Consider the following 43,662-nt stretch of genomic DNA (forward strand, 5'->3'; position numbering starts at 1 on the left):
ATAAAACTCGGCTGCCCCGTCTGCTTCACCGCCATCGTCATTCCTCCAAGGCTTTGCCTTAGAGAATCACAATTGACGGATTACGCAACAAGCCCCTTGTGGGAGAAGGTGGCGCGAAGCGCCGGATGAGGGGTATGTCTCCGCGAATACTATCGCAAGAGAGTAGCTCGCGGAGGCAAACCCCTCACCCAAGCGAAGTTTTGTCTACCAGCGGTGCTGCCCTCTCCCACAAGGGGCGAGGGCACAGCCATCCGCAATGCGTTTGACTTTGAAAGGGAAGGTGGCGCGCTACGTCCCCGGCTTCTCCACATCCCACTCGTTGCGGAACACGTGACCATCCGTGTCCTTGGCTTCCGCGCGAAAACGCTTGGCGCCGTTGGACACATAGGTGAAGCGCAGATTGGGATCTTCCGAGATCGAGATGCCGCCTTCCATCGAAAGCACGGGGCTGTCGTCCTGTGTCAGCTTGAGCTGGTTGACGAAGAAGGCGGGAATGTAGAGCTGCGTGACCTGGTCCATCTGCAGCCCGGAATTGTTGGGATGGCCGATCATGATCTGCGCCTCCCGCATGCGGCTCGCGGGCGCCTCTTCGCGCGCGAATTGCCGGTAGCGCATCTGGCCGAGCCGGTTCTGGGCTTCCTCGGCATTCTTTCCCGCTGGTGCCGAGCAGCCGCCGGAGGCCTTCACATAGACTTTCGAGACGTAGAGCTGTCCGTCGCTGAGCTCGGCCACCGCATGGACGTCGGTGTAGTTGTTGACGCGCACGCGCGTCGAGATTTCAGTGACGTTGGCATCCGGTCCGAGCTCGAATTTCGCCGCCATCGGCGCGGGGTTACGATCGATCACCAGCGTGATCGAACGGATGCGGCGGGCATCGCCGGGCGAGAGCTTGCTGCGCAGGGTCACGGGCACGATGGCCGCGTCCTCGGCGCGGTACGGCATCTCGATGCCAATGACATTGCCGCCGTCATTCATCGGACGGTTGCTGAAGATGTCCTGCACCAGTCCCGGCCAGGGATCGTAAGCTTCTTCAGCCTGCACCGGCACGGCGAATGCAATGCCGAGGAGCAGGGCGATCAGAGGCAGTCGGCGCGTGCATCCCGTCATGGTCATGGTCCTGCGGACGAAGCAACGTAACGGACATCGTAGCGCGTCCGCTACTCCCATTCAATTTCCGAAAATGCTGCGGTTGCGTTGCGAGCGTTGTAGTCGTCGAACAGCTCCCAGTGCGGCCGTTCCGAGGCGGCGGCCTTGTCAGCGGCGGTTCGGATCGGTTCGCCCTTCTTGTTCGCTGCCCGGACGTCCGTCAGCAGTGCCATCAGATAGCGCCGCTCATCGATCAGCGCCGCAGGCCATTCGCTCACGGGCCCGTGACCGGGAACGACGCGCTGCGCCGGAATGCTCTCGAGTTCCCCGAGGGTGCCGAGCCAGCCGCGAATGCTGCCGTCCATCACGGGAATATGGCGGAGGAAGACGAGGTCGCCAGCGAACAGCGTCTTCGTCGTCTCATCGAATACGGTCAAATCATTGTCGCTGTGCCCGGCCGGCCAGGCCCGCAAGCTCAGGCGGCGCGCGCCGAGATCGAGCGTCATTGTATCCGTGACAAGCATTGTGGGCGGCACGATCTTCACGGGAGATATCAATTCGTCGCCCATGATGCGCCTAAAATTGTCGAGATAGTACGGGCCGCGCGCAGCCAGCGCCCGCGGCAGCCTGCTGTGACCGACGAAAATGGTGTCTCCGACGGCGAAGGCCGCATTGCCGAAAACATGGTCGGGATGGCCGTGGGTATTGATGACGTAGCGGATCGGCTTGCTGGTGCGGGCTCGCACCGCCGCCAATAGCGCCTCGCCCTCGCGAAAGCTACCGCCGGTATCGATCACGGCCACCGCATCCTTGCCCACGATGAAGCCGACGTTGGCGATGTCGCCCTCGTTCTCGCGGGTCATCAGCGCGATGGTCCCGGAGTGTACGAATATTCCCGGCGCGACTTCGCTCACAGGCAATTCGGCCGCTGCGGCGCATGCTAGCGTCGCTGTCACCAGCAGGGACAAGGCTGCGATCACGAGAGCGATGCGAGACACTTTTCCGCCTCAGTTCAAAGGGTTGCGCGCATTGCACTGCAACAAAGAAAGCCAGCACAAACTCTGGCAAGACATGGCGCGTCATGCGTTGCATGGCTAGCATTCAAACAAGCCTAGGAGGAAGCGCGATGACGGAGGCCGGACGACATCGTCGCTGGTTGTTTTCACTGAGTATCCTGGTTGCGTCTTGCGCGTTCGGCGACGTCGCCATCGCGCAGACCAACGAGACGGGTGACCTCTCGTTCGAGCTGGTCGACCCCAAGGTGCTGCGCGTCTGTTCCGACCCGCGCAATCTGCCGTTCTCGAACGAGAAGGGCGAGGGGTTCGAGAACAAGCTTGCCGAGCTGTTTGCGGACAAGCTCCAGAAGAAGCTCGACTATGTCTTTTTTCCGCAAGCCACCGGCTTCGTGCGCATGACGCTCGGCTCGCATCGCTGCGACGTCATCATGGGCTTCCCCCAAGGCGACGACCTTGTGCAAGGCACCAATCCTTATTACCGCACGAGCTATGCGCTGGTCGCGAAAGCGGGCAGCGGGCTGGAGGAGGTCGACACGCTCGAGGATGCCAGGCTGAAGGGCAAGCATGTCGGCATCGTCGCCGGTACGCCGCCTGCCACCAACATGGCCATCGCGGGACTGATGGGCGATGCAAAGCCCTATCCGCTGATGATCGACACGCGCTACGACAATTCGGCGCAGGCCATGATCGATGATCTCACGGCGGGCAAGATTGACGCCGGCGTGCTGTGGGGACCGATGGCAGGGTTCTACGCGAAGAAGGCGGGGTCGCTTCATGTCACGCCGCTGGTGAAGGAAACCACCGGGCCAAAACTGGTCTATCGCATCGGCATGGGCGTGCGTGGCGCCGACCAGAACTGGAAGCGGCAGCTCAACAAGCTGATCCAGGAGAACCAGGGCGAGATCAACAAGATCCTGCTCGATTTCGGCGTGCCGCTGCTGGACGAGAGCGATCGGCCGCTCGGCGCGGAGACGGCCAAGAAGGCACCATGACATGAGGCGGCGCGTTGTCGCTGCGCTGGTCGCCGCCGTGCTGATGGCGCCGGTCGTTGCGCAGCAGCAGGAGCCGTTCGAGCCCGAGGGTTATCGCACCGACAACTACCGCGCGCCTGTGCCCGCGACGCTCGGCGGCGCGCGCGTGCTGTCGACGTCGGAAGCCGAGGCGATCTGGCACGCCAAGAGCGGCGCCTTCATCGACGTGCTGCCGCGCGCGCCGAAGCCGAAGAACCTTCCAGCGGGTACCGTCTGGCGCGAGGCGCCGCGAAAAAATATTCCGGGCAGCATCTGGTTGCCGGATACCGGGTACGGCACGCTGCCGCCCGCCATGGACGACTATTTCCAGCGCGGCCTCGCGCGTGCATCACACGGCGACAAGACCGCGCTGCTCGTGATCTATTGCCTGGCCGATTGCTGGATGTCCTGGAACGCCGCCAAGCGCGCGCTCGCGTATGGCTACTCCAGCGTCGCCTGGTATCCCGATGGCACCGACGGCTGGGAGCGTGCAAAGCTTCCGACTGAGGAGGCGCAGCCCGAGCCGCGGCCGGAGCAGTGAAGAATTGAGCCGAGCTGTGTCCTCGACGGCCTCGTGGTTCGAGACGACCGCTTCGCGGTCTCCTCACCATGAGGGTCTGACATCTCGCCACGAAACCAGACCTCATCCTGAGGAGCCCGCCGTAGGCGGGCGTCTCGAAGGATGCCGCAAAGATCCCGGCCTACTGCTTCTGCAACTTCGTCAGCGTACCCGTGCCGTTATTGTCGGTCGCAGAGTAGCTCACTCGGTCGCCGGCGTGGACGGCGTCGAGCATCGCGGCATCCTTGGCCTTGTACTCCTGGAGCGCGCCTGCGCCGCCTGCGCTGCCGCCGACTGTGCCCTTCTGCGTCTGCTGGATCGAAATCGTGCTGTTGAGCCGATCTATCCGCGTGACCATTCCGGTCAGATCGTCAGCGAATGCGCTGCTTGCGAGCATGCTGATGGCCGCAGCGCCTGCGAGGATGAATTTTGTGGTTCCCATCGAGGCCTCCCGATGCCTTGGATTACCCGTCGACAAGACATCCTAGACCGATTTGGTTCCGGCATATAGCACAGGTTAATGATCGCAGAGGCGCGGGAACCTGCCGCAGGCGGTCAATGAGGCTGACGCTATTCCATTTCCTGCTGGATCACGCGTCCGAGCGCAAACAGCCGCTGGTCGATGGTGGTGGGAACCTCGCAGACGAACCGCACCACCTTGTGGCGGTCCTCGAAAATGCGGGTCTTCCAGATCAGCTCGTTGCTGAGCGCCTCGACCTTAGCCTCATCGCGCGGCGTGGCGCCCTGGAGCGCCTGGAGCTGGACACTCTCCTCGCGGATCTTGTCGGCGGCTTCGCGCTGCTTGCGGCTGACGCGTTCCAACCCGCTCATGACCTGCGAGCGCTGAGCGTTGAGCGTGTCGAACAGGCCTGCGAACAGCAGTTTCGCATTCGCGGTCTTGTCGGCCGCGGAGCCCGCCAAAAACTCCTTCACCAACTTCTCGGCCTCTTCCAGCGGTGTCTTGCGTGCCGACAGTTTGGCGACCAGCGCGCTGACCTTGGCGTCGTCCTTCCACTTGTTCTGCACGTCGTCGAGCGAGGGGCCAGCCCAAACGGCCGCGAGCGAAATTTCCGGCACTTTTGCCTGCGTGCAGGGCCAATCCGGATAGCGCGGATCGGCCGCGCGTGCCGCAGTGCCCGCGGCTGCGAGCATCAGAGCGGCCATGGCCAGAACCCGAACCGTCATCCTTCGCCTCCCGCAGGGCCCCGTCGCGCCAGCCCGCGCGAGGGATCATAGGCCAGAATCGCGCCGATCATGAAGACGATTGTGCAGGTCGCGACCACCGCCAGCGAGATCCAGTTGATCTGTCCGTACAGCGCGAAGCGGATCAGCTCGACCGCATGGGTGAACGGATTGGCCTCGCAGACATAGTAGAGATAGGGGCTGCCCTCCTGCACCCGCCAGAGCGGGTAGAGCGCCGATGAAGCGAAGAACATCGGGAAAATGACAAAATTCATCACGCCGGCAAAGTTCTCCAGCTGCTTGATGCCGGAGGAGATCAGCATGCCGAGCGAACCCAGCATCAGTCCGGACAGGATCAGTGCCGGCAGTACCGTGAGATAGCCTGACAGAGGAGGGGTGATGTCCCAGAACCAGGCGATCAGCAGGAACGCATAGACCTGGAGCAGCGACACCGCGGTGCCCGCGAGCAGCTTGCAGAACAACAGGTAGCCGCGCGGCAGTGGGCTTACCAGCAGCGTGCGCATGTTGCCCATCTCGCGGTCATAGACCATCGAGAGCGAGGATTGCATGCCGTTGAACAGCTGGATCATGGCCATCAGCCCGGGCGCGATGAAGACCTCGTAGAGGATGTAGGTCTCGTAGGGCGGGATGATGGAGATGCCGAGCACCTGGCGGAAACCGGCGGCGAAGATGAACAGCCACACCAGCGGCCGCACCAGCGCCGAGACGAACCGCTCGCGCTGGTGCAGGAAGCGCAGTCCTTCGCGCCAGACGATGCCCGTGAGGCAGATCATGTATTCGGCGGCCGAGAAGCCGCGTGGCGCCTCGCGCATGCTGATGCTGCTCATGCGCCGTCGCCCGGCAGGCTCTGCGCGCCGGTCAGGCGCATGAAGGCGGTGTTGACATCCTGCGCGTCGGCTTCCGCGACGACGCGGCTCATCGGTCCCCGCGCCAGCACCTTGCCCTGGTGCAGCACCACGAGATCGTCACCGGCCATGATCTCGTCGAACAGATGCGTGGCCCAGAGCACGCCGATGCCTTGCTCGCTCACGAGCTGGCGCACATGGCTGATGATGTCGGCGCGCGCTTTGACGTCGAGGCCGACGGTGGGCTCGTCCAGCAAGAGCAGGCGTGGCCGATGCAGCAGCGCACGGGCGATCTCCAGCCGCCGCATCTGCCCGCCCGAGAGATCGCGCACCTTGCTGCCGGCGCGCTCGGTAAGCCCGATGCGACCGAGCAGCTCGGCGGCTCGCGCGCGGGCCTCGCGGCGGCTGATGCCGTGGAGTGCGGCGTGATAGAGCAGGTTCTGCGTCAGCGACAGATCGAGATCGAGCGTGCGCGGCTGGAACACGACGCCGAGCAACCGCAGCGCTTCTCCGGGACTCTTGCTGACATCATGGCCGAAAATGCCGACGCGGCCGGACTGGATGCCGAACAGGCGCGTGATCAGCGAGAACAGCGTGCTCTTGCCCGCCCCGTTGAGGCCAAGCAGGGCCGTGAAGCTCGCGAGCTGCACGTCGAAGGACACGTCCATCAGCGCGCGGCGCGGGCCATAGGCGTGGCTGACGCTGTCGATCGATAGCGCGGGCACACCCGCCGGATCGGGCCTTGGTGTTTCGCGTTGTTCGGCGATGGGAGCAGGGCTGGTCATGGCGCGATCGTGATACCCCAGGGCAGTTCGCCCACCTGAATGGTCTTGATCACCTTTTGCGCGGCGACGTCGATGACGGAGACGTCGTTCGAGACGCCATTGGTGGTGAGCAGAAATTTTTCGTCCGGCGTGAAGGCCATGTGCCAGACCCGTTGTCCCACCAGCAGATATTTGGTCACCTTGCGCGAGGCGGTATCGACCACGGCGATGCGGTTGGCTGGCCCGAGCGCGATGAAGGCGGTCTTGTCGTCCCGGGTCATGCCGATGCCGACGGGCTGGATCGCCTCTTTCCTCAACCCCGGAATCTCGAAATTGATCTTCCCGGTCACCTCGTGCTTTGCGGGGTCGATGATCGAGACGGTGCCGCCGATCTCCGAGGACACCCACAATTCGGAAGCGTCGTGCTTGAATTCGGCAAAGCGCGGCCGCGCGTCGACCAGCACGTTGGCGACGATCTGGCGCGACGACGTGTCGATGAAATGCGCCATGTTGGTGGTCTCGGACGTGTTGATCAGCGTCTTGCCGTCCGGGCTGATCGTCATGCCCTCGGGCTCGACGCCGACCTGGATGTCGCCAAGGCGGGCGCGCTTCTCGAGGTCGATCACAGTCACCGTGTTGTCGTTCTCGTTCGCGACATAGAGGACCTTGCCAGCGGCATCCTGGGCGAACAATTCCGGGTCGGGCCCGGAGGGCAGGCTGTCCACCACGGTTTGCGTCTTGGCGTCGATCATCTGGATGGTGTCGTCGTCGCCGACCGCGACCATCACGAACTTGCCGTCGCGCGTGAAGTCGATGCCGCGCGGGCGCTGGCCGACCTTGATGGTCTTGGTCACCGTCCAGCTGTCGGTGTCGATCACCGACACCGTGTTGCTCTTCTCGTTCGAGACATAAGCGATGAACGCATGCGCCGGCGCTGCCGCCAGCGCCAGTCCGAACAGCAACCCAACACGCCACGTGCGCAACATCTGCTTTCTCATTTCAGCTTGCATTTGCTCTCCGGGCGGTCATAGCCGAGCGTGTCGAGCTCGGAGACTTGATGCAGGAAACCTTCTTGCGGCGACACCGACACCACCATGCGGCCATCGACCAGCAGGATCGGCTGGCGCAGCTGCAGGTTCCAATCGCGCAAGGTCAGCTTGGTGCCCTTGAAGGCGGCGACCGAGAACTCCGGGCCCTTGATGAAATCGGTGACCTTCTTGATATCGCCGGAATTGGTGCGCGAGGTGGCCTCTCCGATCATGCGCACGGCCGTCCACGCCTGCATGTCGAGCGCGGTCATCCGCCGCGCGTTGAGCTTGACGAAGCGGTTCTGCATCTGGATCGCGCCCCACTGGTCCTGCGATGCGTCCCAGCTGCGCGGCACGAGGCCGGCCGAGCCGGCGACGGGGCGAGGATCCCAGGTGCGATAGGGCAAATAGGCGCCGAATACTTCGCTCTCGTCGGCGGCGACCAGCACGTCATAGGCCGGAGCCTGTTGCGTGAACACCGGCATCTGGCGCTGGATCAGCGTCACGCCCGAGTCCGTGCGGCGCGCGCCGCCTTTGTCTTCGAAGCTGCGCTCCTGCACGATCTTGGCGCCGAACCGCGTCGCGGTGCGCCGGAGCGCATCGGCGAACAACTTGTCCTCGTCATGCGAGCCGACCACGAGCAGCCAGCGCTTCCACTGCTTCCACACCAGATATTGGCCGAGCGCATCGGCCAGCATTGCGCGGGTCGGCGCGGTATGGATGACATTGGCGCGGCAATCGGCCTCGCGCAGCCGCTCGTCGATCGCGCCGGCGTTGAACAGCAGCGTGCCGCGCTCGCGCAAGGCGTCGGCGACTTTCAGCAGCGCGTCGGCCGGCAGATCGGCGATGATGAAGCCGTTGCGTGCGGCGAGGTCGGTCGCGGCCTGCACGGCATCCTCGCCCTCCTTGATCCGCCGCTCCTCCAGCGCAAAACGCTGGTTGAGGAATTTGCCGGTGGTGTTGTTGTCCTCGATGGCGAGGCGCGCGCCGGCGACGCCGTCATTCTCCGCGGGCTGCTCGACCAGCGACAGCGTCGATCTGCTGCCGGCGATTCCGAGATAGCCGACGCCGATCATGACAGGGTCGGCCGCGAGCGCACTCGTTGCAGCAACACCCAGGCCGATCAGGCCGACCAACCATCGGATCATGTTTCCTCCAGATGTTCTCCCCGGCTTGACCGCCGATGGAGAATTGTCTCTGCTAAAGCATGACCGATTTGTCAGGCCATGCAACCCCGCATTTCGTCCTCACGCTGCCACGCCGGGAATCACGATCATGCGAGCGCTGATATGTTTCGCAGCTTTGTTGTTGACGGGTTCGGCCGCGCTCGCCGATCCGCCGAAACTCGCGGTGTTCGACTTTGAACTGATCGACACCAGCCTGCCCGGCGAGTTCTACGGCTCGAAGCCGGAGGAGGCGCGGCTCGACCTCATCAGCGAGCAGTTGCGCAAGGCACTGGTTGAGTCAGGCAGGTTCCAGCTGATCGATATCGCGCCGGTCCGGGACGCGGCCCGTCACGCCAATCTGCAGGCCTGCGGCGGCTGCGACCTCAAGCTTGCCGGGCAGTTGGGTGCCGATTTGGAAATCACCGGCATGGTGCAGAAGGTCTCGAACTTGATCATCAATCTGAACATCTATCTGCGCGACGTGAAGACCGGCAACATGATCACGGCCGCCAGCGCCGACATGCGCGGCAACACGGATGAATCCTGGACGCGCACGATGAGCTATCTGATCCGCAACCGGTTGCTGGCACCGAATTATGGCAAGCCGTGAGGGGGATATTTACTCCTTCAATCGCTCCGCATGCCAGTGCAGGTGATCGCCCATGAAGGTCGAGATGAAATAATAGCTGTGGTCATAGCCCGCCTGCCGCCGCAGCGTCAGCGGGATGTTGGCCTTGGCACAGGCCGCCTGCAGCAATTCAGGACGAAGCTGCTCCTTCAAGAAGTTATCAGCCTCGCCGACATCGACCAGAAAGCCTGAAAACTTCGCGCCGTCCTCGATCAGCGCCACCGTGTCGTGGCTGCGCCACATATCCTTGTTCGGCCCGAGATAGCCCGTCAGCGCCTTGATGCCCCAGGGCACGAGCGATGGCGCCACGATCGGCGCAAAGGCGCTGGCCGCGCGAAAACGGTGCGGGTTGCGCAGCGCGACCGTCAATGCGCCATGGCCGCCCATCGAATGGCCCATCACCGATTGCCGCTTGGCATCGACCGGAAAATTCTCCGCCACGAGTTTCGGCAGTTCGTCGGTGACGTAGCTCCACATGCGATAATTGCGCGAAAACGGCGCTTCCGTCGCGTCGACATAGAAGCCGGCGCCAAGACCGAAATCATAGGCATTATTGGCATCGCCCGGCACGTCGGGGCCCCGCGGGGAGGTGTCGGGCGCGACGAAGATCAGGCCGAGCTCGGCGCAGGCTTTGCGGAATTCGCCTTTCTCGGTGACGTTGGCATGCGTGCAGGTGAGGCCGGAGAGATACCAGACCACGGGCAGCTTGGCGCCCTGCGCGTGCGGAGGAACATAGACCGAGAACACCATGTCGGTTCCGGTTGCCTGGCTGGCATGGCGATACACGCCCTGCACGCCGCCATAGGATGTATTGGTCGAGACAGTCTGGATCGTCATGCCGTTATGCTCCGTGGCATCAAGCCACATCAGGATTGCAACGCTTGTGTGATCGAATTCGTGGCGGCCGTCAGGCTACGCCACTGTCGATCGCCAGCCGCACCAGCTCGACAGAGGTTTTCACCCCGAGCTTCTGGCGCATGATGGACGAGGTGTTGGCGACAGTCTTGTAGGACGACTGCACCAGCCAGGCGATCTCGGAAAGGCTCTTTCCGGCGCTGAGCAGCCGCAATATCTCCATCTCGCGCGCATTCAGTTTCGACAGCGGACTTTGCGCCAGCGCGGGTCCCGCAAAGGCGATGCTGCGCGCGATCGCGCTCGGCAGATAGGTGCCGCCGCCGCCAACGGTGCGAATCGCCTCGACGAGATCGTCGGGGTCACCGGTCTTGGAGACATAGCCCTTGGCGCCGCACTCGATCGCACGCGCGGCAAAAGCAGGGTCGTCGTTCATGCTGAACATGATGATTCGGGCCTCGGGCGCGCGCTCGAGGATGCGGCGCGCGAGCTCAAAGCCGGACACGGTCGGCAGGTTGATGTCGATGATCGAGAGGTCGGGGCGCTCGACGATGAAGACGCACTCGCCGTCTTCGGCGTCGGCGGCCTCCAAAATCTCGATCTCGCCCTCGTCGGCCAGCACGGCACGGCAGCCGGAGGCGACGATGGGATGATCGTCGACGATCAAAATGCGCATAGGCGTTCCTCGCGACAGCGTCTTGGCCTGTTTCGCGCGCGGCCGGGATTGCTGTACGCTTTCGATTAGATATCGGGCGCTTCGCCTCTGTCAACGTTATCGGACAGGCGCAGGCCAATCCTTCGCAGGGGGTACGGGCGATACCAATGTGGCAAAATCTATCCTTGCGCGGGCGCATCAACCTGCTCCTGGCGCTGCTGCTGGCGCTGGGACTCGCCGTCAATATCGGCCGCCAGGTCGCGGAAGCCGGACCGCGCGTGCAGGCCGAGGACCAGAGCGTGATCCGGCTCGCGCGCGAATTCATCGAAATGATCGTTGCGGATCTCAACGAGGCGCCCGATCCTGATGCCAGGCTCAACCAGATTGCGCGCGACCTCAGCCGCCTGCGCCATGTCAGCATCGCGCTTCGGGACGAAGCCGGCAGTCCGCTGACGCAGCCGCGGACCGACGTCGATGACGACACCCGCGCGCCGCCGGCCTGGTTCGTCAGCTTGGTTCATCCCGAGCAGACCGCGGTGAGCGTACCCGTCTCGATCCATGGCAAGCCGGGTTCGCTGCTGATCACCTCCCATCCCGATGACGAGATCGCCGAGATCTGGGACGCCATCGTGACCCAGCTCGAGGTCGGCTCGGTGATCGCGCTCGCGCTGTTCCTGGTGATGATGAATGTGGTCGGCCGGGCACTGGCGCCGCTCCAGTCCCTGGCGGACGTGATGGCCGAGCTCGAAGACGGGCGCTATCAGGCGCGCGTCGCGCCGGGCGGCGCGCCGGAGCTCGCCGCGATCTGCACCAAGCTCAACCATCTTGCGGCGACGCTCAGTGATGCCATCGAGGACAAGCGGCGCCTCGCCGAGCGCACGGTGTCGCTCCAGGACGTCGAGCGCAAGGAGATCGCGCGCGAGCTCCATGACGAGTTCGGGCCCTATCTGTTCTCGCTGCGCGCGCATGCCAGCGCGCTGGCGAAGCAGGCGGACGGACGCGCCCCGAATGCGGAGGCCGTGCGAAAACACGGCAGCGCCATGCTGGAGCAGATCAACGCGCTTCAACAGTTCAATCGCCGCGTGCTGGAGCGCCTCCGGCCCGTCGGCCTGGCCGAGCTCGGCCTGCGCCGGGCCTTGGAATCGCTGTCGCGGCTGTGGCGGGAGTCGCATCCCGATATCGCCATCGAGACCGTGATCTCGCCGGCGCTTGGCGTCACCGGGGAGACTGCCGACCTCACCATCTACCGCATCGTGCAGGAGGCGCTCACCAACGTGTTCCGCCACGCCGGGGCGACCTCGGTCAATGTCGTCATCGAGCCGGTGGTGCAGGCGGCAAGCGATGGCCGCAGCGGTGCCCGGGTGCGGATCAGCGACAACGGCCGCGGCATGGAGCCGGGCCAGAAGCTCGGCTTCGGGCTCGTCGGCATGCGCGAGCGGATTCTGGCGCTGGGCGGCACGCTCAACGTCGTCTCGGGTGACGGCGGTCTGACCGTCGAGGCACTGGTTCCGACGGCGGCGGCCTGATCGCGTCGGGAAAAATTCCCGATTTTGTCGGGAAAATTGGTGCGGATACGGCCCGACCTTTTGTGGCTGGCGCACGCATCCCTGCCGATTACACTCGTCTCGACCAACCGGCGAAAATCAAAACAGCCGGTGGTCACGATGGGAAGGCTGGGATGGGCAAGGCTCTTTGGTTCAAGGCTATTTGGTTCAAGCGTCGTTTGTTGATGGCCTCGGTTTCGGCCGGGGTGGTCTCCGTCTTCGCGATCCCCGCGTGGGCTGCGCCGGACGAGGAAACCAATGTCCAGAACCTGCCGCCGGTCGAGGTGACGGCGCCGCCGCCGTCAACGGCACGGCGCACCGCGTCATCGCGTCCGGTCGCACATATCGGGGCACCGTCATCCGCCAGCCCCAAGACGCGCCTTTACGTCTACCCGACCGCGCCGGGTACCGGCAGAGGTCTTGACGTCGACAAGGTTCCGTCGGCGATCAACGCCGTCGACGCCAGCCAGATCAAGCGCACCGGCTCCTTGAACATCACCGACGCGCTTCGCGACAACATCGCCGGCGTTAACATCACCGAGGTCACTGGCAATCCGTTCCAGCCGAATGTCGAATTCCGCGGCTTCGTCGCTTCGCCCGTGACGGGCACGCCGCAAGGCCTCGCGGTGTATCAGAACGGCGTTCGCATCAACGAAGCCTTCTCCGATGCCGTCAACTGGGACCTGATCCCGACCGCGGCGATCCGGTCGGTGACGCTCGTGACCAACAATCCCGCCTTCGGCCTCAACGCGCTGGGCGGCGCGATCAATTTGCAAATGAAGGACGGTTTCACCTATCAGGGCGTGGAGCTTGATCTCATGGGCGGCTCGTTCGGCCGCATCCAGGGCTCGGCGCAATGGGGCAAGACGGTTGACAAGAACTACGGCGTCTATGCCGCGCTCGAAGGCCTGCACGACAACGGCTTCCGCAATTTCTCCCAATCCGACGTGCGGCGCTTCTACGGCGACGTCGGCTACAGGGCCGGCGACAGCGAATTCCACGCCAATATGGGCGTCGCCAAGAACGATTTCGGCGCCAACGCCACCGTTCCCGCCGAGCTGCTCGACAAATATTGGGGCGCGACCTACACGACCCCGCAGACCACTTCCAATCGCGTCGGCTATCTCAACTTGACAGGCAAGGTCGATGCGACGCCGACCTGGACGCTCGAAGGCACCGCGCATGTGCGCAGGTACGAGCAGAAGCTCGTCGACGGCAATCCGACCGACGCGCAGGAATGCACCGATCCGGGGCTCACCGGCCTTCTTTGCTTCGGCGACGGCGCCACACCGGCAAACGGCGTTAACGGCCTGCCGCTTGCCAATCCTTTCGCGTCCGGGACCGTCCTCGGCGAGATCGACCGCAGCTCGATACGTTCGACCACCTTCGGCGTGTCGGGGCAGGCCACCAACACCGACCAGCTGTTCGACCACGACAACCGCTTCGTGATGGGCGCGACCTATGACGCCAGTGTCACGCGCTACAACGCCACCGCCGAAATCGGTACGATCGGAGAAAACTACGTCGTCAGCGGCGGCGGCCTCTTCCTGGGGCCGACCGGCGTACCTGATACCGTTGCCGGCCCTGTCTCGCTGCGGACCGTCAATCAATATAACGGCCTCTACGCAATGGACACGTTCAATGTCACGGACGCCTTCGCCGTCACCGGCGGCGGCCGCTTCAACGTGGCGCGCATCACGCTGGAGGATCAGCTCGGGACCGATCTCAACGGCGATCACACCTTCACCCGCTTCAATCCGGTGATCGGCGGCACCTACAAGATCACGCCGGAGCTGACGGCCTATGCCGGCTATTCCGAGGCCAATCGCGTTCCGACGCCGCTCGAGCTCGGCTGCTCCGATCCAGCCCGTCCCTGTCTCATTGCCGCGTTTCTCGTCTCCGATCCGCCATTGAAGCAGGTCGTGTCCAAGACCGTGGAAGCGGGCCTGCGCGGCAGCAGGGAGCTGAACATCGGCACGCTTGGTTGGAAAATCGGCGGCTTCCGCGCCACCAATGTCGACGACATCGTCGCCGTTCCCGCAGTCGGCCGCACCGGCTTCGGCTATTTCTCCAACGTCGGCCGGACCAGGCGTCAGGGGCTCGAAGCCGAGGTCAACATCAAGTCGCCCACGCTTCAGTTTCAGGCGAGCTACGCGTTCGTCGACGCACGCTATCTCGACGCTTTCGCACTCGGCTCCGAAAGCCCGTTCAGGGATACTGTCAGCGAAACCATTCAGGTGCTGCCCGGCAACCAGCTCCCCGCGATCCCGCGCCATCGCGTCAAGGTCGGCGTCGACTATGCCGTCACCGACGTGTGGAAAGTCGGCGGCAACGCGCTGTTCGTCTCCAGCCAATATCTGGTTGGGGACGAGTCCAACCAATATGCGAAGCTGCCGTCCTATACCGTGTTCAACCTGCACACGTCCTACCAAGTGACCAAGAACGTCCAGCTCTACGGCAAGATCGACAATATCTTCGACAAGCGCTATGCGACCTACGGACAGTTCTTCGACACCAAAGCCGTGCCCAACTTCACCAATGGCGGTGCCGAGTTCAGCGACCCGCGCTCACTCAGCCCGGCAAGGCCGCGCGCATTCTATGCGGGGATGCGGGTGACGTTCTGATCTGGCTCGGTAAGCCCGGGGTGGCGCCGCCCGGAACGGCGTGTCACGCCGGCTCTGTTCTACCTCAAGCCGATTGACTCATTGTTCATGTTTTGTTCTTATGCTGTTCGTCCAGCCAAGGGAGCGAGCCATGGACAACCGCATCAACGAAATCCGCAGGATCATCAGGGCGTTGCGCGTCAGCATGCGTGAGGCCGAGGCCATCATGCATGAGCAGATCAACAGAGACGAGGACTGTAGCTTCGTCGCAGGCGAAGTCATGAAGATGCGCACGGTGATGAGCGGGCTCGTTCAGGAGCGGGCCGCGCTCGGAGACACCGACCCGATCGTCGTCGCCAGCCTCTTCGTTCCCCGCCGTCGGCCGATGCCATCGCGCGTCGGTGTTGAGAAGCGCCGGCTGGTGCCGCCGCGAGAGATGGCACGGGCATGAAGGGGGAGAGGCCGACCTACTTTTCCGACATGCAGGAGCCCCCGGAATTTCTGAAGGCTCTCCATCATGCGCGGCGCCTGTCCTGCCTCGAGGGCTGGTGCCGCATGCACATCGAGGCCATCCAGGTTGCGATCGACCAGTACGCGGAAGCGGCTCTCGGTAACCGGGAGTTCTTCCTCAACAAGCCGCACAGCATCGGCGAGAATCGGAGAAGCGGTGACGTGCCGTAACAGCGGCGCATGTCGGCGTATCGACCTTTCGAAGTCTCCGATGATCCCTCGCGCCGGCGAAGCTTGGCGGAGCGTTGTTTTTACCGATCGGAAACCATAGCGAATGATCCTAAAATTGTAACGAAACTGTTCGGCTGTCTCTGCGTCGGTTCGTTGGAGGGCCCGTCCGATGACAGAGCACCAGTTGAGAGAGCAGGAATTCCAGATCGCGCGTTACCGGCATTTGGAGCGCGAAGTGACCGATCCGCTTGCCGCCTGTCTGCTTCACAGCATCATTGAAGACCTCGAAGCCGAGCTGCGCAGGAATAGTCCGGATTGGCACGGGCCGCGCGATTAACGCTTTGTTAGCGCTGATCGTGTCGATGATGCGCGAGGGAATACCGGGAGACTGCTCCCATGTTGAAGGACGGCACCTATGCGGCGTGGTACAAGACGCCGCTCGATCAGGGGACCGGGATCGTCCATGTCGCAGACGGACAGATCTGGGGCTGCGACAGCCTGATGACCTATCACGGCTCTTGCAAGGTCGACGGAGATCGCTTCACCGCCACCGTGTCGACGAAGCGCCATACCGACGGACGCGCAACGGTGTTCGGCGTCGACGATGAGCTCACGCTGGATATCGAGGGAAACTGCCCGGGCAAGGTCGCGACCTACACGGCGACGGCAGCGCAAGTGCCGGGAATGATCCTCCAGGGTACGCTGATCCTGACGGAACAGCAGACGCCCGCGCCAGAACGAACCCGGCAGATACCGCCGTTCAATCCCGACAAGCTGCCAAAGTTGCCGAAGCGCTCGCGCTGAGCGAGGGAGCCGCCGTCATCGAGCAGTTCACTGCGAATACGAAAGCTGATCTTCCGTGACGACTCGCTCGATTTTCTCCGACTTGCACTTGATGCGGTATCGGAGACGTCCATCGGCCTCGATGGGCATATGCTGGACGATGGTATAAATCATCGGTGGCTCGGTTGCGGCACGTCCTTGTGGGCCTTGGGGCTGGTGGCGAACGTCTTCATTCAGCTTGTAGGCATACGACATAGATCTACCTCGAATTCACAGTGACTCTGACGCGGGGTCAGTCGTTGTATCCCTGGCAGGACAGGCACTTGGTCCAGCGGAAGAGGTTACCACAGTATGATGCGGTCGAACCGCGTCATAAGTCAGTCGTTCTCTTGGTTGACCGGTGCAGACAGACAATCGCCCAGAGCGGAGCGGCGATGGTTGCACCATATCCCATATTTGCGAACTTTGGTCGTAATTTCCGTGGGGTTTATGGCATTCTGTGAGCCTACGGGCCCCTGTCGAGGGGAACTGATAACTTCCTCGCCGGATTGGGCTGGAATTCGAATGACGGTGGGGCTGATATTTCGACTTTTGGGGTAGCTCGGCCGACGATCGGCGTGGCCCCTTTCGGACAACTTTGTCGCATTCGGCAATTCTGCATCCTCAGCCTTCGGCTCGCCCGCTTCTCAAACGACCCGCGATTCGCCATGGTGCCGCCGCAACAGCATCGCCCCGGAGCACTATCAATGTCGGACAAGGTCTCGCGTCGCCAGTTCGCCACGCTGGCGGGATTGTCCGCAGCCGGCATCGCCAATCCTCTCGGAGGGGCGGACGCCAAGCCCGCATCCCCGCCACGGAGCGGGGACGGCTTTCCGGCGGGCTTCGTCTGGGGCACGGCGACCTCGTCCTATCAGGTCGAGGGCGCGGTCAACGAGGACGGGCGAGGGGCCTCGATCTGGGACAAGTTCGTCCGCATCCCCGGCAAGATCGAAGACGGCTCGACCGGCGACCGCGCCAACGAGCACTATCACCGCTACAAGGAGGACATCGCGCTCATCAAGGAGCTCGGCTGCAAGGCTTATCGCTTCTCGGTGGCCTGGCCGCGGCTGTTTCCGGACGGCGACGGCAAGCCCAACCCGAAGGGACTCGACTTCTACAACCGCCTGGTCGACGAACTCCTCAAGAACGGCATCGAGCCGTGGCTGACGCTTTATCATTGGGACCTGCCGCAATCGCTCCAGGACCGGTTTGGCGGCTGGCGCTCGACGGAGACCTGCAAGATATTCGGCGATTACGCGGCCTATGTCGCCGAGCACCTGACCGATCGCGTCAAGAACGTCTTTACACTGAACGAGAGCGGTCGGTTCGTCCATTTCGGCTACGGCATCGGCATCGACGCGCCCGGCGTGACGCTGCCGCAAGCCGAGGTCAACCAGATCAGGCACAACAGCGCGCTCGCACACGGGCTCGCGGTGCAGGCGGTACGCGCCCATGGCCGCCGCGGCATCAGGGTGGGGCCGGCCGAGAACATCGATGCCTGCGCCCCCGCGATCGACACACCGGAGAACGTCCGTGCCGCCGAGATCGCGCTGCGCGAAATGAACGCCGGCTATCTCAACGTCATCATGACGGGCCAGTACACCGACGCCTTCCTGAAGTTCGCCGGGCGCGACGCGCCGAAATACACCGATGCGGAGCTGAAGATCATCTCCTCGCCGGTCGATTTCCTCGGCCTCAACATCTACGCGCCGCAGAACTACGTGGTGGCCTCCGACCAGGGCGCGGGCTTCATGCCGCTGCCGATCCCGAAATCGTTCCCGCACATGAATTCGGACTGGCTGCGCATCGGTCCCGAGACGATCTACTGGGTGCCGAAGCTGGCGGCGAAGATCTGGAAGACGGACGCGATCTATATCAGCGAGAACGGCACCTCCGGCGACGACGTCGTGACGCCTGACGGCAAGATCTACGACACCGACCGCATCATGTATTTGCGCAACTACCTCGCCCAGCTCCAGCGCGCCACCGCCGAAGGCGTGCCGGTGCGCGGCTACTTCCTCTGGAGCTTGATGGACAATTTTGAATGGGTGTTCGGGCTCAACAAGCGCTTTGGGCTCTACCACGTCAATTTCGACACGCAGGTGCGCACGCCGAAACTCAGCGCCAGCTTCTATCGCAACGTGATCGCGAAGAACGCGGCGGGGGTGTGATTGCTCTCCCGCGCCCCGTTCTTGCTGGGGCGCGACGAGCTTGGCTCGCGCTGAGGAGACAGGGTGAGGGGTCCCGCCAGCGTGCATTGACTCCCTTCGCCTCCTGATTCAAAACGCCTCTAACCATTCAAAAAGAGGAAACGCCAATGACCGACGCACTTATCATTGATGCCTGCCGAACTCCGCGGGGCGTCGGCAAGGCTGGCAAGGGGGCACTCTCGGGCATTCATCCGCAGCAGCTGGGAGCAACCGTGCTGCGCGCGCTCGCGACGCGCACCGGCATCGACACCGCCGATGTCGACGACATCATCTGGGGCTGCAGCGCGCAGGTCGCAACCCAAGGCGGCGATCTCGGCCGCATGTCGGCGTTGGACGCCGGCTACGACGTGCGTGCGAGTGCCGTGACGCTCGACCGCTTCTGCGGCTCCGGCATCACCAGCGTCAACATGGCCGCAAGCTCGATCATGGCGGGCGCGGAGGACCTCGTCGTTGCCGGCGGCTGCGAGATGATGTCGATGGAAGGCCGGCGCGGCGGCGGTCCGATGATGATGGACAACGGCAATCTGCGCCTGCGTGCGCGGCATCCGCAGTCGCATCAGGGCGTCTGCGCCGACGCGATCGCGACCATGGAAGGCATCACGCGAAGGGACGTCGACGCGCTCGGCCTCGAAAGCCAGAAGCGCGCAGCCTTTGCGATGGCGAACGGCCACTTCAAGAACAGCCTCGTGCCGGTGCATCGCGAGGATGGCAGCCTCGCGCTCGACCATGAAGAATATCCGCGGCCGCAGACCACGATGGAAGGGCTGAGCGCGTTGAAGCCGGCATTCCCTGCGGTCGCCGACCATGCGCTCGACGACAAGGGCACGACCTATCGCGGCCTGATCCTGCAGGAGTACCCCGACCTCGAGATCGACTTCATGCACCACGCCGGCAATTCGTCCGGCGTCGTCGACGGCGCGGCCGCGATCCTTCTGGCGTCGCCTGCTTACGCGAAGGCGCATGGGCTCAAGCCGCGCGCCCGCGTGGTTGCGATGGCCAACATGGGGGACTCGCCGACGCTGATGCTGAACGCGCCGGTGCCGGCGACGCGCAAGGTGCTGGCGAAAGCGGGGCTGACCATCGACGACATCGACCTGTTCGAGATCAACGAGGCCTTTGCCGTGGTTGCGGAAAAATACATCCGCGACCTCAAGCTCGATCGCGCCAAGGTCAACGTCAATGGCGGCTCGATCGCACTCGGCCATCCCATCGGCGCCACCGGCTCGATCCTGATCGGCACCGTGCTCGACGAGCTCGAACGGCGCGACTTGAAGCGCGGTCTCGTCACCATGTGCGCGGCCGGTGGCATGGCCCCGGCCGTCATCATCGAACGTATCTAGCGCGAGCGAAGCTCGTCGCCCCGTAAAAATATAGGAGAGAAAGTACCCGCGATCGCCGCATCACGACGATCTAGGCTTATTTTCCAGGGTGAATCGCGACCGGACTCCGACAAAGAGGCCGGTCGTCGCTTGTCGAAAGCATCGAATCAGCTTTAGCAAGGCTGCGTGCGGGCCTTTGAAACAAGGTAAAATCCGCTGCCTGAGGCTTCTCCCGCTCCGGAAGTGGCTAAAAAGCAGGGTTTTTTGCCACAGAGGGCCAAAAAAGCCCGTAAAACCCCGACAAAACTGTGCAGAAGGCTATAGGCCTTCACCGGTTGGTCTAATATGCAGCCGTCAACGAATCAGAGGAGACACGATGGCCACCCAAATGTCGAAATCGCAGCTGATCGAAAAGATCGCGACCACCACCGAGCTTTCCAAGCGTGACGTCAAGAGCGTCATGGAGACGCTGACCGACGTCGGCCACAAGGAGCTCAAGAAGAACGGGCTGTTCCTGGTACCGGGCTTCGCCAAGTTCGTGGTCATCAAGAAGCCCGCGACCAAGGCACGCAAGGGCACCAACCCGTTCACGGGCGAAGAGATGATGTTCAAGGCCAAGCCGGCCCGCAAGATCGTCCGCGCCCGCCCGGTCAAGGCCGCCAAGGACGCCGTGGGCTAGCAACGCAAAGGCCCCCTCCCGTAGGAGGGGGCCTTTTGTTCGGGGCTGTCGCGAGGACTTGAGACGGAGGGCTCAACCCTTGCGGCGCTTCGCGCGGACCGGGACCGGCTGAAGCCGCGGTCCTGATGCCGCCAGCGCATCGCGAACCCCGTCGATGGCGCGATCGAGCAACTGCCGCAGCCGCTGCGCCTGCCGCGATCGCTTCGCTCTTTCCAGCAGTTTCTTCATCACATTCACTCCGCCGCTTCGACCTTGGCATCGGCTTGGGCCTCGGCCGGCTCGAGCGCCGCGGCGATGGCTTCGTCGACGCGCTCCAGCCAGATGAATTCGAGGTTGTCCCGCGCGCTCTTCGGGATGTCGTCGTAGTCCCGCTTGTTGCGCGCCGGCAGCATCACCCGCTTCAGGCCCGCGGCCGCGGCCGCCACCACCTTCTCCTTGATGCCGCCGACCGGCAGTACCAGGCCGCGCAGCGAGATCTCGCCGGTCATGGCGGTGTCGCTGCGCACCGTGCGATTGGTGAGCAGGGACGTCAGCGCCGTGAACATCGCAACGCCCGCGCTCGGCCCGTCCTTCGGCGTCGCGCCTGCGGGCACGTGAACGTGGATGTCGCTCTTTTCGAACAGCTGCGGATCGATGCCGAGCTGCGTGGCCTTGCTCTTCACCAGCGTCATCGCAGCCTGCACGCTCTCGCGCATGACCTCGCCGAGCTGGCCGGTCAGGATCATCCCGCCGCGGCCGGATACCCGCGAGGCTTCGATGAACAGGATGTCGCCGCCGACCGGCGTCCAGGCAAGGCCGGTGGCCACGCCTGGAATGCTGGTGCGCTGCGCGATCTCGCCCTCGAAGCGCGGCTGGCCGAGTACGGTGCCGATATCCTTCGGCGTCACGACGACCTTGGCAGCTGTGCCTTCGGCGACCTGCACGGCGGCATGGCGGAACAGCTTGCCGATCTCGCGCTCGAGGTTACGCACGCCGGCTTCGCGGGTGTAGCCGTTGACGACCAGCTCCAGCGCCTCCGGCTCGATCTCGGCCTGCTCGGCCGTCAAGCCGTTGGCCTCGAGCTGCCGCCGCACCAGATAGCGCTTCGCGATCTCCAGTTTCTCTTCCTGGGTGTAGCCGGTGAGGCTGATCAGCTCCATGCGATCCAGCAGCGGACCCGGGATCTGGTCCAGCATGTTGGCGGTCGCGATGAACACCACGCGTGACAGGTCGAAGGGCACGCCCAAATAATTGTCCCGGAACGTCCCGTTCTGCTCGGGGTCGAGCACCTCCAGCATCGCGGCGGAAGGATCGCCCTGCACGCCGCGACCCATCTTGTCGATCTCGTCCAGCATCATGACGCAGTTCCGGGTGCCCGCCTTCTTGATGCCCTGGATGATGTTGCCGGGCAGCGCGCCGATATAGGTGCGCCGATGGCCGCGGATCTCGGCCTCGTCATGCACGCCGCCGAGGCTGACGCGCACGAAGGGACGGTCCATCGCGCGTGCGATGGATTGACCGAGCGAGGTCTTGCCGACGCCGGGCGGTCCGACGAAGCACAGGATCGGCGCCTTGCCCTGCGGCGCCAGCTTGCGCACCGCCAGATATTCGATGATCCGGCTCTTGATCTTCTCCAGGCCAAAGTGATCGGCATCGAGGATGCGGCGCGCTTCCTTGATGTCGATCGGCTTCTCCGCGGGCAGCGCCCACGGCAGCTCGATCAGCCAGTCCAGGTAAGTGCGGACCATGCCGGCCTCGCCGGCGGCCTCCGGCATGCGCTCGTAGCGGCGCAGCTCCTTCTTCGCATGCGCGTCGGCCTCGGGCGGCATGTTGGCCTTGGCGATGGCAGCGGTCAGCTCGGCGACCTCGGCCGCCTTGCCGTCGCCTTCGCCGAGCTGGCGCTGAATGGTCGCCATCTGCTCGCGCAGGATCGCCTCGCGCTGCCGTTCGTCGAAGCTGGCGCGGGTCTGCTGGCCGATCTCGTTGCTGATGCGCAGCACCTCCAGCCGTTCGGCCAGATGCTTCGACACCTTCTCGACACGCAGAGCGAGGTCGATGGTCTCCAGCACCTCCTGCTTGTCCTGCGGCTTGATGTCCATGAACGAGGTCGCCAGGTCCGCCAGCGCGCCGGGCGCGGTGGTGCCCTGGAACATCGCGACCAGCTCGGGCGGCGCCTGTGGCAGCAGCTCGATCGCCTCGATGGCCTGGCGCTGCAGGTTCAGCGCGCGCGCCTCGATTTCGGGCGAACTCGTGGTCGGCTCCGGAATCTGCTGGATCCGCGCGGCCGGGAACGGCGTCCCGGGCAGGAAGTCGAGGATGCGCGCGCGCTGCACGCCTTGGCAGACGATGTGATGGGTGCCGTCCGGCGCGGTGATGTAGCGCACGATGTTGGCGATGGTCGCGACCCGATAGAGGTCGTCCGGTCCGGGCTCCTCAGTCTCGGGGCTGCGTTGCAGGACGATGCCGACCGGCCGCTGCTCGCGCAGCGCCTGTTGCGCGGCGGCGACCGACTTCGGCCGCGCGATCGCGATCGGCGCGATGGCGCCGGGGAACAGCACCATCTCGCGCACGGGAATGATGATCAGCGCGTCTTCGGGAATCTTCACGTCGGAATTGCTCTGGGGATTGGTCGGTGCGGTATTCATTGGTTCGGTGGCCATGATCGACCTCAGGATTTGGCGAGGCGCAGCGCGACGCAGCCGTCCATCACGAAGCGGCTGATGGCGTAGCGGCCAACGGGCAATGCAATGCGGCGCTCAAAACGCCCCTGCGGCAGTTCGAGCCGGTGGATGCGGGCGTTGCGAAGCTCCGGCGGAAGGGTGCGTTGGCCGGAGATCACGAGCACGCCGTCATGGATGACAGTCTCGACATTGTCGGGATTGACGCCGGGAAGCGCGACCAAGATCAGAAGCTCGTGCTCGGTTTCGAGCACGTCGATGGGAGGCTCCCAACAGGCCTCCTGGCGGCCGAATTGCTGGCGCAGCCGTTCGGCGCGGGTCAGCGAGTCCAGGGCTTCGGACAGCATCCAATCGAGGGGATTCTTGGGTTGCATGATGCGGGCTCGGCGGTGGGGAACGCTGAATATGGGGCCGGTTCCCGAGAATTCCAGCCCGGCGGCGCGCAGGTGCCATGCGGATCGTGCGATCCGAAAACACAAGCGCCGCGGCCTTCCGGCCGCGGCGTTTCGTCGTCACGCCACGTGGGGCTCAGGCCGCCTGGCGGTATTCCTCTTCCGCCTCGAGGTTGATCACGGAGGTGGCGAGCTCGGTCAGGGTGTGATCGGTCGCCTCTTCCTCGTCCAGCGTCGCCTGCAGCAGCTTTGCCGCGTCCTGCATGCCGAGCTCCTCGGCCCAGGTGCGCAGCGTACCGTAGCGGGAGATTTCGTAATGCTCGACCGCCTGCGCAGCTGCGAGCAGGCCGGCGTCGAGCGCAGGAGCGTTCTTGAACTCCTTCATGATCTCGGCGCCTTCGTCGGTGATGCCGTTGATCGCTTCGCAGGGCTTGCCGCGGGCCGGCTTGCCCAACATCTTGAAGATCTGGTCCAGACGTTTGACCTGGCCCTGGGTCTCGCGCAGATGCTTGTTGAAAGCCGCCGCGAGCTCCTTCGAGTTGGCGGCCTTGGCCATCTTGGGCAAGGTCTTGATGATCTTGTTCTCGGCGAAATAGATGTCCTTGAGCGTCTCGAAAAACAGGTCGCTCAACATCTTCGGCGCCTGACGGGCGCGGCCCGTCGACGATTTCTTGGTTGTGCGCTTCTTTGCTTTCTTGGCCATACATCCTCCTCTTGAGGTGACACGCGAAGGCATCGCCTTCCGCAATCCTCAGGCGATCAAAAGCTTTCGGAGAACGAAAGTTCCAAACGGCAACCTGCGCTCAGGTCGGACGCTTGTAGGGATCTTCCTGCCGCTGCCGCGCCTCGGTGTTGCGGTCGAGCTGTGCGCGCTCGCGGCGCCGCAGGCGCCCCGCCTTCGCCACGCCGTAGACGAGGACCGCACCGAGCACGAAGGCTCCGGTGAACCAGAGCCAGAGCAGGTTGCCCGAAAGGTGACCCAGCAACATTCCAATTCCACTGTCGCTCATTGTGCATCTCCGGTGATTTTCAAAGCGGTTCTGCCGGGCTAAGTCAGTCCGCCAGCCATCGTTCCTGCGTCCAGGGGGCCCACCGAGACATGATCGACTTCACCTTGTCTGCGTTCGTGACGCTGCTGCTCGTGGTCGATCCCGTGGGCCTTGCGCCGGCCTTCCTCGCCGCGACCGGAGGCATGCCCGACAAGACCAAACGCACCATCGCGCTGCGCGCGCCACTGATTGCGGCGTCGATCCTGGTGGTGATCGCCCTGATTGGAAACTGGCTGCTGCGCCAGCTCGGGATCGGCATCCCCGCCTTCCAGATCGCCGGCGGACTGCTGCTGTTCGGCGTGTCCTACCAGATGATCTTCGGCGACCGTCCGCATCGGGAGGCCCGCGAGGCCGACAAGGCAAGCTCCGAGCATGCCTCCGACGTCGCGGTATTCCCGCTGGCGATCCCGATGATGGCCGGTCCTGGCGCGATCGCGACCACGCTGCTCCTGACGGGCGATGCCGGCTACGGGCCGAGGCTCGCGATCATCATCGCGGTCGTGCTCTCCGTGTGCCTGCTTTGCATGCTCTGCTTTGTCTCCGCGAACATGATCGCGCGGAGCCTTGGGCGCACCGGCAACGCCGTCCTCTCGCGCGTGCTCGGCATGCTGCTCGCGGCCTATTCGGTGCAGTTCGTGATCAACGGCATCGCGGCCGTCCGGGCGAGCTTGCCGTAGAGCTGCGACAATCTGTTAATGCGTTGATTTTCATGTTTATTTCATGATGCCATGAGGCGGCTGGCGCGATCGCGCGCGATCCGGTCCGCTTTCTCTTGCGCTGCCATAATGCTTGACGTACTCCCCGTCTGACAGGCGCCCATCGTCAGGAAATCGAGATGTCGATGACAGCGGACGAGCTCGACAAGAGACAGGCCATCATCGGCGCCTGCCGCCGCATGAACGCGCTCGGCATCAACCAGGGCACCTCGGGCAATATCAGCGTCCGGCATGTGGACGGGCTTCTGGTCACCCCGACCAGCGTGCCCTACGACGCCATGACGCCGGACCAGATCGTGTTCATGGCGATGGACGGCTCGCACGCGCCCGATCAGAAGCCGTCAAGCGAGTGGCGCTTCCACCTCGACATCCTGAAGGCCCGGCCAGACGTCAACGCCGTCGTCCACGCCCATCCGACCTATTGCACCATCCTGGCGATCATGGGCCTGGAGATCCCGCCCGTGCACTACATGATCGCAGCCGCCGGCGGCGACAGCATCCGCTGCGCGCCCTATGCCACCTTCGGAACGGCGGAGCTGTCCGAACATGCAGTGCGGGCGCTGGAGGGCCGGCTTGCCTGCCTGCTCGACCATCACGGCATGATCGCGATCGGCAAGTCGTTGGACAAGGCGATGTGGCTCGCCGTCGAGGTCGAGACGCTGGCGCGGCAATATCACGGCTGTCTCCAGATCGGAGAGCCGCCGCTGCTGTCGAGTGCCGAGATCGAGCGGGTCCGCCAGCGCATGTCCGGTTACGGCATGTCGGAAGGGTAGGGCGGGCCAAAAGTGTTCCTGCGGATCAGACATCTCGCCGACCGCAAGGGGACGAACCGCGTCATGGTTCGGCTGCGGGCGCTGCTGCGCAGCAACGAATTCTATCTGATCCCGCTGGCGCTGGTGATCGGCACGCTCGCCGGCGCCATCGTGACGCTGATGGCCGAGATTGCGCAGATTGCCCATATGGTGATCTACGGCATTCCCATCGACGTTCGCCTGTCCGCCAATACCAGCGTCAGTCCCTGGGCCGCGTTGATCGCGCCCGCGCTGGGCGGATTGGCGCTCGGGATCATGGAGTGGTGGCGGCGAAGGCTCAAGCTCTCCAGCGCGGTCGATCCGATCGAGGCGAACGCGCTGCGTGGCGGCAATCTGTCGATGCGCGACAGCGTGGTGGTGTCGAGCCAGACCTTGATCTCGAACGGCTGCGGCGCCTCCGTCGGCCTCGAAGCCGGCTATACCCAGATCGGCTCGGGCATCGCCTCGCTGCTCGGCAAGTTCTTCAATCTGCGCCGCAACGATCTGCGCCTGATCGTCGGCTGCGGTGCCGCTGCGGCGATCGCGGCCGCCTTCGGTGCGCCGATCACCGGCGCCTTCTACGCCTGCGAGCTGATCGTCGGCGTCTATTCGGTCGGCAGCGCTGCGCCAATCCTCGCCGCCTCGCTCGCGGGTGCACTGACCGCGCAATGGCTCGGCGGCGCGCCATACTCGCTCGAAATACCCAAGGTCAGCGCCGTCGGCGTCGAGCAATATCTGGCGCTGATCGGGCTCGCGCTCGTCACCAGCGGCGTCGGCATCGCCGTGATGCGCTCGTCCTCGATGTTCGAGCGCCTGTTCAAATGGCTGCCGGTCTGGCTGCGCCCGGTGATCGGCGGCCTCATCGTCGGAGGCTTTGCGATTGTCACGCCGCAGGTGCTGGCGGCCGGCCACGGCGCGATGGTGCTCGATCTCTTTCACGACATGACGATCGGCCTGATCGCGCTGATCATCGCCTTGAAGGTGACGGCCTGCCTGATCTCGCTCGCCTCCGGCTTCCGCGGCGGGCTGTTCTTTGCCTCGCTGTTCGTCGGCAGCCTGATCGGAAAGTTCTTTTCGGCGGTGCTGCTCTTGATCAGCCCGAACTTCGTGATCGATCCGCTGGTCGCGATGCTCACGGGCATGGCGACGCTCGGCGTCGCCATCGTCGGCGGTCCCTTGACCATGTCGTTCCTCGTGCTCGAGATGACCCGCAACGTCGACGTCACCGCCGTGGTGCTCGCCGGCTGCATCGTCACCTCGATCTGCGTCCGCTTCATGTTCGGACACTCCTTCTCGACCTGGCGCCTGCATCTGCGCGGCGAGACCATTCGTAGCGCCAACGACGTCGGCTGGCTGCGCAACCTCACCGTCGAGCGGCTGATGCGCTCCGATGTCGGCAAGGTGCCGTCGACCACGACGATCGCCGCGGTCCGCCGCGAATTCGCGCTGGGCTCGCGGCCCGGGATCGTCATCGTCAACAATGCGGACGAATATGTCGGTCTCGTCCTGCTGCCCGACCTGTTCTCCGGCGATCTCGACACCATCGCCGACGAAATCCAGGTGATCGAGCTCGCGCGCCTGACCGAGATCGTGCTGATCCCCGAAATGAACGTGAAGTCGGCCATGGCGGTGTTCGACGAGGCGGAAGCCGAGATGCTGGCAGTCGTCGATTCCACCGACAGCCGCAAAGTGGTCGGCTTCCTCACCGAGACCTTCGCCCGCCGCCGCTATGTCGAGGAGATCGACAAGGCAACGCGCGGCGTGCTGGGGGCGCTGTCGTAAAGTCACGCGGAAGCGGGACGGCGTGCGTCACGCGCCGCCGTCCGCGCCTGCTATCGGCTCGGTTGGGCGGGAGCCGCAACGACGCCCGCCACGATCCGGCGGACCAGCGGCAGCACCATCAGCAGCGTCGGAAAGGCGACGAGCCATGACAGCGCCCAGGCGCCCGGCCAGGTCGCGAGGAACGCCGGCGTTGCGCCGGGGCTTCGAAGGGTGGAAATGATCGACACCACGGCCGTCATGAGGACGGACAGCACAAATGGCATCACGATCGGCGCATAGCGCGCCGGCAGTTTGCGAACCGCAATCATCTGGTTTCTCTTTGGAATAGGACGCGTCAGTCACGGTGAACCCAAGAATGGCATCGATCCCGACGGCGTCGGTTGATGCGTTGGTTCACGTAAAACGCTTACGGCGACCGAAAAACGGTGCGGCTGTTCATTATCCGCTCATGTTGGATGGTTCAAGCTGGATCTGGTCGTTCGGTTTACAATCGTTCAAAGCGTGGCAGATTGCCGCGATCACGAAACCATTTCAGTAGCTTGCGCATTAAATCTTGTTTGATGATGTCGCTTTGAGCGAGAACAGGGAAGGTCAAGATGAATAAGGGACCGATGATTTCTGCAGCCGGCCGCAACGTTGCGTTGGCAGCTTTCGCAAGTCTTGTTCTGATTGCGGCCTCTGTCACGCCTTCGGCTGCCAACTCGCCCGCACCCAGCAAGGCCGCTGCCGCGGGCCCGGCCGCTCCGGCTGCCACCGATTTCAGCGCCGCTCGCCGCCACCGCTACTATCGACGAGGTCCGAACGCTGCAGGCCTCGCCTTCATGGGCGTGGCGGCAGGTCTGATCGGCGGCGCGATCGCAGAGAGCAGGCGCCAAGAGTACTACGAGGAGCGCTATAATTACGGCCCCGGTCCTTACTACGGCGGCCAGGGATATTACGGCGGCGGTCCCTACTATGGTCCGCGTGGCTATTATCAGCCGTATTAGGCCCCTGTCCTCGCCGCAGTCTCGTTTCGCGCCAAGGGGCGGTGTTTTGCACCGCCCCTTGTTGCTTCTGCGCGAGGCGTCTCATTGCGCGACCTGTGTCGCGGGTGCGTCAATCCTCTCTTGAAAAAATATTCCACTTTACCGAAATTCGGTTTTGGCGTATGTGTCGCTCATCCCGGCTCATCCTTGAGGGGCGATCTTGTGGTCGTCACGTTCGCGAGCCGGGCTTGCGGTGGACGCGGCAGCGTTCGGGTGCGAGAGGTTTGGGCAGGGCGGATTGCTCTCCGTGAGCCCGAGGCTTCGTTCCGACGAGCGGCGCTGCTAGGCTTCGTCTCGTCATCAGGTCGGCGGCAACGTGCACAACGTCGTCGAAACCGGTGGTGAAATGGCGGGCCGTGCGTACGGCAAAACCGTGTGGCCCTGTCGTCCAGTGATTTCTGGTGGGTTGGAACCTGAAAACCCTCGATCATTGAGGGGTTGTAAGGATCGCCACCGGGCGCTTGGTCCGGCCTGAAACCGCCGGGCCCTATTAGGCCCTAGTTTCACATGGTGGTTCAAACACCCTTCCGTTTCCAAGGAAAGCGAGTGCGTTGCGACGACGGACCTGTTTCGGCTCCGACATCCTCAAGCTCCCGGCTTGCTGGCACGCTGATCAGTCATTTACTTGGTCAGCTTCAAACCACGCTGGAATCTCCTGCGACGGAATCGACACTCTCGGCAGGTGCGGGATGATGGTGCCTGCAGTGACAATCAATCCTTCGGCGAATTTCGCTCGCGCAAAATCCCGCGCTTCTGCTTCAGTGACGAACGTCTTGGTCAGGCGCGGATGTCGCCGTCTTTGCAGCGTGCCATCCATGGGCACTTCAAACGTTACCACGTGTACTTCATACCGCGAGGCCGCTGCTCGTCATCGGTCCCGGTCCTCCGGGCCGAGATGACCGCGACAGCTCCTTTCTGCCCAGTCACCTGCAAACTGGCTTATCGCCGCACGCCGACGCGGTTGACGCCACCATTGGCATTGCCACCGGCATTATGGCGTACCGCAGCGCGGGCCACTGGACGCGCACCCAGCACCACACCGGCCCGAGCAACGCAACCCGCCGGGTAGGCAGTGTATTGGCAATACACGACTGCATTGGCTGGGCTTGGATTCAGCGTGAGACCTGCAAGGCCCAAGAGGGCGCTAGCAGCAATCCCGCTAATTGTCGCTGACTGGATCGAAAGACGCTTCTTGGGATGCATGCGGGTCTCCCTTTTGTGCCTGCACAAGAGATACACGGACGCCGTCTCTGGTGCGGCTGCAACGCAGCGTGTCCGCTAAAGGATCGCCGGCGTTGACACAGATCAACCAAGCGTTCGCCTAGCGACGCGGGAACCCCACACAAGAGGTGAGTGCAGCGCACACGTGTCGGTGCAGCTCCTGCGGCTCAGGTGGTAGGCGTGAGCTTACTCGCTGAGCCCGTACTGCCGAGCTCGAGGGTGACGAGCCTCGCGAGAAGCGTTGCCGGATAAAGCTGACCGATCACGCTCTCGATGTTGCAGAGACTTCGTGCCAACGGATGCACCGGAACGATGTCTCCATACCCAGTCGACGTAAGCGTGACAAAGCTCATGTAAAAAAGCGATGCGGCGACCGAATGATCGTCCTCGAAAGCTATTCCCTTGATTGCGTCGGGAGCCGCCAGCCCTACAAACAGGAACAGCGTTGCAAAGGCCACCGCAATCAAAAGGTACAGAAGGATCGCTCCGATAATTCGGTGATATGTAACGAGACCTCGCCTGAATACGGCCTGAAGCACGACAGCGCCTAACGTGCAGGCGATGACCAGCCATGCGCCGGCCAAAATGTGAAGGTGGTACGGTACTGGGTAGTAAATGCGCAGGAAGAATACGGCGACGTTGAAAACGAGCGCGAGCGACATCAGAACGAGAGCAGTCGGATTGTTGGAGATGATCACCATGCTGACGATGATCGCTAGCAACAGGCCATCCGCAAACAGATGAAAGGCGGTAATGCCCATTGCTTGTAGCGGGGCGAAGACAAAAATCAGTAATGCCAGCACTCCCGTGAGCACCGAGAGCAGCCAGTCAATGCGTTCTCCGCGCAAACGGCGCAGCTCGCTTACGGGCGTCTTCATCGATGTTCCTAAGGCCTGGCGCTGACCGCAGCGCTGCACCTTTGTACAATTCAGGACGAAAGTTCAGTCTCGTTGACCTAGATCAAGGGAACGGGAGCAAACCCGGGCGCGCTCAGTGAATGGGTTAGTGGCCTGCCGCAGCCTGTTTGAGCGGTTCGATCAGCTCGTGCGCTGAGAACGGCTTCGTTAGAAATGCGACGCATCCGGACAGCAGTGCGGCGTCGCGAACGGAATGGGTCTCATTGCCGGTGATGAAAATGACGGGGACCAAAACGCCTCGCGCTTTGAGTTGATGTCGGAGGTCGATCCCGGATCGCAGGTTGAGGTTGATGTCCAAGATGATGCAGAGTGCGTTGGCGATGTCGGCGTGCTGCTCCAGATCTTCGGCAGACGAGAAGAGGAGCGGTTTATAGTCATGTTGGCGGAGCAGCCGCCGTACAGCCCTCAGCATTCCGGGATCGTCGTCAACGACTATGACTTGCCTGCTGTGCACTCCGGGACCTCTGATCGCTTCCGGGGCATAATCGCTAGCGGCTCTGCGGAGCCGTGGCGTTTACCTAAGATACTTCTTTCAGCTCAGGGCGTGTGTTCCGTGTTTGGGGAAAGAGCGCCGATCCTCTCGGCAAGAGATACCAGCTCAGCTAACGACCGGACCTGCATTTTCTCCATCACACCGTGACGGTGAGCTTTGATCGTGCGCTCCGTTGTTCCAAGCGCGTGAGCGATCTGCTTGTTGATTTTGCCCCGAACGATGAAGTTGAAGACCTGTCGCTCGCGCGGCGTCAATGTAGCGAGACGAGCACGGGTCGCACTTACTTTGTTTTGCAGATCTAATGTCGATTGATGATGTGCCAACGCTCCTGCGATTGCGCGAAGAAGGTCTTCGGAGCTTACCGGCTTGCTCAAGAAATCCCGAGCGCCCGCCTTTATGGCCCGCACGGTGATAGGAATGTCGGTATGACCGGAGAGAAATATGATCGGCAATGCCGAGCCGAATTCGCCCAATGTTTTTTGCAAGGCCGGGCCGTCCAGATCGGGCATTTGCACGTCGAGAAGAATACAACCCGGACTGCCGTCGCTCGGCAGTCGGTCGAGCAACTCCTGCGCTGACGCATAGACTGCGACCTGGTAACCGGCGTGCTTCAAATGCCGCTCCATGGCCCCCCGGAATGACGGATCATCGTCGACAATATGCACGAGCCCAAACATCGGTCCTCTTTCGCTGCAAAAATGTACCGCGCAACTCGGGGAGAGTAAGTGTCGTTTGGCCCTTGTTCAGGCATAGCTGATCTGTCGCTGCGATCTACTACCAAAGTCTCAATGCGGTTTGTGCCACGCCGTCGTGCCGCGCAGCCCTGACGATGGCGACACTCCGCATGGACGGTCGACAGCTACTACCGTGCCCTGCCAAGGCGCGAAAACCGGGCGATGGCACTCTATCAGAGATTCAACCGGACGTTTTCCAGGTTGCGTTGCGGATCGCTACCAAATTATGATCGATGGTCAGGTAAGTCATACGGCGTATGACGATGCGAGATTTGGCGGACCTGCGGCCTTGCACCAGCCGTGCCAGCGATGGTGCACCTCGCATTGCGATTGGGACTGCATGTTGAAGGCGTTCGCATTATCGATTTGTGCTGGCTTCCTTCTGCGGGCGACCTGTCATGCTGCGGAGCTGACAGAAGACACCGCATTCGGCCCCGCGCCAGTCGCGCCAAAGGTTGACTTTCAGTCGCTTCGGATCAAGGGGCTCATCGTGGCGCTGCCTGGCCCGCAGGACACCGTCGATCCCGATTTCGCCGGCATCCGATCAAGTCTCGCGGCACTCGGGATCGGCTACGTCGGCTACACGAACAACAACTTTTACGACAACATGCTGCCCGCCGAACGGAACACGTTTGGCCAGCAGGTCTATAATGGCCAGAAGCCAACCTTCTTCACGAATAACGTGATGCAGATGACTTACGACCTCAGCAGATACGGGATTTCCGACGGTCAGATCGCGGTCGGCGGCATCTACAATTACGACAGCTGGGCACCGGCCGGGCCGAACGCATTTAGCCTTGCGACACTCAGCTATTATCAGACCTTCCTGAACCGGCAGGTGGAATTGAAGGTTGGATATTTGGCCAATGTCGTTGAGTATTGGGGACCATTTCTGGCAGGCAATTTGTCGTCCAGCATCTTTGGACCGAGCGGACAGATTCCGGTCGCGGCGGGTCTAAGCGCCTGGGCCTGGGCGAAACCGGCGATCAACATCAAGGTCAACGGCCCGGAGGGGCTATATGACAAATTCGGTGTGCAGGTGGCGAGCAGCCCGGATGGTCCCTTCGCCGAGAAGACCGCTAACCCGACCGGCCTGGACTGGTCGACGCCGAACAGTGGATTCCTCGCGATCAACGAGGTTGGCTATCGCAAGGAGGCCGCTCCCGGCCAGCTTGCGACCTGGGTGCGTGCCGCAGCTATCATCAACACCAGCAAGTATGTCGATTTCGAATTCGGCGGTCGGAATGCCGGGAATTACGCAGCCTATCTTCTGGCGGATCGACAATTTGTCCAACTTGTTCCAGTCGAAGGTCAGGCGGCAAGGGGGTGGTACGCTGGGCTAACCGCGATGTACGCTCCGCCGGAATTTAATCGCGTCAGCGAGTACTATGAGGCACGCCTCTATGGCATAGGTCTGCTGCCGTCCCGGCCAGGCGATATGGTATCCTTGGTTGTCTCCCGCAATGTCTTCACCCAATATCTGGTCGATGCCGCCGTGCGAGGCGGCCAGCTCGCGCATACTGACAATTTTTCGATAACTGCAGCCTATTATGCACCCGTTGCGCCCGGCATCCGTGTGGGCATCGGGCTCGGGTACACCAATAACCCCACGCCGGTGGTCTATACGCCGCAGACCGGGAGTGCCCTTAACGTGTTAGCCAATGCGACGATGTACTGGTGAGGCGACCATCGCGATGACCTCGCTAAAGCGGCACGTTTGTGTGTGGGTCGCTGCCGTTGTCGTGCTTGTCGTCTCGATGGGGGGCACAACCGCCCAAACCCTGTCTGGCCAGATTGCCGGCCAACCGAAAAAGATTTTGCTGCTTCATACATTCGGTCCGAATTTTGAGCAGGGAGCCGCATGGAGCAGAGAAATACAGAGAGAACTCAACAAACAATCGCCTTGGCCGCTGAACATTCAGGAACACTCGCTCGTCACGGCGCTGGACGGGGACGACGCCGCCGATGCGAAATTTGTTGAGTATCTTAAGGCGCTCTATACTCAACGGCCGCCAGATTTGATCGTCGCTCTTGGTGCCCCCGCTGCCCTCTTCGTCCAGCAGCACAGGCCAGACCTCTATCCGACGACGCCGATGCTGCTTGCGGCAGTCGAGGTGCGGCGGGTTGAGCCATCCATGTTGTCCGAGCGGGACGCTTTGGCCGGGGTGCGATACGATCAAGTCGCGGCTTTTGAAAACATTTTGCGGCTGTTGCCGGAGACAAAAGCCATCGCGATCATCCTCGGAAGCTCCCCCAGTGAGCGCTTTTGGGCTGCCGAGAGCCAACGGATAGTCGGTCCACTGCTGAAGAAAAACAAAGTTGAGTTAATCTTTTTCGGCGAGCAGCCGTTAGCGGATATACTGAAAGCAGTTGCGACTTTGCCACCGCACACTGCACTTTTTTATCAGCAGCTAGCGGTGGACGGTGCAGGTGCCGTCTATGGAGACAAGGAGCCATTGAGGCGCATCTATGAAGTCGCCAACGCTCCCATTTTTTCGTTCGATCAGTCTTATTTTGTCGGTCAGGTCGTAGGCGGTCCGATGTTTTCACCGGCTGAGGGCGCCCAATCAATGGCTGCTGTTGCCGTGCGCATGTTGGGAGGCGAGAAGATCAGCGGCATCAATCCCGTCGGCTTCTCAGCACCGAAATACGATTGGCGACTACTTCAGCGCTGGAACATCAGCGAGAGCCGCCTGCCGGCTGGGAGCGAAATCCTGTTTCGGGAGCAAACTGCATGGCAGCGTTATTCCTCACAAATCGTGCTGATAGCTGCCGTTCTTCTCGCCCAAGCTGGGTTAATCTTGGCCCTGCTCAATGCACATCGTCAGCGTCGGTTGGCGGAAGTACAAGCGCGGCAGCGAATGAAAGAACTCGCCCACGTCAACCGCTTCTCAACCGCTGGCGAACTTACCGCGTCGATTGCCCATGAAATAAATCAGCCGCTAGGGTCCATTCTGACGAATACCGAAACGGCACAGGCGATACTTAAATCTCCCAATCCGGACCTTGCCGAACTAAGCGAAATCCTGGGCGATATTCTACGGGATGATCAGCGCGCCAGCGAAGTCATCCGAAGGATACGAAGCCTGATGAAAAAGGCCCCCTTCGACCCGGTACAATTGGACCTCAATGATGTTGTGCGGGAAACCGTAGATTTTCTTTCAGCACTGGCCATCGCACGACAGATCGAATTGACCAGTCTGACCATGTCGAATGCGCTTCCGATCGTCGGTGACCGCATTCAACTTCAACAGGTTGTTCTGAACCTTGTAATGAACGGCATCGAGGCGATGAAGGATACGCCGCCTGGACATCGCAGCATCAGCATCCGGACTTCGCGCGTTGAGGAGTTCGCCCAGTTATCCGTTTCGGATCGCGGGCCCGGTATTTCCGAAGACAAGCTAAACCAGGTTTTCGAACCTTTTTTCACCAGCAAGGCGGAAGGCATGGGCATGGGGCTGTCCATCGCCCGCACCATTATCGAGGCGCACAACGGGTTCATTTCGGCAAAAAATCGCGATCACGGCGGCGCAACGTTCCGGATCAGGCTTCCCATTGTCGGTTGACCCAAACGGCAGCCGTGCGCCAAGCGCAGTGGTCGAGCCGATCCATCCAAAGGCGACCCGGTTCTCCTGCTGATGGAGGAGGAAAGGGGCGTGTGGATGCGGGCACCTTGCAGACCATGCTCCGGAAAGCCCAGGCGCATCGTATAGGTCAAAGAACAAATTTCAGCGCGTCTTCGCGGGCTACCGAACAGCGCCGGCGCGCCGGCCCTTGCCCCGTGCCCGACGCGGATCGAACTCATCAACCGCATTCTGCCAAGCCACGATCTCGTCTTCATACCAGACGCGCCGGTTCGGGCTGATGTAGGTGCATTTCGGAAAGCGACCTGCCTTCTCCATGCGATACAGCGTGGTGCGGCTCACCGGGATGATGTCCAACACCTGAGCTTCGGTGAGCATGCGGCGCGCAGCGGTGATGTGCACCACTTCGGTGTCGGCTTCGGCGAGTGCTACCTTTTTTGCGGTCATCATGTACTTCCATCATCTCGACGGGCCGGTAGACCTGGTCCGCGTCTTCATTACTTGGCCGTGCACTCCAGGGGGGCGCAAACGACCTGCATCACGCGCTCGGACTCGATCTCGATGAACTCGGGGAAAACACCGTGGTCCGAGAGAATCGCGCGCAGTTCGGCATCCAGTGCCGCCTGCCGGAGCGTGCCTGTCGCCAGCCGCTCTTCCTCGACTTTGCCCAGATACCACTCGGCGAGCTCGCGGATGAAGTGAACGCTCAGGCCCTTCTCGGAACCTTCCGCTGCAAGCCTCGTCGGCCTCTCTGTGCCGCCCGGAAAAGGCGTCACATCCGTCACATCCGTCACAGCGTCTGTAGCCTGAGCATTGTGATGTGACGGATGATCCTTGCCGGTGACGCTGCAACCGTCACAAGCGTCACACGCTCCCCCCTGAACAGCCTCGCTTGTGACGCTTGTGACGGTTGTGACGCCTTCTCGGGGACTGAGAGAGACGGGAGGGGGCAAATAGCGCCGCCACGCATCTTCCAGATCGGCGAGGAGGTAGCCCTTGCACTGGTTCGCCCCATGCGGCCGGAGCTTGTCGGACTTGATGCCGTAGCCATGCAGCCGGCTCGCCAGGGAATGGTCGTTGAAGGGCTCCTTGAGGTGGCTCCACGGGGCTGCCTCGAGCGCGTGCAGCGCCTCCAGAATTGCCTTAGTTGGAAGCCCTTTCGGGACGGTCATCTGGATCGCCGCGTCGGCTGCGGCGAAAATCGTCCGCAAATCAGACAGTAGGCGGATGTTCAGGCTCGGTGGTGTATCGGTAGTCGCGGCGGCAACCAGCGCGACGGCTGCTTTGCGCGCCAGTTCAGGCCACTCGCCACCCGCAAGGTCTGCAACCGCCAGCAGCGGCTCCCACAGGTCTGCGGTCCGGTCCTCGATGCCTGAGGGCATTTCCGGCCGCGCTGCCTCGGCGTGGCCTGCGCTGGCTGCCGCCCAGTCTTCGAGCCGGAGGAAGAGATTCCTACCAACGGGGGCGTGGGTGCGGTGCCGGAAAGCCTCGACGTGCTCGTTGGGCGCGCGCCGCCGCATCCGGATGACCACGCTGCGCGTCATGATCGAGTCCGGCAGCCAGCCCAGCCCTGCCAGCGCGACGGCGGCAAAGCTTTGCACGTCCTCGGTCTCGACGCGCTTTCCGTAGATGACGCAACGACCGAAGGTGGCGCCGCGGCGGTGACCGCTGTTGAGGAACGACCGAACGTCCTCATGCTCCCGCGCCTTCGGTCCGAAGATTGCGTCGATCTCGTCGAACAGGATGGTCGGCGGTCCACCTTCGCCCCCGCACTTCCGATACAGGTAGGCGGGTGAAACGTTCGTGGCATGCACGGGCCTTGGCACCAGCATCTCAGTCACCTCCAGGGCGCGAGTCTTGCCCGACCCAGGTTCCGGCGAAAGGAATGCAAGCCGCGCGGTGCTCTCCCATGCGCTCATCAGGTGCGTGTGTACGACCCAGAGGGTATGCGCGATGGCCGCGTGCACGGAGGGATAACTGACGAACCGGCACAGGAAGCCACGCACGTCCTCGAGGAGCGCGGCGCCGGCTTCAGCAGGTGCCCCGGCGTTGCGGCGCACAAGCCTGCCGGCCTCGGCTTTCAGCTTCACGGCGCCCTCGAACGAGGCGCGGGATGTCGGCGAGGCGCTCCTGCCGGCGGTCATCACGCGGAGTGTTGGACTGCTCCATTAACCCGCGCAGGAAATTAACGACGGCACCAGGCTCCATCCCGGCATAGATCATCTTGCAGGAGAGATCGCGCAGATTGTCGTGGAGCGAATGCCCGGCGAGAATGTCGCGCTAGACGCTGGGAAACCTAACGGAGCTGATCATTGCGATCACCGCGCTTCAGGCCGGCCAGTATATGCTCGTGAAAGCGTCGATTGCCGGTGCGATTGTCACCAACGCCCTGTTCATGCTCGGTGCCTGTCTATTGCTCGGCGGCCTGCGCTATCACGTCCAGGAATATAATCGTGCCGGCGCGCGGCTCTACTCCGGTCTCTTGCTGATGGCCACCGTCGCCCTGCTCGCCCCGTCGGCGGTCGCCGACCTCGATCTCGTACAAGGCGAGGCTGTCATGCGGAAGCTCAGCGTCGGTCTCGCCATACTGCTCATCATCGCTTACGCGCTCGGCCTGCTGTTCTCACTGAAGACCCACAAGGCGCACCCGCACTGGTGCTGCTCAGCTATGTCGTCGGACCGTCGCCAATGAGCCTGCAGTTCTGGCCGGGCGCCGTCACCATGGTGATGATTGCGACCGTGACCGCGAGCTTCATTACGAGCAGCGGGCGCTCGGCCTGGTTCGTCGGCGCCCTGCTTATCTTCATCTACGCGGTCTTTGCGTTGACGCTGTACGTGGTCCCGCCAGCGAGCCAGGAGATTGGGTGACGCCAACACCTCCTTTTCATCACCGTCCGTCGGCGCCGTGCCGTTTGTGAGTGAGTCCGTTGTTGGCCCGGAGCCGTCTGTGAGGGCAGCGTAGAGCACGTCTGCTCTGCCCCCGAAATCAGACGTCAACTTGTTCTGCTATCGCGAGGGCGTCGTCGACCTCGATGCCTAGGTATCAAACGGTGCTCTCGATCTTGGTATGCCCCAGCAGGAGTTGTACGGCTCGCAGGTTGCCGGTTCGGCGATAGATCAAGGTTGCCTTGGTCCGGCGAAGCGAATGCGTCCCGAACAGGTGCGGATCCAGTCCGATATCAACGATCCAGTGAGATAGGAGTCGGGCGTACTGGCGCGTCGTCATATGCCCACTCCGCCGCCGGCCAGTGAACCAAGTATTCTCCCGACTTCTTGCCAGTTGGAGGAGGAGCAATGTTTCCGCGTGAAGGACGCGAACGGAAGGCGTGCTGCGCTGCAATACCAAGACCGGGTCGATCTCGGTGACGTCACCCGCGATCCCAGCAGGTCTCGAATTTGCAAACCGCTGAGGACATGCTTTGCTCCGTTGCCTCAAGAAGGTCAGTTGCCGCGCCTTATAGATGCTCACCTGGCAGCCCACCGCGCGGTCCGCTTCACGGGTCGTTGGGAAAAGGGGACCGGGTTCATGCCGCTGAGGAGAGGAAAGGCCATTGGGTATGATGCCGACCTGATGGCGTTCAAGTTTACGATGAGGAATGGACAGCAAATTGTGCAATGCCAAATTAGCACTGCCGCGCTTAGCGACTTGGCTGATCGCCGGAGAGGCTCGAAGGGGGACTTGCTTGCTGAATTTAAGGCTCGTCGCGTGCTGATCGAAGCCATAGCGTCCGCACTGTTCGACCAATCATCCAATGAGAAAACAGTGGTCAGTATTTTTTCGAAACACATTCCGACCAGCCGTTTCGGCAGACGTCATACGATAAAGCCGGGAAGTAGCTGAACGGTCGGATAGCGCCTATTCGCCGCGATCTCCGCCGAATGAGTGACTTTACTCAAAAAAATACAAACAAATCATCAGCTTAGACGAATGCTCACTTTGGTCTTGAGTGTTGTCCATCGGATACAGGTCTTTGGGAGATTTCCGCCTATCGTGCCACCATAGATCGATCGGCAGTCGTGCCAATGACCGCTTCGCCTGAAGCGCATAACAAGTGGGGATTTAATGATGAAGAAGTTTTTACTAGGCACGGTAGGCGTGCTTGCTCTCGGAATGGCTGTGCCAGCCTCGGCTGCCGACATGCCGATGAAGGCTGCGCCGGCTCCCTACGTTGCCCCGATCTACAACTGGACCGGCTTCTATATCGGCGGCAATGGCGGCTGGGCGCAGAACCACAATTGCGTGGATTTCCTTGACGCGGCTGGCGTGGCCTTCGCTTCTGGCTGCCGCGATCGGTCCGGTGGCGTCATTGGTGGCCAGCTCGGTTATCGCTGGCAATCCAGCCAGTGGGTGTTTGGTCTGGAAGCGCAGGGCGATTGGGCGGATCTCAGCAACCAGCGCGTCAGCCTCATCAATCCTGCGCTCTCAACTCGTACCAAAACCAGTGCCATCGGCCTCTTCACCGGTCAGATCGGCTACGCTTGGAATGCGTCACTGTTTTACGTGAAGGGCGGCGCGGCGGTGACGGACAACCGCTTCAGCGTCCTCGAAAACGCTTTCGGCACTGAACTCGTGGCGCAAAGCGCGACCCGCTGGGGTGGCACCGTGGGTGTTGGTTGGGAGTATGGCTTCGCGCCGAATTGGTCAGCCGGTATTGAGTACGACCATCTGTTCATGGGGCACCGCAATAATTCGTTCACGGCCCCTCCCGCTCTTGCTGGATTTGTGAACGACCGGATCACGCAGGACGTGGACATGCTCACGGTGCGCGTGAACTACCGCTTCGGCAATTACGGCAGCCCGGTCGTCGCGAAGTACTGATCTCGCGTTATTTAGAGTTCTCCAGCAAACGAAGGTCGGCAGAAATGCCGGCCTTTTTTGTTGGAGGGTACAATCTAAAAGTCCTCAGACCCGCCACCCGCAATCGAGCCCTCGGTTAGCTCTGTCCCCTGCACCGGCTAATGACCCGCCGCGAACCGCGGCGGAGGATCGAAGACATGGCTCAAATCCAAAAAAACCGCGAGCGGAGCGGTGCGCCGAGAGCGCGAGGAAAAGTGCGCTAGACCGGCTCACGCTTATCAGACGCACGAAAGGCAGCGCCGACGTGATGATTGCCTTCTATACGCGTCACGCTCCCTGCGCATCAGGCTGTATGTCGACGAGAACTTCCCTTGAAAAACGGATCAAGTTTCACGGGTTCCCCGGTATCTTTCCAGTACAGTTGTTTACCGGCGCTCGCCGCCACCGCGAGGCGGTGGTGACCGCCGATCAGCGTATGCTCATCCGATGCCATCGCAACGATCTCGCCAGCTTCGTCCACGATGTTTCGCATGCGCCTTTCTTTGGCGGCCGTCGCGCGGGCATCGTTGATTTGGATCATGTGAGGCAATAACTGGTACCAGTACCTGACCGAAATCAATCCCGGCCAACCGCCCCGGAGAGGTCCCGCCCTTCGTCCGAAACGCACGAACCGCACACGCTGGCGTTGCAGCGAAAATCCGATAGTTTAATTCGTTCCGGCGCTTTAGATGTTCGATCTGCGACAAGCAAACAACCGTTTACCCGGTGCCTGCAACAGTTCAGTCCGAGCGAACTCTTGGTGGGCTGCCATCGCTCTGAACAGGATCGTAGCGCAAAACGCTAGCGGGGTTGCGCTATGTCGGCATCCAATTCGAGGGGATCCCGCGCAGCCTCAAAGCGGGGAATAAGATCGGCAGGCAACGCTACCAGTTTTGCTGCACGGTTGATCGACGATCCGAAAACTGTGGCGGCAGCGATGTGCTTTGCGAGCCTCGTGTAGTCGGACCATATCAAGTAGAACATGAGTGGTGGCTGCTCTCCATTCGCCAACAGTTGACTGGAGCGTTCGCCAGCGCCCTCAGTTAACCACCACCTGTGAGCTAGCGTGACGAGACTTCTGAAGTGACGAATAGTGCCCAACTGCTTACTTGGCTGAACGCCGGCCAATTTAGCGCAATGTGTTAGCCAATTGAGACCAGCCAAGATAGCAATCGAAAAATCAGTCGCCGCCGTTCCCGTGAAATCGACCACGGTCTCGTCGTGAGGACGCTGGAGGAGGTAAGCGTCTATCATTTCGATTTGCCGGTCTGCATCGCTTAGTAAGTCAAAGTCGGCCCTTGGCACCATCATTACATAGCGCATCGCTTCCAGCCGGGTGTGATCCCAAACCGAGCGAACATCACCGTTCAAATCCGATAATGCCCGCTTGCACGCTGGATAGATCAGTTCGCCCTGATCGACCTCATCGAGATATCGAGGAACGTGGCGGCGCAATTCATCGAGGATAACGTGCGGTCCGAAGAAGCGGTGACCGCCCGCTTTGTAGTCGGAATGTTTCCTGAGCCGCTTTCTGGGTTGCCACCAATCAAACAAGTGCCTTGACTCCCAGCCAGGCGAAGGAATCGGGAACAAACCCTGATAGCCGCTACCGCCATCGGCAATCCAAATGAATAGCAATCAACCCTCAGCTCGCTCCGGCCCTTTTAGAGGGGGATCGTTGCGGCTCTCGTATGAACCGCAGCTTCCGGGCGCGGTCGATCGAAGGCTTGAGATAAATCAAGGTCCCGATCGGCTCAAAGGGCGCAAGATGCTGCGGTGGTGGGTTAACTCAGGGTCCGTTATGGCGCGGTATATCGACAAGATTATACAGCCCGGCGAACGGTTGCTGTATTCGACCAACGAACACTGGATGTACTTTCTGCCCGCAATCGCTGCGTGGATCGTGGTGGTCGCATTTTTGGTGCTGTGGCGCTTCTTTACTTCCGACGTGCTGGCTTCGGTTTGCTTGGCCTTCGCGGCGGTAGCTGGGCTTGCGGCTTTGTACTGGACGGCGACGGCTTGGTTTCACCGCTGGACCACCGAGACCGACGTGACCAACATGCGGGTTGTCCACAAGACAGGTTTCATCAAGCGGGACACCTTTGAGATGAGCCTCGACAAAGTTGAGAGTGTCGATGTCAAACAGAGCATTCTTGGCCGCTTCATGGACTACGGCGACCTCACCATTCAGGGTGTCGGCGAAGGCACGCGAACCATTACCACCATCACGGCGCCGCTCGCGTTTCGCAACGCCATCACGACAAGGCCGGTTGGTACGTGAACCAAGGCGTGGTGTGACAGCCGCCAGCCTCACGAAAAAGCATTGCCGGCCAGCCGTCAATGCCGCCGACCTGAACGCACCAAGCCGCTGAATTGGCGAAGATCAAGGTCAGGGTGACTTCGGCAGCTACCAGCAATCATAAGCGGGTGTTACCTCTGACCATTCCGATCCCAACATTCCGCCCCCGGGGAAGCCCCGCTGGGCATTTCGCCTCGATATCTGCAGGGAAATGACCCAATAACCGGCACCAGTACCTGCTCGAATCAAATCTCGGCCTACACCCCCCCGGAGTGCACCCGATCATCCGCCATCGTGCGAACATCCAGAGGCTTTTGCAGGAGTGGAGCCGCGTCTGGGTCAAAACCGCCCGGATGAAGAAGCGAAAGCGCAGGTTTAACACAGGCGTCATGAAGGACCTCTTCTGGCCGATTTTGTTGCAAAAGTCGGTTGAGACAAGTCACGAAGCGTGATTCCGTTGTGTTGACGCGAATCTCGGCGAGGTCGATCCATGAT

48 protein-coding genes and 2 pseudogenes are annotated in these 43,662 nt (G+C 62.2%); 22 read left to right on the forward strand and 28 right to left on the reverse strand.

Annotated elements, in window-relative coordinates; all coding sequences use genetic code 11:
* Positions 1-288 precede the first annotated feature (288 nt).
* Together ABIB91_RS39065 and ABIB91_RS39070 are read right to left on the reverse strand one after the other, a co-directional pair.
* Entirely contained in the window at positions 289-1,107 is an 819-nt protein-coding gene (locus tag ABIB91_RS39065) for a quinoprotein dehydrogenase-associated SoxYZ-like carrier (RefSeq protein ID WP_007601393.1), read from the reverse strand.
* A gap of 50 nt (positions 1,108-1,157) precedes the next feature.
* Positions 1,158-2,084 (reverse strand): quinoprotein relay system zinc metallohydrolase 2, encoded by a 927-nt coding sequence (locus ABIB91_RS39070; protein WP_007601395.1) that lies wholly within the window; start codon positions 2,082-2,084, stop codon positions 1,158-1,160.
* A 128-nt stretch (positions 2,085-2,212) separates the two neighbouring features.
* Here ABIB91_RS39070 and ABIB91_RS39075 point away from each other — a divergent pair, with 128 nt between their 5' ends.
* Positions 2,213-3,094, forward strand: a complete 882-nt coding sequence (locus ABIB91_RS39075) for a substrate-binding domain-containing protein (protein WP_007601397.1) — start codon at positions 2,213-2,215, stop codon at positions 3,092-3,094.
* Position 3,095: 1 nt separating this feature from the next.
* Positions 3,096-3,653: a PQQ-dependent catabolism-associated CXXCW motif protein gene (locus ABIB91_RS39080; protein WP_007601399.1), complete on the forward strand. Its 558-nt coding sequence runs from the start codon at positions 3,096-3,098 to the stop codon at positions 3,651-3,653.
* A 160-nt stretch (positions 3,654-3,813) separates the two neighbouring features.
* On the opposite strand, the gene ABIB91_RS39085 is transcribed toward ABIB91_RS39080, so the two are convergent.
* From ABIB91_RS39085 to ABIB91_RS39110, 6 genes are all read right to left on the reverse strand, one after another.
* Positions 3,814-4,113 (reverse strand): copper-binding protein, encoded by a 300-nt coding sequence (locus ABIB91_RS39085; RefSeq protein WP_007601401.1) that lies wholly within the window; start codon positions 4,111-4,113, stop codon positions 3,814-3,816.
* Positions 4,114-4,241: 128 nt separating this feature from the next.
* Positions 4,242-4,856 (reverse strand): hypothetical protein, encoded by a 615-nt coding sequence (locus ABIB91_RS39090; RefSeq protein ID WP_007601402.1) that lies wholly within the window; start codon positions 4,854-4,856, stop codon positions 4,242-4,244.
* The gene (locus ABIB91_RS39095; RefSeq protein ID WP_219678748.1) at positions 4,853-5,701 is read right to left on the reverse strand and encodes a lanthanide ABC transporter permease protein PedC; all 849 of its coding nucleotides are present in this window, start codon (positions 5,699-5,701) and stop codon (positions 4,853-4,855) included. The genes ABIB91_RS39090 and ABIB91_RS39095 overlap by 4 nt, the downstream gene beginning before the upstream one ends.
* A complete protein-coding gene (locus ABIB91_RS39100; protein WP_354172346.1) occupies positions 5,698-6,504 on the reverse strand; it encodes a lanthanide ABC transporter ATP-binding protein PedB/LutE in 807 nt (268 codons plus the stop codon). Before ABIB91_RS39100 ends, ABIB91_RS39095 begins: the two co-directional genes overlap by 4 nt.
* Positions 6,501-7,469 (reverse strand): YVTN family beta-propeller repeat protein, encoded by a 969-nt coding sequence (locus ABIB91_RS39105; RefSeq protein ID WP_219678751.1) that lies wholly within the window; start codon positions 7,467-7,469, stop codon positions 6,501-6,503. Before ABIB91_RS39105 ends, ABIB91_RS39100 begins: the two co-directional genes overlap by 4 nt.
* Before the next feature lie 8 nt (positions 7,470-7,477).
* Positions 7,478-8,659, reverse strand: a complete 1,182-nt coding sequence (locus ABIB91_RS39110; RefSeq protein ID WP_354172343.1) for a lanthanide ABC transporter ABC transporter substrate-binding protein PedA1 — start codon at positions 8,657-8,659, stop codon at positions 7,478-7,480.
* 127 nt (positions 8,660-8,786) lie between these two features.
* Between ABIB91_RS39110 and ABIB91_RS39115 the strand changes: the two genes are divergently transcribed.
* Positions 8,787-9,287, forward strand: coding sequence for a DUF3280 domain-containing protein (locus tag ABIB91_RS39115; RefSeq protein ID WP_219678755.1), 501 nt, complete (start codon positions 8,787-8,789; stop codon positions 9,285-9,287).
* 9 nt (positions 9,288-9,296) lie between these two features.
* Here the strand turns inward: ABIB91_RS39115 and fghA are convergent, their stop codons facing one another.
* Positions 9,297-10,142: an S-formylglutathione hydrolase gene (fghA, locus tag ABIB91_RS39120; RefSeq protein WP_219678758.1), complete on the reverse strand. Its 846-nt coding sequence runs from the start codon at positions 10,140-10,142 to the stop codon at positions 9,297-9,299.
* A gap of 70 nt (positions 10,143-10,212) precedes the next feature.
* Positions 10,213-10,833 (reverse strand): response regulator, encoded by a 621-nt coding sequence (locus ABIB91_RS39125; protein ID WP_018460280.1) that lies wholly within the window; start codon positions 10,831-10,833, stop codon positions 10,213-10,215.
* 146 nt (positions 10,834-10,979) lie between these two features.
* Between ABIB91_RS39125 and ABIB91_RS39130 the strand changes: the two genes are divergently transcribed.
* The 6 genes from ABIB91_RS39130 to ABIB91_RS39155 all read left to right on the forward strand — a co-directional run bounded on the left by ABIB91_RS39130 (position 10,980) and on the right by ABIB91_RS39155 (position 16,444).
* Positions 10,980-12,338 carry a histidine kinase gene (locus tag ABIB91_RS39130; RefSeq protein WP_354172340.1) on the forward strand — a complete coding sequence of 453 codons (1,359 nt, stop codon included), beginning with the start codon at positions 10,980-10,982 and terminating at the stop codon, positions 12,336-12,338.
* Positions 12,339-12,490: 152 nt separating this feature from the next.
* A complete protein-coding gene (locus ABIB91_RS39135) occupies positions 12,491-14,980 on the forward strand; it encodes a TonB-dependent receptor (protein WP_354172338.1) in 2,490 nt (829 codons plus the stop codon).
* A gap of 130 nt (positions 14,981-15,110) precedes the next feature.
* Positions 15,111-15,410, forward strand: coding sequence for a hypothetical protein (locus ABIB91_RS39140; RefSeq protein ID WP_007601417.1), 300 nt, complete (start codon positions 15,111-15,113; stop codon positions 15,408-15,410).
* Positions 15,407-15,640, forward strand: a complete 234-nt coding sequence (locus ABIB91_RS39145; RefSeq protein WP_007601418.1) for a hypothetical protein — start codon at positions 15,407-15,409, stop codon at positions 15,638-15,640. The genes ABIB91_RS39140 and ABIB91_RS39145 overlap by 4 nt, the downstream gene beginning before the upstream one ends.
* Before the next feature lie 169 nt (positions 15,641-15,809).
* Entirely contained in the window at positions 15,810-15,977 is a 168-nt protein-coding gene (locus ABIB91_RS39150; protein WP_007601419.1) for a hypothetical protein, read from the forward strand.
* A 59-nt stretch (positions 15,978-16,036) separates the two neighbouring features.
* On the forward strand, positions 16,037-16,444 hold the full coding sequence (locus ABIB91_RS39155) for a hypothetical protein (RefSeq protein WP_219678769.1): 408 nt from the start codon (positions 16,037-16,039) through the stop codon (positions 16,442-16,444).
* 27 nt (positions 16,445-16,471) lie between these two features.
* Here the strand turns inward: ABIB91_RS39155 and ABIB91_RS39160 are convergent, their stop codons facing one another.
* A complete protein-coding gene (locus ABIB91_RS39160; RefSeq protein ID WP_007601421.1) occupies positions 16,472-16,678 on the reverse strand; it encodes a hypothetical protein in 207 nt (68 codons plus the stop codon).
* Positions 16,679-17,169: 491 nt separating this feature from the next.
* Between ABIB91_RS39160 and ABIB91_RS39165 the strand changes: the two genes are divergently transcribed.
* The 3 genes from ABIB91_RS39165 to ABIB91_RS39175 all read left to right on the forward strand — a co-directional run bounded on the left by ABIB91_RS39165 (position 17,170) and on the right by ABIB91_RS39175 (position 20,670).
* Entirely contained in the window at positions 17,170-18,633 is a 1,464-nt protein-coding gene (locus ABIB91_RS39165; protein ID WP_007601424.1) for a GH1 family beta-glucosidase, read from the forward strand.
* A 146-nt stretch (positions 18,634-18,779) separates the two neighbouring features.
* A complete protein-coding gene (locus ABIB91_RS39170; RefSeq protein ID WP_354172334.1) occupies positions 18,780-20,012 on the forward strand; it encodes an acetyl-CoA C-acetyltransferase in 1,233 nt (410 codons plus the stop codon).
* A 355-nt stretch (positions 20,013-20,367) separates the two neighbouring features.
* The gene (locus ABIB91_RS39175; protein ID WP_007601427.1) at positions 20,368-20,670 is read left to right on the forward strand and encodes an HU family DNA-binding protein; all 303 of its coding nucleotides are present in this window, start codon (positions 20,368-20,370) and stop codon (positions 20,668-20,670) included.
* A gap of 72 nt (positions 20,671-20,742) precedes the next feature.
* Here the strand turns inward: ABIB91_RS39175 and ABIB91_RS39180 are convergent, their stop codons facing one another.
* From ABIB91_RS39180 to ABIB91_RS39200, 5 genes are all read right to left on the reverse strand, one after another.
* Positions 20,743-20,898 carry a hypothetical protein gene (locus ABIB91_RS39180; RefSeq protein ID WP_007601430.1) on the reverse strand — a complete coding sequence of 52 codons (156 nt, stop codon included), beginning with the start codon at positions 20,896-20,898 and terminating at the stop codon, positions 20,743-20,745.
* Between the two features lie 5 nt (positions 20,899-20,903).
* Complete coding sequence (lon, locus tag ABIB91_RS39185; protein WP_007601431.1) at positions 20,904-23,309, reverse strand: endopeptidase La; 2,406 nt, start codon at positions 23,307-23,309, stop codon at positions 20,904-20,906.
* A gap of 8 nt (positions 23,310-23,317) precedes the next feature.
* Complete coding sequence (locus ABIB91_RS39190; protein WP_007601432.1) at positions 23,318-23,701, reverse strand: Hsp20/alpha crystallin family protein; 384 nt, start codon at positions 23,699-23,701, stop codon at positions 23,318-23,320.
* Positions 23,702-23,855: 154 nt separating this feature from the next.
* Positions 23,856-24,422, reverse strand: coding sequence for a YciE/YciF ferroxidase family protein (locus ABIB91_RS39195; RefSeq protein ID WP_354172330.1), 567 nt, complete (start codon positions 24,420-24,422; stop codon positions 23,856-23,858).
* Between the two features lie 100 nt (positions 24,423-24,522).
* Positions 24,523-24,729: a hypothetical protein gene (locus ABIB91_RS39200; RefSeq protein WP_354172328.1), complete on the reverse strand. Its 207-nt coding sequence runs from the start codon at positions 24,727-24,729 to the stop codon at positions 24,523-24,525.
* A gap of 89 nt (positions 24,730-24,818) precedes the next feature.
* Here ABIB91_RS39200 and ABIB91_RS39205 point away from each other — a divergent pair, with 89 nt between their 5' ends.
* The 3 genes from ABIB91_RS39205 to ABIB91_RS39215 all read left to right on the forward strand — a co-directional run bounded on the left by ABIB91_RS39205 (position 24,819) and on the right by ABIB91_RS39215 (position 28,057).
* Complete coding sequence (locus ABIB91_RS39205) at positions 24,819-25,445, forward strand: MarC family protein (protein ID WP_007601435.1); 627 nt, start codon at positions 24,819-24,821, stop codon at positions 25,443-25,445.
* Between the two features lie 158 nt (positions 25,446-25,603).
* A complete protein-coding gene (locus ABIB91_RS39210) occupies positions 25,604-26,257 on the forward strand; it encodes an L-fuculose-phosphate aldolase (RefSeq protein ID WP_007601436.1) in 654 nt (217 codons plus the stop codon).
* A gap of 12 nt (positions 26,258-26,269) precedes the next feature.
* Complete coding sequence (locus tag ABIB91_RS39215) at positions 26,270-28,057, forward strand: chloride channel protein (RefSeq protein ID WP_007601437.1); 1,788 nt, start codon at positions 26,270-26,272, stop codon at positions 28,055-28,057.
* Between the two features lie 50 nt (positions 28,058-28,107).
* Here the strand turns inward: ABIB91_RS39215 and ABIB91_RS39220 are convergent, their stop codons facing one another.
* Positions 28,108-28,365 (reverse strand): DUF2798 domain-containing protein, encoded by a 258-nt coding sequence (locus ABIB91_RS39220; protein ID WP_354172325.1) that lies wholly within the window; start codon positions 28,363-28,365, stop codon positions 28,108-28,110.
* A gap of 288 nt (positions 28,366-28,653) precedes the next feature.
* Here ABIB91_RS39220 and ABIB91_RS39225 point away from each other — a divergent pair, with 288 nt between their 5' ends.
* Positions 28,654-29,043, forward strand: coding sequence for a hypothetical protein (locus tag ABIB91_RS39225; protein ID WP_354172323.1), 390 nt, complete (start codon positions 28,654-28,656; stop codon positions 29,041-29,043).
* 652 nt (positions 29,044-29,695) lie between these two features.
* On the opposite strand, the gene ABIB91_RS39230 is transcribed toward ABIB91_RS39225, so the two are convergent.
* The 5 genes from ABIB91_RS39230 to ABIB91_RS39250 form a co-directional block, all read right to left on the reverse strand.
* A complete protein-coding gene (locus ABIB91_RS39230) occupies positions 29,696-29,899 on the reverse strand; it encodes a hypothetical protein (protein WP_354172321.1) in 204 nt (67 codons plus the stop codon).
* Between the two features lie 122 nt (positions 29,900-30,021).
* Positions 30,022-30,285, reverse strand: a complete 264-nt coding sequence (locus ABIB91_RS39235; RefSeq protein WP_354172319.1) for a hypothetical protein — start codon at positions 30,283-30,285, stop codon at positions 30,022-30,024.
* A gap of 185 nt (positions 30,286-30,470) precedes the next feature.
* Complete coding sequence (locus tag ABIB91_RS39240) at positions 30,471-31,181, reverse strand: ion channel (protein ID WP_354172317.1); 711 nt, start codon at positions 31,179-31,181, stop codon at positions 30,471-30,473.
* Between the two features lie 124 nt (positions 31,182-31,305).
* Positions 31,306-31,674, reverse strand: a complete 369-nt coding sequence (locus ABIB91_RS39245) for a response regulator transcription factor (protein WP_354172315.1) — start codon at positions 31,672-31,674, stop codon at positions 31,306-31,308.
* A gap of 83 nt (positions 31,675-31,757) precedes the next feature.
* Positions 31,758-32,390, reverse strand: coding sequence for a response regulator transcription factor (locus ABIB91_RS39250; protein ID WP_354172313.1), 633 nt, complete (start codon positions 32,388-32,390; stop codon positions 31,758-31,760).
* A 397-nt stretch (positions 32,391-32,787) separates the two neighbouring features.
* On the opposite strand from ABIB91_RS39250, the gene ABIB91_RS39255 reads away from it, so the two are divergent.
* Entirely contained in the window at positions 32,788-34,128 is a 1,341-nt protein-coding gene (locus ABIB91_RS39255) for a carbohydrate porin (RefSeq protein ID WP_354172310.1), read from the forward strand.
* 13 nt (positions 34,129-34,141) lie between these two features.
* On the forward strand, positions 34,142-36,013 hold the full coding sequence (locus tag ABIB91_RS39260; protein ID WP_354172308.1) for a sensor histidine kinase: 1,872 nt from the start codon (positions 34,142-34,144) through the stop codon (positions 36,011-36,013).
* A 180-nt stretch (positions 36,014-36,193) separates the two neighbouring features.
* Here the strand turns inward: ABIB91_RS39260 and ABIB91_RS39265 are convergent, their stop codons facing one another.
* Positions 36,194-36,478: a helix-turn-helix transcriptional regulator gene (locus ABIB91_RS39265; RefSeq protein ID WP_354172306.1), complete on the reverse strand. Its 285-nt coding sequence runs from the start codon at positions 36,476-36,478 to the stop codon at positions 36,194-36,196.
* 50 nt (positions 36,479-36,528) lie between these two features.
* Positions 36,529-38,121 (reverse strand): DUF3631 domain-containing protein, encoded by a 1,593-nt coding sequence (locus tag ABIB91_RS39270; RefSeq protein ID WP_354172304.1) that lies wholly within the window; start codon positions 38,119-38,121, stop codon positions 36,529-36,531.
* A 194-nt stretch (positions 38,122-38,315) separates the two neighbouring features.
* Here ABIB91_RS39270 and ABIB91_RS39275 point away from each other — a divergent pair.
* Positions 38,316-38,899 (forward strand): annotated as a pseudogene (locus ABIB91_RS39275) (calcium:cation antiporter family protein); the annotation flags it as partial.
* 175 nt (positions 38,900-39,074) lie between these two features.
* On the opposite strand, the pseudogene ABIB91_RS39280 reads toward ABIB91_RS39275, so the two are convergent.
* Positions 39,075-39,341: pseudogene (locus ABIB91_RS39280) on the reverse strand (tyrosine-type recombinase/integrase); the annotation flags it as partial.
* Between the two features lie 216 nt (positions 39,342-39,557).
* Here ABIB91_RS39280 and ABIB91_RS41880 point away from each other — a divergent pair.
* Together ABIB91_RS41880 and ABIB91_RS39290 are read left to right on the forward strand one after the other, a co-directional pair.
* Positions 39,558-39,872 (forward strand): DUF1488 family protein, encoded by a 315-nt coding sequence (locus ABIB91_RS41880; RefSeq protein WP_502917087.1) that lies wholly within the window; start codon positions 39,558-39,560, stop codon positions 39,870-39,872.
* Between the two features lie 222 nt (positions 39,873-40,094).
* Positions 40,095-40,850 carry an outer membrane protein gene (locus ABIB91_RS39290; RefSeq protein WP_354172300.1) on the forward strand — a complete coding sequence of 252 codons (756 nt, stop codon included), beginning with the start codon at positions 40,095-40,097 and terminating at the stop codon, positions 40,848-40,850.
* 322 nt (positions 40,851-41,172) lie between these two features.
* On the opposite strand, the gene ABIB91_RS39295 is transcribed toward ABIB91_RS39290, so the two are convergent.
* Both ABIB91_RS39295 and ABIB91_RS39300 read right to left on the reverse strand, forming a co-directional pair.
* Positions 41,173-41,409 (reverse strand): hypothetical protein, encoded by a 237-nt coding sequence (locus tag ABIB91_RS39295; RefSeq protein ID WP_354172298.1) that lies wholly within the window; start codon positions 41,407-41,409, stop codon positions 41,173-41,175.
* 260 nt (positions 41,410-41,669) lie between these two features.
* Positions 41,670-42,422, reverse strand: coding sequence for a hypothetical protein (locus tag ABIB91_RS39300; RefSeq protein WP_063995468.1), 753 nt, complete (start codon positions 42,420-42,422; stop codon positions 41,670-41,672).
* 247 nt (positions 42,423-42,669) lie between these two features.
* Here ABIB91_RS39300 and ABIB91_RS39305 point away from each other — a divergent pair, with 247 nt between their 5' ends.
* The gene (locus ABIB91_RS39305) at positions 42,670-43,149 is read left to right on the forward strand and encodes a PH domain-containing protein (RefSeq protein ID WP_063995469.1); all 480 of its coding nucleotides are present in this window, start codon (positions 42,670-42,672) and stop codon (positions 43,147-43,149) included.
* Positions 43,150-43,424: 275 nt separating this feature from the next.
* Here the strand turns inward: ABIB91_RS39305 and ABIB91_RS39310 are convergent.
* On the reverse strand, positions 43,425-43,662 hold a 238-nt coding region (locus tag ABIB91_RS39310; RefSeq protein WP_354172295.1), incomplete at its 5' end, for a hypothetical protein.

Source organism: Bradyrhizobium sp. JR4.3, from assembly GCF_040547695.1.
GTDB classification, from domain to species: domain Bacteria; phylum Pseudomonadota; class Alphaproteobacteria; order Rhizobiales; family Xanthobacteraceae; genus Bradyrhizobium; species Bradyrhizobium canariense.

Coding starts and splice junctions, on each gene's coding strand:
- ABIB91_RS39065 (WP_007601393.1), bottom strand. CDS start 1,107: ATGACGGGATGCACGCGCCGACTGCCTCTGATCGCCCTGCTCCTCGGC.
- ABIB91_RS39075 (WP_007601397.1), top strand. CDS start 2,213: ATGACGGAGGCCGGACGACATCGTCGCTGGTTGTTTTCACTGAGTATC.
- ABIB91_RS39080 (WP_007601399.1), top strand. CDS start 3,096: ATGAGGCGGCGCGTTGTCGCTGCGCTGGTCGCCGCCGTGCTGATGGCG.
- ABIB91_RS39085 (WP_007601401.1), bottom strand. CDS start 4,113: ATGGGAACCACAAAATTCATCCTCGCAGGCGCTGCGGCCATCAGCATG.
- ABIB91_RS39090 (WP_007601402.1), bottom strand. CDS start 4,856: ATGACGGTTCGGGTTCTGGCCATGGCCGCTCTGATGCTCGCAGCCGCG.
- ABIB91_RS39095 (WP_219678748.1), bottom strand. CDS start 5,701: ATGAGCAGCATCAGCATGCGCGAGGCGCCACGCGGCTTCTCGGCCGCC.
- ABIB91_RS39100 (WP_354172346.1), bottom strand. CDS start 6,504: ATGACCAGCCCTGCTCCCATCGCCGAACAACGCGAAACACCAAGGCCC.
- ABIB91_RS39105 (WP_219678751.1), bottom strand. CDS start 7,469: ATGTTGCGCACGTGGCGTGTTGGGTTGCTGTTCGGACTGGCGCTGGCG.
- ABIB91_RS39110 (WP_354172343.1), bottom strand. CDS start 8,659: ATGATCCGATGGTTGGTCGGCCTGATCGGCCTGGGTGTTGCTGCAACG.
- ABIB91_RS39115 (WP_219678755.1), top strand. CDS start 8,787: ATGCGAGCGCTGATATGTTTCGCAGCTTTGTTGTTGACGGGTTCGGCC.
- fghA (WP_219678758.1), bottom strand. CDS start 10,142: ATGACGATCCAGACTGTCTCGACCAATACATCCTATGGCGGCGTGCAG.
- ABIB91_RS39125 (WP_018460280.1), bottom strand. CDS start 10,833: ATGCGCATTTTGATCGTCGACGATCATCCCATCGTCGCCTCCGGCTGC.
- ABIB91_RS39130 (WP_354172340.1), top strand. CDS start 10,980: ATGTGGCAAAATCTATCCTTGCGCGGGCGCATCAACCTGCTCCTGGCG.
- ABIB91_RS39135 (WP_354172338.1), top strand. CDS start 12,491: ATGGGCAAGGCTCTTTGGTTCAAGGCTATTTGGTTCAAGCGTCGTTTG.
- ABIB91_RS39140 (WP_007601417.1), top strand. CDS start 15,111: ATGGACAACCGCATCAACGAAATCCGCAGGATCATCAGGGCGTTGCGC.
- ABIB91_RS39145 (WP_007601418.1), top strand. CDS start 15,407: ATGAAGGGGGAGAGGCCGACCTACTTTTCCGACATGCAGGAGCCCCCG.
- ABIB91_RS39150 (WP_007601419.1), top strand. CDS start 15,810: ATGACAGAGCACCAGTTGAGAGAGCAGGAATTCCAGATCGCGCGTTAC.
- ABIB91_RS39155 (WP_219678769.1), top strand. CDS start 16,037: ATGTTGAAGGACGGCACCTATGCGGCGTGGTACAAGACGCCGCTCGAT.
- ABIB91_RS39160 (WP_007601421.1), bottom strand. CDS start 16,678: ATGTCGTATGCCTACAAGCTGAATGAAGACGTTCGCCACCAGCCCCAA.
- ABIB91_RS39165 (WP_007601424.1), top strand. CDS start 17,170: ATGTCGGACAAGGTCTCGCGTCGCCAGTTCGCCACGCTGGCGGGATTG.
- ABIB91_RS39170 (WP_354172334.1), top strand. CDS start 18,780: ATGACCGACGCACTTATCATTGATGCCTGCCGAACTCCGCGGGGCGTC.
- ABIB91_RS39175 (WP_007601427.1), top strand. CDS start 20,368: ATGGCCACCCAAATGTCGAAATCGCAGCTGATCGAAAAGATCGCGACC.
- ABIB91_RS39180 (WP_007601430.1), bottom strand. CDS start 20,898: ATGAAGAAACTGCTGGAAAGAGCGAAGCGATCGCGGCAGGCGCAGCGG.
- lon (WP_007601431.1), bottom strand. CDS start 23,309: ATGGCCACCGAACCAATGAATACCGCACCGACCAATCCCCAGAGCAAT.
- ABIB91_RS39190 (WP_007601432.1), bottom strand. CDS start 23,701: ATGCAACCCAAGAATCCCCTCGATTGGATGCTGTCCGAAGCCCTGGAC.
- ABIB91_RS39195 (WP_354172330.1), bottom strand. CDS start 24,422: ATGGCCAAGAAAGCAAAGAAGCGCACAACCAAGAAATCGTCGACGGGC.
- ABIB91_RS39200 (WP_354172328.1), bottom strand. CDS start 24,729: ATGAGCGACAGTGGAATTGGAATGTTGCTGGGTCACCTTTCGGGCAAC.
- ABIB91_RS39205 (WP_007601435.1), top strand. CDS start 24,819: ATGATCGACTTCACCTTGTCTGCGTTCGTGACGCTGCTGCTCGTGGTC.
- ABIB91_RS39210 (WP_007601436.1), top strand. CDS start 25,604: ATGTCGATGACAGCGGACGAGCTCGACAAGAGACAGGCCATCATCGGC.
- ABIB91_RS39220 (WP_354172325.1), bottom strand. CDS start 28,365: ATGATTGCGGTTCGCAAACTGCCGGCGCGCTATGCGCCGATCGTGATG.
- ABIB91_RS39225 (WP_354172323.1), top strand. CDS start 28,654: ATGAATAAGGGACCGATGATTTCTGCAGCCGGCCGCAACGTTGCGTTG.
- ABIB91_RS39230 (WP_354172321.1), bottom strand. CDS start 29,899: ATGGATGGCACGCTGCAAAGACGGCGACATCCGCGCCTGACCAAGACG.
- ABIB91_RS39235 (WP_354172319.1), bottom strand. CDS start 30,285: ATGCATCCCAAGAAGCGTCTTTCGATCCAGTCAGCGACAATTAGCGGG.
- ABIB91_RS39240 (WP_354172317.1), bottom strand. CDS start 31,181: ATGAAGACGCCCGTAAGCGAGCTGCGCCGTTTGCGCGGAGAACGCATT.
- ABIB91_RS39250 (WP_354172313.1), bottom strand. CDS start 32,390: ATGTTTGGGCTCGTGCATATTGTCGACGATGATCCGTCATTCCGGGGG.
- ABIB91_RS39255 (WP_354172310.1), top strand. CDS start 32,788: ATGTTGAAGGCGTTCGCATTATCGATTTGTGCTGGCTTCCTTCTGCGG.
- ABIB91_RS39260 (WP_354172308.1), top strand. CDS start 34,142: ATGACCTCGCTAAAGCGGCACGTTTGTGTGTGGGTCGCTGCCGTTGTC.
- ABIB91_RS39265 (WP_354172306.1), bottom strand. CDS start 36,478: ATGACCGCAAAAAAGGTAGCACTCGCCGAAGCCGACACCGAAGTGGTG.
- ABIB91_RS41880 (WP_502917087.1), top strand. CDS start 39,558: ATGCCGCTGAGGAGAGGAAAGGCCATTGGGTATGATGCCGACCTGATG.
- ABIB91_RS39290 (WP_354172300.1), top strand. CDS start 40,095: ATGATGAAGAAGTTTTTACTAGGCACGGTAGGCGTGCTTGCTCTCGGA.
- ABIB91_RS39295 (WP_354172298.1), bottom strand. CDS start 41,409: ATGATCCAAATCAACGATGCCCGCGCGACGGCCGCCAAAGAAAGGCGC.
- ABIB91_RS39305 (WP_063995469.1), top strand. CDS start 42,670: ATGGCGCGGTATATCGACAAGATTATACAGCCCGGCGAACGGTTGCTG.